General features: G+C 37.1%; 52 protein-coding genes (2 of these 52 cut by a window edge). 27 read left to right on the forward strand and 25 right to left on the reverse strand.

Annotated features, from left to right (window positions below; genetic code table 11):
• Together ABD985_RS07410 and ABD985_RS07415 are read right to left on the reverse strand one after the other, a co-directional pair.
• Positions 1 to 1,260, reverse strand: the 5' portion of a protein-coding gene (locus ABD985_RS07410) for an aldehyde dehydrogenase family protein (protein ID WP_345370529.1). Its footprint begins 171 nt before the window's first position; only the first 1,260 of its 1,431 coding nucleotides appear in the window; its start codon is at positions 1,258 to 1,260; its stop codon lies off the left edge, out of view.
• Between the two features lie 201 nt (positions 1,261 to 1,461).
• The gene (locus ABD985_RS07415) at positions 1,462 to 2,490 is read right to left on the reverse strand and encodes an aminopeptidase (protein ID WP_345370530.1); all 1,029 of its coding nucleotides are present in this window, start codon (positions 2,488 to 2,490) and stop codon (positions 1,462 to 1,464) included.
• Between the two features lie 183 nt (positions 2,491 to 2,673).
• On the opposite strand from ABD985_RS07415, the gene ABD985_RS07420 reads away from it, so the two are divergent.
• The gene (locus ABD985_RS07420; RefSeq protein ID WP_345370532.1) at positions 2,674 to 3,633 is read left to right on the forward strand and encodes a GDP-mannose 4,6-dehydratase; all 960 of its coding nucleotides are present in this window, start codon (positions 2,674 to 2,676) and stop codon (positions 3,631 to 3,633) included.
• 85 nt (positions 3,634 to 3,718) lie between these two features.
• Here the strand turns inward: ABD985_RS07420 and dxs are convergent, their stop codons facing one another.
• The 5 genes from dxs to metG all read right to left on the reverse strand — a co-directional run bounded on the left by dxs (position 3,719) and on the right by metG (position 11,095).
• Positions 3,719 to 5,638 carry a 1-deoxy-D-xylulose-5-phosphate synthase gene (dxs, locus tag ABD985_RS07425; protein ID WP_345370534.1) on the reverse strand — a complete coding sequence of 640 codons (1,920 nt, stop codon included), beginning with the start codon at positions 5,636 to 5,638 and terminating at the stop codon, positions 3,719 to 3,721.
• 333 nt (positions 5,639 to 5,971) lie between these two features.
• A complete protein-coding gene (locus tag ABD985_RS07430) occupies positions 5,972 to 6,832 on the reverse strand; it encodes a flavin reductase family protein (protein WP_345370536.1) in 861 nt (286 codons plus the stop codon).
• 111 nt (positions 6,833 to 6,943) lie between these two features.
• On the reverse strand, positions 6,944 to 8,629 hold the full coding sequence (locus tag ABD985_RS07435; RefSeq protein WP_345370538.1) for a hypothetical protein: 1,686 nt from the start codon (positions 8,627 to 8,629) through the stop codon (positions 6,944 to 6,946).
• Positions 8,622 to 8,816, reverse strand: coding sequence for a hypothetical protein (locus ABD985_RS07440; RefSeq protein WP_345370539.1), 195 nt, complete (start codon positions 8,814 to 8,816; stop codon positions 8,622 to 8,624). The genes ABD985_RS07435 and ABD985_RS07440 overlap by 8 nt, the downstream gene beginning before the upstream one ends.
• Positions 8,817 to 9,028: 212 nt before the next feature.
• Positions 9,029 to 11,095 (reverse strand): methionine--tRNA ligase, encoded by a 2,067-nt coding sequence (metG, locus tag ABD985_RS07445; RefSeq protein WP_345370540.1) that lies wholly within the window; start codon positions 11,093 to 11,095, stop codon positions 9,029 to 9,031.
• Between the two features lie 195 nt (positions 11,096 to 11,290).
• Between metG and ABD985_RS07450 the strand changes: the two genes are divergently transcribed.
• Entirely contained in the window at positions 11,291 to 12,031 is a 741-nt protein-coding gene (locus ABD985_RS07450; protein WP_345370542.1) for a class I SAM-dependent methyltransferase, read from the forward strand.
• A gap of 60 nt (positions 12,032 to 12,091) precedes the next feature.
• Here the strand turns inward: ABD985_RS07450 and ABD985_RS07455 are convergent, their stop codons facing one another.
• The 10 genes from ABD985_RS07455 to ABD985_RS07500 form a co-directional block, all read right to left on the reverse strand.
• Entirely contained in the window at positions 12,092 to 13,909 is a 1,818-nt protein-coding gene (locus ABD985_RS07455) for a hypothetical protein (protein ID WP_345370544.1), read from the reverse strand.
• 1,391 nt (positions 13,910 to 15,300) lie between these two features.
• The gene (locus ABD985_RS07460) at positions 15,301 to 17,052 is read right to left on the reverse strand and encodes an Ig-like domain-containing domain (RefSeq protein WP_345370545.1); all 1,752 of its coding nucleotides are present in this window, start codon (positions 17,050 to 17,052) and stop codon (positions 15,301 to 15,303) included.
• A 100-nt stretch (positions 17,053 to 17,152) separates the two neighbouring features.
• The gene (gene mnmG, locus ABD985_RS07465) at positions 17,153 to 19,021 is read right to left on the reverse strand and encodes a tRNA uridine-5-carboxymethylaminomethyl(34) synthesis enzyme MnmG (RefSeq protein WP_345370546.1); all 1,869 of its coding nucleotides are present in this window, start codon (positions 19,019 to 19,021) and stop codon (positions 17,153 to 17,155) included.
• Between the two features lie 230 nt (positions 19,022 to 19,251).
• A complete protein-coding gene (gene ybeY / locus ABD985_RS07470; RefSeq protein ID WP_345370548.1) occupies positions 19,252 to 19,677 on the reverse strand; it encodes an rRNA maturation RNase YbeY in 426 nt (141 codons plus the stop codon).
• Between the two features lie 9 nt (positions 19,678 to 19,686).
• Positions 19,687 to 20,091: an ATP-binding protein gene (locus tag ABD985_RS07475; RefSeq protein WP_345370550.1), complete on the reverse strand. Its 405-nt coding sequence runs from the start codon at positions 20,089 to 20,091 to the stop codon at positions 19,687 to 19,689.
• Between the two features lie 11 nt (positions 20,092 to 20,102).
• Positions 20,103 to 23,468 (reverse strand): coiled-coil domain-containing protein, encoded by a 3,366-nt coding sequence (locus tag ABD985_RS07480; protein ID WP_345370551.1) that lies wholly within the window; start codon positions 23,466 to 23,468, stop codon positions 20,103 to 20,105.
• Between the two features lie 108 nt (positions 23,469 to 23,576).
• A complete protein-coding gene (locus tag ABD985_RS07485) occupies positions 23,577 to 25,310 on the reverse strand; it encodes an ABC transporter substrate-binding protein (protein WP_345370553.1) in 1,734 nt (577 codons plus the stop codon).
• 319 nt (positions 25,311 to 25,629) lie between these two features.
• A complete protein-coding gene (locus tag ABD985_RS07490; RefSeq protein ID WP_345370555.1) occupies positions 25,630 to 26,400 on the reverse strand; it encodes an exodeoxyribonuclease III in 771 nt (256 codons plus the stop codon).
• Positions 26,401 to 26,418: 18 nt separating this feature from the next.
• On the reverse strand, positions 26,419 to 26,778 hold the full coding sequence (locus ABD985_RS07495; protein WP_345370557.1) for a hypothetical protein: 360 nt from the start codon (positions 26,776 to 26,778) through the stop codon (positions 26,419 to 26,421).
• Between the two features lie 102 nt (positions 26,779 to 26,880).
• Entirely contained in the window at positions 26,881 to 27,234 is a 354-nt protein-coding gene (locus ABD985_RS07500; protein WP_345370559.1) for a carboxymuconolactone decarboxylase family protein, read from the reverse strand.
• A gap of 273 nt (positions 27,235 to 27,507) precedes the next feature.
• Between ABD985_RS07500 and ABD985_RS07505 the strand changes: the two genes are divergently transcribed.
• From ABD985_RS07505 to ABD985_RS07550, 10 genes are all read left to right on the forward strand, one after another.
• A complete protein-coding gene (locus ABD985_RS07505) occupies positions 27,508 to 28,098 on the forward strand; it encodes a ComF family protein (protein ID WP_345370561.1) in 591 nt (196 codons plus the stop codon).
• Positions 28,099 to 28,346: 248 nt separating this feature from the next.
• Positions 28,347 to 29,498 (forward strand): transcription antitermination factor NusB, encoded by a 1,152-nt coding sequence (gene nusB / locus ABD985_RS07510; protein WP_345370563.1) that lies wholly within the window; start codon positions 28,347 to 28,349, stop codon positions 29,496 to 29,498.
• 153 nt (positions 29,499 to 29,651) lie between these two features.
• Positions 29,652 to 29,963 (forward strand): YtxH domain-containing protein, encoded by a 312-nt coding sequence (locus tag ABD985_RS07515; protein WP_345370564.1) that lies wholly within the window; start codon positions 29,652 to 29,654, stop codon positions 29,961 to 29,963.
• A gap of 45 nt (positions 29,964 to 30,008) precedes the next feature.
• Positions 30,009 to 30,473: a DUF1573 domain-containing protein gene (locus ABD985_RS07520; RefSeq protein ID WP_345370566.1), complete on the forward strand. Its 465-nt coding sequence runs from the start codon at positions 30,009 to 30,011 to the stop codon at positions 30,471 to 30,473.
• An 84-nt stretch (positions 30,474 to 30,557) separates the two neighbouring features.
• Positions 30,558 to 30,881 (forward strand): preprotein translocase subunit YajC, encoded by a 324-nt coding sequence (gene yajC, locus ABD985_RS07525; protein ID WP_345370569.1) that lies wholly within the window; start codon positions 30,558 to 30,560, stop codon positions 30,879 to 30,881.
• Positions 30,882 to 31,021: 140 nt separating this feature from the next.
• Positions 31,022 to 32,047, forward strand: a complete 1,026-nt coding sequence (locus ABD985_RS07530; protein ID WP_345370571.1) for a YbbR-like domain-containing protein — start codon at positions 31,022 to 31,024, stop codon at positions 32,045 to 32,047.
• 13 nt (positions 32,048 to 32,060) lie between these two features.
• Entirely contained in the window at positions 32,061 to 32,675 is a 615-nt protein-coding gene (gene coaE / locus ABD985_RS07535; RefSeq protein ID WP_345370573.1) for a dephospho-CoA kinase, read from the forward strand.
• Positions 32,676 to 32,762: 87 nt separating this feature from the next.
• A complete protein-coding gene (locus tag ABD985_RS07540) occupies positions 32,763 to 34,004 on the forward strand; it encodes a hypothetical protein (protein ID WP_345370575.1) in 1,242 nt (413 codons plus the stop codon).
• A 142-nt stretch (positions 34,005 to 34,146) separates the two neighbouring features.
• Positions 34,147 to 35,685 carry a bifunctional phosphoribosylaminoimidazolecarboxamide formyltransferase/IMP cyclohydrolase gene (gene purH / locus ABD985_RS07545; protein ID WP_345370577.1) on the forward strand — a complete coding sequence of 513 codons (1,539 nt, stop codon included), beginning with the start codon at positions 34,147 to 34,149 and terminating at the stop codon, positions 35,683 to 35,685.
• 157 nt (positions 35,686 to 35,842) lie between these two features.
• Positions 35,843 to 36,073 (forward strand): 4a-hydroxytetrahydrobiopterin dehydratase, encoded by a 231-nt coding sequence (locus tag ABD985_RS07550; protein WP_345370578.1) that lies wholly within the window; start codon positions 35,843 to 35,845, stop codon positions 36,071 to 36,073.
• A gap of 247 nt (positions 36,074 to 36,320) precedes the next feature.
• On the opposite strand, the gene ABD985_RS07555 is transcribed toward ABD985_RS07550, so the two are convergent.
• Positions 36,321 to 38,129 carry an acyl-CoA dehydrogenase family protein gene (locus ABD985_RS07555; RefSeq protein WP_345370580.1) on the reverse strand — a complete coding sequence of 603 codons (1,809 nt, stop codon included), beginning with the start codon at positions 38,127 to 38,129 and terminating at the stop codon, positions 36,321 to 36,323.
• Between the two features lie 313 nt (positions 38,130 to 38,442).
• Positions 38,443 to 39,024: a 30S ribosomal protein S16 gene (gene rpsP / locus ABD985_RS07560; RefSeq protein ID WP_345370581.1), complete on the reverse strand. Its 582-nt coding sequence runs from the start codon at positions 39,022 to 39,024 to the stop codon at positions 38,443 to 38,445.
• Between the two features lie 304 nt (positions 39,025 to 39,328).
• Here rpsP and ABD985_RS07565 point away from each other — a divergent pair, with 304 nt between their 5' ends.
• The 6 genes from ABD985_RS07565 (at position 39,329) to gldD (ending at position 44,542) form a co-directional block, all read left to right on the forward strand.
• Entirely contained in the window at positions 39,329 to 39,967 is a 639-nt protein-coding gene (locus ABD985_RS07565; RefSeq protein ID WP_345370582.1) for a rhomboid family intramembrane serine protease, read from the forward strand.
• A gap of 125 nt (positions 39,968 to 40,092) precedes the next feature.
• The gene (locus ABD985_RS07570; RefSeq protein ID WP_345370583.1) at positions 40,093 to 40,569 is read left to right on the forward strand and encodes a DUF2062 domain-containing protein; all 477 of its coding nucleotides are present in this window, start codon (positions 40,093 to 40,095) and stop codon (positions 40,567 to 40,569) included.
• A 6-nt stretch (positions 40,570 to 40,575) separates the two neighbouring features.
• Positions 40,576 to 41,664 carry an A/G-specific adenine glycosylase gene (gene mutY / locus ABD985_RS07575; protein WP_345370585.1) on the forward strand — a complete coding sequence of 363 codons (1,089 nt, stop codon included), beginning with the start codon at positions 40,576 to 40,578 and terminating at the stop codon, positions 41,662 to 41,664.
• Positions 41,665 to 41,776: 112 nt separating this feature from the next.
• Positions 41,777 to 42,295 (forward strand): single-stranded DNA-binding protein, encoded by a 519-nt coding sequence (locus ABD985_RS07580; RefSeq protein WP_345370587.1) that lies wholly within the window; start codon positions 41,777 to 41,779, stop codon positions 42,293 to 42,295.
• 66 nt (positions 42,296 to 42,361) lie between these two features.
• Complete coding sequence (gene gldE, locus ABD985_RS07585; RefSeq protein WP_345370589.1) at positions 42,362 to 43,723, forward strand: gliding motility-associated protein GldE; 1,362 nt, start codon at positions 42,362 to 42,364, stop codon at positions 43,721 to 43,723.
• 222 nt (positions 43,724 to 43,945) lie between these two features.
• Positions 43,946 to 44,542 carry a gliding motility lipoprotein GldD gene (gene gldD / locus ABD985_RS07590; protein ID WP_345370591.1) on the forward strand — a complete coding sequence of 199 codons (597 nt, stop codon included), beginning with the start codon at positions 43,946 to 43,948 and terminating at the stop codon, positions 44,540 to 44,542.
• Between the two features lie 244 nt (positions 44,543 to 44,786).
• Here the strand turns inward: gldD and ABD985_RS07595 are convergent, their stop codons facing one another.
• A complete protein-coding gene (locus tag ABD985_RS07595; protein ID WP_345370593.1) occupies positions 44,787 to 45,314 on the reverse strand; it encodes an RNA methyltransferase in 528 nt (175 codons plus the stop codon).
• A gap of 81 nt (positions 45,315 to 45,395) precedes the next feature.
• Positions 45,396 to 45,788, reverse strand: coding sequence for an ArsR/SmtB family transcription factor (locus ABD985_RS07600; RefSeq protein ID WP_345370594.1), 393 nt, complete (start codon positions 45,786 to 45,788; stop codon positions 45,396 to 45,398).
• 209 nt (positions 45,789 to 45,997) lie between these two features.
• On the opposite strand from ABD985_RS07600, the gene hemC reads away from it, so the two are divergent.
• The 4 genes from hemC (at position 45,998) to ABD985_RS07620 (ending at position 48,658) form a co-directional block, all read left to right on the forward strand.
• A complete protein-coding gene (gene hemC / locus ABD985_RS07605; protein ID WP_345370595.1) occupies positions 45,998 to 46,927 on the forward strand; it encodes a hydroxymethylbilane synthase in 930 nt (309 codons plus the stop codon).
• 240 nt (positions 46,928 to 47,167) lie between these two features.
• Positions 47,168 to 47,683 carry an NADH-quinone oxidoreductase subunit NuoB gene (gene nuoB, locus ABD985_RS07610; protein ID WP_345370596.1) on the forward strand — a complete coding sequence of 172 codons (516 nt, stop codon included), beginning with the start codon at positions 47,168 to 47,170 and terminating at the stop codon, positions 47,681 to 47,683.
• Between the two features lie 34 nt (positions 47,684 to 47,717).
• Entirely contained in the window at positions 47,718 to 48,212 is a 495-nt protein-coding gene (locus tag ABD985_RS07615; RefSeq protein WP_345370598.1) for an NADH-quinone oxidoreductase subunit C, read from the forward strand.
• A gap of 140 nt (positions 48,213 to 48,352) precedes the next feature.
• Positions 48,353 to 48,658, forward strand: a complete 306-nt coding sequence (locus tag ABD985_RS07620) for an ArsR/SmtB family transcription factor (RefSeq protein WP_345370599.1) — start codon at positions 48,353 to 48,355, stop codon at positions 48,656 to 48,658.
• A gap of 87 nt (positions 48,659 to 48,745) precedes the next feature.
• On the opposite strand, the gene ABD985_RS07625 is transcribed toward ABD985_RS07620, so the two are convergent.
• Positions 48,746 to 50,218 (reverse strand): BamA/TamA family outer membrane protein, encoded by a 1,473-nt coding sequence (locus tag ABD985_RS07625; protein WP_345370601.1) that lies wholly within the window; start codon positions 50,216 to 50,218, stop codon positions 48,746 to 48,748.
• A 301-nt stretch (positions 50,219 to 50,519) separates the two neighbouring features.
• Here ABD985_RS07625 and ABD985_RS07630 point away from each other — a divergent pair, with 301 nt between their 5' ends.
• From ABD985_RS07630 to ABD985_RS07650, 5 genes are all read left to right on the forward strand, one after another.
• On the forward strand, positions 50,520 to 52,568 hold the full coding sequence (locus tag ABD985_RS07630) for a SpoIIE family protein phosphatase (RefSeq protein ID WP_345370603.1): 2,049 nt from the start codon (positions 50,520 to 50,522) through the stop codon (positions 52,566 to 52,568).
• Between the two features lie 157 nt (positions 52,569 to 52,725).
• Complete coding sequence (locus tag ABD985_RS07635; protein WP_345370605.1) at positions 52,726 to 53,067, forward strand: STAS domain-containing protein; 342 nt, start codon at positions 52,726 to 52,728, stop codon at positions 53,065 to 53,067.
• Positions 53,039 to 53,482 (forward strand): ATP-binding protein, encoded by a 444-nt coding sequence (locus tag ABD985_RS07640; protein WP_345370607.1) that lies wholly within the window; start codon positions 53,039 to 53,041, stop codon positions 53,480 to 53,482. Before ABD985_RS07635 ends, ABD985_RS07640 begins: the two co-directional genes overlap by 29 nt.
• A 133-nt stretch (positions 53,483 to 53,615) precedes the next feature.
• Positions 53,616 to 54,887 carry a dihydroorotase gene (locus ABD985_RS07645; protein ID WP_345370610.1) on the forward strand — a complete coding sequence of 424 codons (1,272 nt, stop codon included), beginning with the start codon at positions 53,616 to 53,618 and terminating at the stop codon, positions 54,885 to 54,887.
• Between the two features lie 30 nt (positions 54,888 to 54,917).
• Complete coding sequence (locus ABD985_RS07650) at positions 54,918 to 55,520, forward strand: DUF4199 domain-containing protein (RefSeq protein ID WP_345370612.1); 603 nt, start codon at positions 54,918 to 54,920, stop codon at positions 55,518 to 55,520.
• Positions 55,521 to 55,598: 78 nt separating this feature from the next.
• On the opposite strand, the gene ABD985_RS07655 is transcribed toward ABD985_RS07650, so the two are convergent.
• From ABD985_RS07655 to polX, 3 genes are all read right to left on the reverse strand, one after another.
• Positions 55,599 to 56,123 (reverse strand): hypothetical protein, encoded by a 525-nt coding sequence (locus ABD985_RS07655; protein WP_345370614.1) that lies wholly within the window; start codon positions 56,121 to 56,123, stop codon positions 55,599 to 55,601.
• A gap of 105 nt (positions 56,124 to 56,228) precedes the next feature.
• The gene (locus tag ABD985_RS07660) at positions 56,229 to 56,717 is read right to left on the reverse strand and encodes a DUF1905 domain-containing protein (RefSeq protein ID WP_345370616.1); all 489 of its coding nucleotides are present in this window, start codon (positions 56,715 to 56,717) and stop codon (positions 56,229 to 56,231) included.
• Positions 56,717 to 57,671, reverse strand: the 3' portion of a protein-coding gene (polX, locus tag ABD985_RS07665) for a DNA polymerase/3'-5' exonuclease PolX (protein ID WP_345370618.1). Its footprint extends 737 nt past the window's final position; the window shows 955 of its 1,692 coding nt (coding positions 738-1,692); the start codon falls outside the window, past its right edge; the stop codon is at positions 56,717 to 56,719. Before polX ends, ABD985_RS07660 begins: the two co-directional genes overlap by 1 nt.

Consider the following 57,671-nt stretch of genomic DNA (forward strand, 5'->3'; position numbering starts at 1 on the left):
CCCTCCAAATGGCAAATGCGGGTGTGCTACCTGTAATATCGTTTCATTAATCGCTGTAGATCCTGCGGTAGAGTGGTTGAGTAAATACTTTTGTGCTCTTCGACTTTTACTGAATATATAATAAGCCAATGGCTTTTCTCTTCTATCAACTATTTCAATAGCCTCTTCCAAAGTCTTATAAGTATTCACAGGAAGCAATGGTCCAAATATCTCTTCCTGCATCACTTTCATATCCTCTGTCACATTTCTTAAAATCGTTGGAGCAATATATAAATCATCACGATCCCATGTACCTCCGCATACGACCTCAGCTCCTTTGACGATCGCATCTTCTATAATCCCAACGATACGATCAAAGTGCCTCTCATTTACAATTCTACTTAATGCCTCTGCCTGTTGTATACCTTTTCCATCTGCATTGTACATTTTTTGCATGGATTCCTGTAAAGCATCTAAGAATTCCTTCTCTATCTCTTCATGCACCAATAAATAATCCGGAGCGACACAGGTCTGTCCCATATTGGTCAACTTGCCCCATATAATTTTTTTAGCAGCATCTTTTTGGTTGACTTTTTTATCTACAACTACTGGTGATTTTCCTCCTAGCTCTAAGGTCACTGAACTTAAGTTCTTGGCTGCCGCATTCATAATAATCTTTCCAACTTGCGGACTACCTGTAAAGTAAATATGATCAAAAGGCATCTCCAGTAAAGCAGTAGATACCTCTACTCCACCTTCAGCCACATATGCCTCCTCTTCCTCAAATACCTCACTAATGATCTTCTTAACGATGGAAGAAACATGAGGAGTCATTTCAGAAGGCTTTAAAATGGCCGTATTTCCTGCGGCAATCGCATTGACAAATGGTCCCATTTGCAAAAAGAAAGGATAATTCCAGGGAGCAATGATCAAACTGACCCCTTTAGGCTCATAAACGACCTTTCCAGAAGTTGTAAATAATGGTAACGGTGTGGATACATATTTGGGCTTCATCCATCCCTTCAGGTGTTTAATACACTCCTTAATTTCTTTGTTAGCCACATAAATTTCCGTCATAACGGCCTCCACCTCATGCTTTCTCAAATCAATATGAAGAGCTTGTTCTATCTCTTTTTGATGTGATAACATATAACGTTGCAACTTCTTTAAACGATGAATACGCTCTTTGGCAGTACTTGTTCGCCACTCTATTGCTTTTACTTTTTGTTTCTGAAAAACTCTTTCCAGATCATTAATCGTTGTATTAACCACTGTATTCATTATATCTTTATTTAGCCAGAATAGCAATCTTAAAAGTCTCTTTACAAATACAGAACGAATGATCATTCTGTTTTGTTTCAAATGAAAATATCAAAAGAGAATCGCTTTTGATATTTTTTATATAGTCCTAATAATGTACTTTATTTTAAGCTTCTTAAAAAATTATAAGCAGTAAAAAAGTGAGGTATCCTTCATTTTTAATTAAAACAAAGGTTTATAGGTTTCCTTTAAGTATTTAAAATAAGCCTGGAAATCACTATCAAACTCCTGCTCAAACTGTTCTCTAAACTGATTTTGCCTTTCTCTATACCTTTTATAACTCATAAAAAAAGTATTGTTAGGCTGAAAGTCCTGAAAATAAGTGTAGTAATTTTTATTATAAAAATCGACCGTAATCAATCCTTTCATAATCTCAGTAATCAATTGTTCCTTTTGTAATTTTTTTTCTTCCAAAGGAATTGTTTCATCAAAAGAACTATATAAAGAATCTAGGCGATTGGTAGAGGATAATATATACTCTGAAAACTTCTTTCTATCTTCTTTTCGATTAAGATAACGTTGATACTCTTCACTTTCTACTCCATACTTATATGCCAAAAATAACTTGGCTCCTTCATCTCCTACAAAATCAGCCAAGTTCTCATTATAGGTCACATTATTTTTGATATACAAAGTTCCATGGGTCAACTCATGGATCACTAATTGAGTAAGACTTCCTATATTACGATCAAGTGTAGAGGATAATATAGGATCATTCAGAACCCCAAGAGTAGACCAAGCACTCACCTCTCCTATACGGGTATCCCAACCGTCCTTATCCAACTCTCTTTGTTCTTTCTGAGCAAGGTCATACTCAAAAAAACCTTTGTAAGAAAACGTTCCTAAAATCGGAAAAGTCCATTCCTTTGCTTCCAATGCAAAAGGCTGGCAAGCGGTTACTGTCCACAATAATGGTTTACCTTGCTGATCAAACATTTTACGATAACTTCCAGATTCATTTAATCCTAGGGAATCAATTGTAAACTGTCGGATCTCCTGCACCAATCTTAATTTTTCTTTTTTATCCTCTGGATAATCAGCGTCTTGTAAGTATTCTTCAATAGGTCTAGCCTCCATCAAGACTTTTAATTGGCCGTAGCCCTGACGCGCTCCATAAATCACATGTTCATAGTTCCACAAAAGATATAATACTACAAAAGTCAATACCGTCCAAAGCAGTTTTTTCAGCATAAATTCAAAAGATCATAGGTTAGTAAAGTAGAAGAATAAAACCTTTCTTAACTCATTATTTAACTATAATAAGCCAGAATAGAAATATTTTAGGGATTCTCGAACTTAAAATGTTAATATAGCAATAATTGTTGACTGACTTTTGCCTTTACTGTCAATTATAACTCTGTGAATACAGGCATTATGAATAGAATTTTATTAACTGGTACGGCGGGATTTATTGGTTCCCATTTATCTGAAAAGCTTTTAGAAGAAGGTTATTCTGTTATTGGTCTTGATAACTTTGATCCCTTTTATGATCGAAAAATCAAAGAACGTAACCTATCTCATTTTATAGACCATCCAAACTTTACCTTTCAGGAGATAGATTTCTGTGACATGACTGCTTTACAAACTATCCCTGAGTTTGATATGGTGATCCATTTAGCAGCCAAAGCAGGAGTAAGACCTTCTATAGAAAATCCAGGCTCCTACATACAAACGAATATTCAAGGAACTAACAATATTCTGGAGTTAATGCGCCAACGCAAGGTTCATAAAATGGTATTTGCCTCCTCCTCTTCTGTTTATGGAAACAATACAAAAATACCATTTACGGAGACTGATGAGGTGAATGGTCCTATATCACCTTATGCCTTTAGTAAACGATCTTGTGAGTTGATGAACTATACTTATCATAGTCTTTATAATATGGATATTCTCAACCTTCGTTTCTTTACAGTCTATGGACCAAGACAGCGCCCTGATCTTGCTATTCACAAATTTGTGAGAAAAATCCAAAATGGAGAAGGTATTCAAATGTTTGGTGATGGTTCTTCTGCCAGGGACTATACATTTATACATGATACTATTGATGGTATTTTTAGAGCGCTGAAATATGTAGAGAACCATCAAAACGTCTATGAAATCATTAATCTTGGTAACCATACTCCTGTCAAATTATCTGAACTGATTAATACCATCGATCAGGTTACTGAACAGGAAATGGTGATAGAGCAGCTTCCTATGCAAGCTGGAGATGTAAACATCACTTATGCCAATATCGATAAAGCGCAAGAGCTTTTAGGATATATGCCTAAAACATCTATCCACGATGGGCTGAAAAAATTTGTAGAATGGTACGATGAAGTGAATGCTTATTAAGGTGATATTAAATTTATAAAAAAAAGCACTATCAGGGAGTAACTTCCTAATAGTGCTTTTTTTATAAACTTAATTCCAGAAAATATTACTTGGAGTATATTGTTTTTACTTCTGTCATTTCTTTTACTGCATTCAGTATTCCCTCATGATCAAAACCAGCATAACGCTGTAGTTCCAACTGAGTTCCCTGCTCAATGACCTCATCAGGAATACCTAGCCTTTTTACAGAAGAAGTATAATTATGATCTACCATCCATTCTAGAACAGCACTACCAAAACCACCCATGATACAACCATCCTCAACCGTAATTACCTTTTTGTACTTACTGAATACTTCATGTAGCATGTTACCATCTAATGGTTTCACAAAACGCATATCGTAATGTGCAGGATTTAAACCTTCAGCTTCAAAGCGTTCCTGTAGTTCAACTACATAATTACCAATATGTCCAAGAGTTAGAATAGCAACCTCTTCGCCATCCTTGATTTTTCTACCTGTACCAACTTCAACTTTTTCCATTGGTGTTCTCCATTCCGGCATAACACCTTGCCCTCTTGGATAGCGAATAGAAAATGGCCCATTATGTTCTGTTGCTGTAAACATCAAGTTTCTTAACTCCGACTCATTCATTGGAGAAGATACTACTAGATTAGGAATAGAGCGCATATAGGACAAATCATAAGCACCATGATGAGTGGCACCATCTGCTCCTGCAAAGCCTGCACGATCCAAACAGAATACTACAGGAAGATTCTGAATACATACATCGTGGACCACCTGATCATAAGCACGCTGCATAAATGAAGAATAAATATTACAGAAAGGAACCATCCCTTGTACTGCCATACCTGCTGATACAGTCACTGCATGTTGCTCTGCAATACCCACATCCAATGCTCTATCCGGCATCTCTTTCATCATAATATTCAATGAAGAACCCGATGGCATTGCAGGAGTTACTCCCATGATTTTTTCATTCTGCTTCGCCAGCTCAAGAATAGTTTCTCCAAACACTACCTGATACTTAGGTGCTTGAGGTGTTGGATGAACCGTCTTGTTAATCTCTCCAGTATCCTTGTTAAATTTCCCTGGAGCGTGCCACTTTGTTTGGTTTTCCTCCGCGGGCTTAAAGCCTTTCCCTTTAGTTGTGACACAATGCAATAACTTAGGTCCCGGAATATGCTTTAAATCTTCCATAACACTAACCAAGTGATTAATGTCATGACCATCTACCGGACCAAAGTAACGTAAGTTCAATGCTTCAAAAAGATTACTTTGCTTAAGCAAAGCGGTCTTCATAGATGTTTCTAGTGTACTTGCTACCTGTTGTACCTGAGGGGCTACAGTCTTGATACTCTTTAGCATGCTAGAAACCTCAGAACGAATCTTATTGTAAAGAGGTGAGGTTGTAATATCCGTCAAGTAATCCTTTAATGCTCCAACATTTGGATCAATTGACATACAGTTATCGTTCAAAACGATCAATAAATTAGTATCGGAAACTCCAGCATGGTTCATCGCCTCAAACGCCATCCCTGCCGTCATAGCTCCATCTCCAATTACAGCGATGTGTTGACGATCCAACTCTCCTTTCTGTTTAGAAGCTAATGCCATACCTAGTGCAGCTCCTATTGAAGTAGAAGAGTGTCCTACCCCGAAATCATCATAATGGCTCTCTGCCCTTCTAGGAAAGCCTGAAATTCCTCCGTATTGTCTATTAGTATGAAACTGGTCCCTTCTACCAGTCAATATCTTATGTCCATATGCCTGATGCCCTACATCCCATACCAATTTATCCTCTGGAGTATTGAATACATAATGCAAGGCTACTGTTAGTTCTACGACACCAAGGCTTGCACCAAAGTGCCCTCCAAATACAGAGACATGATCAATAATGTATTGACGTAACTCAGTACAAACATCTAACAGTTTATCTGCATCAACCTCTCTTAATTCTTCTGGAGAGTTAATCTGAGCCAGTAATGAACCAGGTTTGACGAACATTTTCTTGAATTTTTATCTGTGTCCTGCATTCACAGTTAGTCATATTCAGTACGCTGTTGGCTTTTGCCAAAAAGTAGCAGGTCAACGTCACTGAAATCGTTGTATTTAAATCGTTATTACTCTTTCCTCTTGAGAATATTTATAAAAGTGAATGGACTTTCATAAATACTTTTAAACTATAAGAAATAGTAGAAGTACTTTTTATCATTGAAAGTTGCAATATTACTTAAAAAACACCTAAAGTGTAGGATTCTATTCCAGAAACTATGGTGATTTACTAAGCTTTACCACATTGATAACGGTTTGCATAGAAAATTGTTAAAAAAAGAAGGATTACTTTTCAAACGTTGTCAATAATACCTTCCATGCTTCCATGATTTTTCCATCATCCAACAAAAAACTCGCTAACTCATGAGGGTTTCCTTTTACTTGGTAGGTCTCTATCTCCTCTAGTTCTATCAATGTTGGCATATGAGTCACACTTCCCAGACGAGCAAGATTATTCCCCGTCAAAACACCACTTTTACGAATTTCTTCCGGCAAAGCATCAATACCTATAGAGCTCGCATCAGGGGCTGGCTTGGGCACTTCAAACATCGCATCCCTATTAGCCCTTACATACCAGTTGCCTCCCATACGACCTACCAAATCTAACTTTACACTATCCACTATACCATTTTTATCTAGTATGGTCTTTTTCGCATGCATCAACAATACCTCACATATAATGAGATTTCCAGCTCCTCCTTCATCTCCTAAAGCGATAACTTCTTTTACCTTACACTCAAATTGTACCAAGGCCTCTCCTATTAGTGGTGGCTTGACATATATGGCTTTCTCTTCTGTAAAACCCGCTTTGGCAAACTCATTCACTCCTTTGTCAAATTCCGTACTAGCTAGAGACATTTGCTCTACAATACTATAATCTACAACACCAATCACTACTTCAGGTATTTCTCTAACATTTTCCAAAGTATGTTTGATAGTATTGTTTCGAACTCTTCTGGCAGGAGAGAAAATCAATATAGGAGGATTGGCACTAAAGGCATTAAAAAAGCTAAACGGACTTAGGTTTACATTTCCTTCCTTATCCATTGTACTCGCAAACGCAATAGGCCTAGGCCCTACAGATGCTAACAAGTTACGATGAAAGGTAGCAGTATCTACTTCTTTTGGGTCGATAGTGATTCTCATGTTGTTTATTTATGGTAAATATGGTTGTTGGTTATTAACCACAAAAAGTACTGCTTCTTATCGTAATAACAAAAAAGCTAAGATTGTCTCTACAACCTTAGCCTTATAATTTTAATAATCTATCATTCTTTGAGATGCGTTCCAGCGTATTCCAAAACTGCTTAAGTGCATCGGAGTAGATGCTTCCTCCTCTCCTGTTGAGACTGATCGATAAATATGTCTTAGATCTAAAAAGAAATTATGAAACAGTTGATAACTAACATTCACCTCTCCTAGCTTATAAGTGGATTGAATACCTTGCCCGATATAATTACCATATTCCTGTACTCGATCACTGTAACTAAGAAATATGTCACTTCCCCAGTTTTCCGTATTGGAGTTCTTTCCTTGGAGAGCATAAATCCCTTTGACTCTCAATTGTAATCTTGGCAGTGCAGAAGGTTGATACCTCAGGACACCTATATATTCCCTGAAGTTAGCTCCTAATGGATGTGCTAAATGTTGATTGTAATGTTGATAGGCTCCAGGATAAACTTGATCGTTCCATTCTGCTCCTAGGTAATGGGAATACATATAAGGTTTTACCACATTATATTCTGCTTGTAGGTCAAGATTATCTATCCCCAATACATCTATATATTTCAAACCTGTCTGTAGCGCTTGCTTATTGGCAAACCAGCCGGTTCCTTGTATCAGGTCCCTTACCTTAAGGTCATCAATAACCAGCTGTGTGTATAGCAGTAACGTATTGAATACATTCCATTTTGCATCCAAACCGATCTTGACACTATGACCATCTCCTAAATCATGTTCCAAAGCCCTATAGAACATCATAGGATTCAAATAGCCTATTTCCCAATCTCCCCAATGCATTACAGACTCAAATAAACCTATATTGAAATTTTTGGTCACATTTAAGCTAAGATGATGCAGCGCTAAATACTTTTGTGGATAAACATCATTCACCTTATTGTTATCGGCAATCAGCTTTGCAAAAAGGTTGGTATACTGAAGTTTCCATACCTTAGTATTGATACGCGTAAAGAGGTAATCATTCGCATGGGCAGACAATAATAATGATCGATAACCATCCCCTATAAAATTACGATCATACCCTGCTTGTACATCAATACTCTGAGTCAAATTAAATGTGATATATCCTCTGGCAGAAAAGAAGTCATATTGTCCCTCTGCATTTTCGCCCTTTTTCCAGAAACCCTCTCCTGGAAAGGCATTTTGCTGTCCTAAACGATCTTCTATTACAGAAGGAACGCGCATCTGATTATCTACCAGATAAGCATAAAAGCCAATCTTATTATCTAACTCTCCTCTTAAAGTTATTCCTCTAGTATTGTAGTAAGGTGTATACTCCACTTTACTATCTCTCGCAATCAACGTATGTAAAACTGGATCAATCTGTAGTCGAAAGTTATCTTCCTCTACACTGTAAACAGCTCCTTCTTGCTGATAGAAATATTTGAGAAATGGTTGCTTCCTTTCTGTTTGTATACTATCGGTTACATATCCCCAATTATCCCGTAGAAGATACTTTTGATTAAACAGATCTGCCCCGCTCCTTTTTCCATTCTTTATCGCTAAAGCAACAATATCTGAACGATCCAAAGGACGAAAGGATGAATGTACCCCTCCATCTCCTTTGATCAACATACGATCAACTAAATGATAGTAATCTTGATTATAAGGAGCGTATACCTGTGCTTTTATCTCTTGAGTACCAAAAAAGGTCAATGATAAAAAAGTAACTCGGCATAGTCTCCTCCAAAGCATTCTACTCATTCTTACTCATTTTTTTATACTGAAAAAATCTCAAGGTTGACAACCCCATTGCTACTGCCCCCAAAATGAAAAGTTGTTGATATCCTTCCATTCCTGTAGTATAATTTTTTATTCCCATTACTACACATACAATACCACAAAGTAGCAAAAGTACACCCATCACGAGTGTCATATTTTTCTTATTCATGTTCAGTCTTCGTTTATTAAAATTCTCAATAAAAAATATCCTATAATAGGCTCAAGATACAGAAAAGGCAATACCTAGAACAGCATAGAGTAAATTTTGTAAGATTATAATCGTGGTGAGATGCGATCGTTTATTCTTACACTCTAATGGACTATTCTCTGGTATTGCCTTTTTATAGTATGTTGGTTAAAACTAATACTTCTTTTGTATTACTATCTAATCGTACTTCCTTCTGATACCGTACTAATAGGTGATACAAAAGATAGCGATCCGTCTTTATCCTCCGCCATCAAAATCATACCTTCTGACATAATTCCACGGATTTTACGTGGCTCAAGGTTGACCAAGACGCTGACTTGCTTTCCTACGATATCTTCTGGAGCATAGTGTTCAGCAATACCACTAACAATTGTTCTCTTGTCAATTCCGGTATCTACGGTCAACTGTAGAAGCTTTTTCGCTTTCTTTACTTTTTCTGCAGCCAAGATTGTACCCACGCGGATATCCATCTTTTGGAAATCGTCAAAAGTAGTTACTTCTTTTTGAGGCTCTGCTGCTTGCTGCGCTAGCTTTGTTTGCTCCAATTTCTCGATTTGAGCATCGATTGCTTTATCCTCAATTTTCTCAAACAACAAACTAGGTTTTTCAATCTTATGTCCAGCAGGAATAAGATCTACGCTTCCAGCTTTCTCCCAGCTCAACTCTTCCAGTGCCAACATCCCTTGTAATTTACTCGCAGTTGACGGAAGGAATGGTTGCATCACAATTGCTAAATTAGCTGTAATCTGCACTGCCAGGTTCATAATCGTTTTGACCTGCTCAGGATTTTCCTTTACCAACTTCCAAGGCTCTGTATCAGCCAAGTACTTGTTACCCAAACGAGCCAAGTTCATCATCTCGGCTTGTGCTTCCTTGAACTTATATGCCTGAATCAATTGAGAAATCTTGGTAGGGAATTCCTCTACTTCTTTAATCAGATTGTCTTCCATCTCAGACAAAGCACCTCTCTCAGGAATAGCCCCGTCATAATACTTGTTGGTAAGTACCAATGCTCTGTTGATAAAATTACCCAAGGTAGCTACCAACTCATTATTATTTCTCTCCTGGAAGCCCTTCCAAGTAAACTCCGCATCCTTGTTCTCAGGAGCAATAGCCGTCAATACGTAACGTAATACATCTTCTTTACCTGGGAAGTCTTCCAGATATTCATGTAACCATACTGCCCAATTTCTGGATGTTGATAACTTTGCTCCTTCCAGATTCAAGAACTCATTGGCAGGAACATTATTCGGAAGAACAAAGTCACCATGTGCTTTTAGGATAATCGGGAAAATGATACAGTGGAATACGATATTATCCTTACCGATAAAGTGTACCAATTTGGTATCTTCTTTTTTCCAGTAATCCTCCCAGTTTTTACCTTTCTCCTGTGCCCAATCTTTAGTCGCAGAGATATAACCAATTGGAGCATCCAACCATACGTAAAGTACTTTGCCTTCTCCTCCTTCCACTGGAACTGGTACACCCCAGGTCAGGTCTCTGGTCATCGCTCTTGGCTGTAGGCCTTGTTCTACCCATGAACGACATTGTCCCAGTACATGTGTTTTCCATTCTTTAGGATCATGTTGTTGTACTCCATCCAATACTCCTTTGTCCAACCATTCCTTGATCCAGCCTTCATGCTTGTCCATTGGTAAATACCAATGCTTTGTACGCTTCAATACAGGTGTTTCTCCTGTGATTGTTGATTTAGGATCTATAAGTTCTGTAGGACTTAGTGAAGAACCACATTTTTCACACTGATCTCCATAGGCTCCTTCACTTTTACATTTAGGACATGTACCAGTAATATATCGATCAGCCAAGAACTGATCTGCTTTAGCATCATAGTACTGTTCTGACTCCTTGATCTCGAAATTACCTTTAGCATCCAACTCCTTAAAGAAATCCTGAGCGGTCTCTATATGTGTTGGTGCTGACGTTCTATGATAGATATCGAAATCAATACCGAAATCCTTGAACGCTTTTTTATTTATATTGTGATACTTGTCAATAATGTCATGTGGTGTTACTCCTTCTTTTTGCGCTCTAATCGTGATCGCCGCTCCATGTTCATCACTTCCACAAATAAAAGCTACCTCCTTGCCCATCAATCTCAACGATCTCACATATATATCTGCAGGAAGGTAACAGCCTGCAATGTGTCCAATGTGCAAAGGACCATTAGCGTATGGAAGCGCTGAGGTAACGGTATATCGATTATATTTATTTTCTGACATGCTCTTAGAATTACTGGAACTTATATTCGTCGTTCAAATCACAAAATTACGAAACTATCTATAATTAAATAATGGAATAGTTGAATAATTAAATCCCGAAAAAATTGATCAAATCACAAATTCCTTTGTTGAATAATAAGATGTTTCATTGATATATTTGGACGCATTTTTCACGCTAGGCTAAACAATATTATTATGGGGAAAAAGAAAGAGTGGTTTGATGAGTGGTTTAATACAACATATTATCATCTCCTGTACCGTAATCGAGACGACTCTGAAGCTCAATTTTTTATGGATAACCTCATTCGCTTTCTAGAGGTTACCGATCAACAACTAATCATGGATCTGGCTTGTGGCAAAGGCAGACATTCTATTTACCTCAACAATAAAGGGTTAAAGGTAGAAGGGTTAGATCTTTCTGAGGCCAATATCACTTACGCCAGACAGTTTGCCAATGAGCGTTTGACTTTTACGCAGCATGATATGCGCCTTACTTATAAAGAAGAAGCCTTTGACTATGTCTTCAATATGTTTACCAGCTTTGGCTATTTTGAAACTACTATAGAGGATATCAAGGCAATACAATGTACCGCTCAAAATCTAAAGAAAGGAGGTATTTTGGTCATGGATTACTTCAATACCTATAAAGTTATCAACAGCTTACCCAAAAAAGAAGACATACAAAGAGATCATATTACCTTTATGATTCATAAGTTCCTGAAGGATCAATTTGTATTCAAAGAGATTGCTTTTAATGATGATGGTCGTGATTATATTTTTACAGAGCGTGTCAAAGCTATGACAGAAAAGGATTTCCAACATTGTTTTGAAAAGGCTAATCTAAAAGTTATTCACACTTTTGGCGATTACGCACTTAATCCTTTTGATAAGAATAATTCAGATCGTATGATTTTTATAGTCCAGAAGGAAAGTTAATAACTTACGAATGATGAGTTATGAGTTAAAATTTTTAACTCATAACTCATCATTCATAACTCAATTAATATTATCTCCCCTTAAGTATCGAAAGCGCTTACGGGCCTCTACACCGTAACTGCTTCCCTTAAACTTGATCAATTGATCTTTGTAGTAATCCATCGCCTTCTCTTTGTCAGAGAGTTCTCTCTCGTATAATTCTCCCAGTACAAAATTGGCATCATCCGCCCATAGATCATAAGGATAGAAGTTAACGATATCTTTCAATGGAACTAAAGCCTCTTCAAAACGTCCCATTCGTATCAATAATTGTGATTGCTGCCATAACACTTCATCTGTGAGATTATGTCCCTTATAAGTTATCAACATTTGTTCATATCCCTTTAGGGCTTCCTCTATTCTTCCTTGAAATACCAATAAATCAATACGGGCATACTCTTGCATAGCAGCTGCTGTAGTATCCAGGTTGAGGTTATCATCAATCAATAATGCCAATTCCATGGCATCATTGGAGATCTCTCTAGAAGTAGCCAGTTTAAGGATATTCAGGTGATCTTTAGCAAGCTTAAATTCCCCAGTATAGTAAGAGAGTTTAGCATTCTTCAATTTAGCATAATGTCCTATGGTTGTTTCTTTCTCCGACTTTTCCACTTGAGAGTAAAGCAAGGAAGCTTCCCAAGGCTCTCCCTTCAATAAGTAAATATCTCCGAGGTCCAATTTTGCTTGTGCTAACAATTTCCTATGAACTGTTCGGTTATTAATCAAACTCTCCAGTACTTCAATAGCCTCATCTCTCTGGTCAAGATAAAATGCCTGTAATAAAGCCATATTTCTTACTGCATCAGCAGTAGTACTTTTGATTCCTACCTCATCAATAATCTTTTGGTAGTCCTGTACCAAAGACTCTATTTTAGTTTTATCAACAGGAAAGGTATTTTTTACCAACAATTCCTTCGACCTTATCAACATTTTGCGAGCACCTGCATATACCGCCTGATTATTATAACGCTCTACCAAGTACTCAAAAATTTTGATAGCTGTTTCGTAATCTTTATTATTTAAAGCAATCTTACCAATCTCAAAAACCTTAAAACCTTCCAGCCTTTTTCGTCTATCAATCGACTTTGCCTGAAAAAATGCCTTATAAAACTCGTTGCGTTGTAGGTAATACCACATCAATAACTCTCCGTAAACTACCTGATTGGGATGCTTCTGTACATTGCGAATTAAAGCTTCTTCCAAAAGAATGTATTCACTCTCTTTGCTGAGTCGATCTTGTAAGGCCATCTCCACATACTCCTTTTGACTTTCATCTTCCTTGAGAGCTGTCATATACTCTTCTATCATCTTATCTTTCTTTCCCCATAAGGAATAAAGATCAGCCTTCTCAAAGTTAAAGTTCTCATTACTATGTTTCTCCCCTAACAAGTAACAATACTCTGCACCATCAAACATATTGTAGTCAATCAGATAATGTGCTACATGTTTAAGCTGCTCTGGTTCTTTCTTCAGTTCATTGGCAAAAGCATACAATTGTTCTGTGGCTTTGGTAGAATCACCTTGCATAAACATAAAGCGAGCATAATCTACATTATAGGTAATGTTGGTAGGTTCTGCTTTAACCAATTTTCTTAAATACTTTTTCGCCTCTTTCTCTTGTTCCAGACGAATCAACACATCCAGATAGTTTTTATGGATCTTGTATATTTCTTCCTTATTCTTCGCAACCTTCTTATATATTTCTAAAGCTTTTTCATATTCTCCGTTGATGTAATACTCATCTGCCAGCGCAATGGTATTATCCTGCGCAACTCCTTTTATACTGATGAATAAAAGGAAACAGATGAATACACTTTGGAACATGCTTTTTTGATTCATAGGTTCAGGCTTTTTTTAGTTTATCAACATTACTATTTATAGATAAAAAAAAGAAAAATTAATTTTCTATTCTCTTTATAATAGTAATAGTAGTGTGAATATGTGAATACTTTGACTTACTCACATTATTTGATGAGATATCCACAACTTACAAACATCATAACTTACTGATATATAGTTTAATATATTAGTTATCAACGGGAGTTTATAAAGTAATCTTGTAGGATACTCATTGTGAATAGACCGTGTATAACCCCCTGTTTTTATTCACAGGAATGTTGACAGGTTTTTGTGGATAATTAGAGGTTTATGATAATGTGAATAGCTGTTGATAAATAAGGCACTTATTCACGCACTATTCACTATTCACAAATTTCTAATAAACTGATGTGTGAATATGTGGATAACTTATAGTATTAATCCAACTTTGTTTATCATTTAAACAATTTATTTAAATGAATTTAAATAGCATCTATAAAGTAATCATTTTTTATATAAAAAAAGCGCATTTACTAAATCTGTAAGCAACTTTTAAAAAAGTTATTCACAGGGTAAATTCTAATTTTAGAAACCTAAAATGAAATCATTGTGGATAGTCTTTTTATCAACATTATTGATTGAATAAAACGTTTTTCTAAAAGGATTTATTCCATTAGTTTTGAAGACTCACTTTGTGAATATGTTGATGAAGGATCAGCTTATTCACAATTGACTGTGAATACTTCCATAATCATATGATAAACAGACTATTACTATATTGTTGATATGTGAATAGTCTATCTTTAATTGTGAATAAGTTGTGGATAAGCTGTGAATAGTGTAAAAAGGGAAGGTTTTACAGATTGTAGGTAATAATCTCCAGTTTATTTGTGGATAACTATTGCTGTAAGGTTGAATTATTCAGTTTTAATCTGACTTATCAACAGGTTATTCACAGAAGGAGGATTTATTGTGAATAAACTGTTGATAATAACTTATTTTATTCACATTTATCTGATGATGAAGTATAAATATCTGAAAATCAAATATTTACGATAAGGCTATTACAGTTAACGATTAGATTATTTCATTAAATAGTTGAAATATAGAAAGTTAAGTACATTTCTGTGAGAGTATAATACTTAAGTTATTCACAAGTGAGAGTGTAAGGTGTTGATAACTTATTTTTGAATGAATTATAGGCTATTAAGAAGTGAATAACTCAGGCTGTTACCTTTATCAATATAAATGAGGGATATATATTAGACTAGCTGATTGGCTGATATAATTGATACGCGTTACAAAACTATGTAGGAACGCTTAAAAATATAAAGGCAATTTTTATTTAAAATAAAAGCCCCAAAAGGGGCTTTAAAAGATTCTTAAAAGGCGACTCATTTTAAGATGAATACTTAACGCTTCTTACTATTTTCCTTTTCATCTAAATCAATAATGAGTTCATCTCGACTAATCTCCCAGTTAGCGATTACGTTTAAGACTTTTCCATTCTTATAATATACTATAGGCTCAGGTGGAATACGTTTTTTAAAATCACCTTTACTCCAAATACCATCCCCATTTTCATCAATTAAAACTCTTACATAGTAATTTCCAGGCTTGATATATTCAAAGCGGAAAAGTTTCTGATTGTAGACTTCTTGGACTACTTGATAATTATTGTCTACAAGTTGAACAAAAAAAGATGTAGGAGAACCTTTAATCTCCCCCTCGATGGCTCCATATTGCTCTTCATCTTTGACTTGAAATGAAGACTGATTACTACTGGAAGAATCTCCTTTATAAGAAATAAAAGAGGCTTCTTTAAACCATAAGGTAAAAGCACTATCCATTTTGAATAGCCCTAGATCAGCTTCTGTTCCATTATGATTGAGTGTAATTTTTCGGTCAAGTAAAAGCGTGTCACTCTTATCAAAAATATATATACTGTCGTAGTTGATGTCCGTTACTGGAGTACCAAAGTCCAAAACAACTCTAAAGCTATCATCCTGTATAATTCGACTATCCGTAGGTTCTTTTAGCTGAAAAGAAAAAAGTGAACGTTTGATAGTTTTGGAGTCTCCTTTTCCTAGTCCAAGAAAACCACCACTTCCTTTCTCTTCTTTTTCCTCCTTTGAAGTATCTACTTTTTCAAATTGTATAAAAGCAGTACTATCCAATTCTTGCTCTATAGAGTCAGTGACTGAGAACATGACTTCTATAGAATCAGACATAGGTTCTTTTCCTGTATATAGAAGTCTGATAATACCTTCCTTTGGGTCCATTGTATGGAAGATACTATCTTTATAAGGAGTATCTTGAATTTCTACCCTATAATTTAGTAACCCTTTATTAAAGGTTAATAGAAGGTCTTTATTATCTTTTGATACTTTACCAAAAGATAGAGGTCTAGTATCATAATCTACGATTGGGATTTTTAATTGAGAGATTGTTGACTGTATTTCAATAGGAGCTTCAAAGAAGCCGATTAACTCATGTCTCAGAGAATACTTATAGTTACGATCTTCATCTTTCAAGGCATAGACATAGTAGTTACCACTTTTGAAACGATCCAGAATATACATTCCGATAGAATTGGTTTTCGCTACATACTTGGGGTAGTCTTCTTCAATATCTAAAGTATCATTCGCATCATAAAGCAAGACTATAGCATCTTGTACGGGTTTACCAGTATATAAATCAATAACACTTCCTATAATATTCATGGAGTCTAATGCTTCTCCAGTACTGAAGTAGATAAACATATTACTGGCAGGATTTTTCTCTGTGACATCTACGATACCATCTTGAAAATCCAGAGAATAGGTAGTGTTTTCTTGAAGAAGAGAATCAAATACAATTTTAACCCTATTCTTTTTCACTTTGATTCTATAACCAAAGTCTTTGTCATAAGGAGTAATGATCAACTTTTGTTTAAGTTGATCTTGTTGTACTCTTTCATCGAAGTAAAGAATCAGTTCTTGATCAGTATAATTGACTTGTCCCCTTTTAGGAATAGACAACATCATTTTTGGAGGAACCATATCTTTTGGGCCACCAGATGGGGGAATCTCATTAGAACAAGCACTAAAAGAGAAGATAGTAGCTAATCCTAAAAACCCATAAAGCCATTGTCGATATCTGGTACTATTGTATATAGAATTCAAAAGCAGGGTAAAATTTAATCAAAAAAAAGACATATTCTCCGCTAAAAATAAGTAGAGAATATGTCTTCCACACTTAAAAAAGTATAAAACTTTTCTAAGCTTATTTTTGTAGGTGTACCATCAAGATCGAAATATCTGAAGGAGTTACTCCACTAATTCTTGATGCTTGTCCTAGAGTCTTTGGCTGTATTGCATTCATTTTTTCACGACCTTCTGCCGAAAGAGCTGTTACAGATTTGAAGTCGAATAGCTCTGGAATTTTAAAAGTTTCCAAGGAATTCAATTTTCCTGCTAGCTTTTCCTCTTTTTCGATATAGGTTTCATACTTCAAGAGGATTTCGGTTTCTTCCAGTTCTTTTTGATTGAAAGACTCCATCTTTTCTTTTAGCTCTGGAGACAGTTCTGATAAGGTAGTGATATCTATTTCCGGACGCTTCAATACTTGAGCAGCTTTCATACCTTGTGCCAATGGCTTAAGCCCCTTTTCCTCTAGGATAGGATTAGCATCTTTTGTTTTAAGACTGAAATCATTCACCAGTTGTGTTAGGGAGTCAATATTCGCCTGCTTTGTCTGGTATTGATTATATCTGTCCTCAGAGGTTAGTCCCAGCTTATATCCCATAGGGGTCAAACGCATATCTGCATTATCTTGTCTCAAGAGAATTCTGTATTCTGCTCGAGAAGTAAACATACGGTAAGGCTCATTAGTACCTTTATTGATCAAATCATCAATCAATACACCAATATAGGCATCCGAACGGCTAAGCGTGAAAGCTTCTTTCTCGTAAACCTTATTGTGAGCATTGATACCCGCCATCATACCTTGAGAAGCTGCTTCTTCGTATCCAGTTGTTCCGTTGATTTGTCCTGCAAAGAAAAGGTTTTCAATTTTCTTTGTTTCTAGGGTAGCTTTCAATTGTGTTGGTGGGAAGAAATCATATTCGATAGCATACCCTGGGCGGAAAATTTTTGCATTCTCGAAACCAGGGATTAGTTGCATCGCTTTGTATTGTACATCTTCTGGTAGTGAAGTAGAGAAACCATTTACATAGATTTCCACGGTATTCCATCCTTCCGGTTCCACGAAGATTTGATGACGCTCTCTTTCAGCAAAGCGATTAATCTTATCTTCAATGGAAGGACAGTATCTAGGTCCGAGTCCTTTAATACGTCCTTGAAACATAGGAGACTTTTCGAAGCCTGTTTTCAAGATATCGTGTACCTTATCATTGGTATAGGTGATATGGCAGCTTCTTTGATTTTCTAAAGGTTTTGTTTCATCACTGAAAGAGAACTTCTCAGGGTTTTCATCTCCTTTTTGTTCTTCCATGGCTTCCCAGTTTAAGGAACGCCCATCAACTCTTGGAGGAGTACCGGTTTTCATACGTCCCGACTCAAAGCCAAGCTCTATAAGTTGTTCTGTAATTCCTTTAGCGGAACGTTCTCCTGCACGTCCACCACCAAATTGTTTTTCTCCAATATGGATAAGACCATTGAGGAATGTTCCATTAGTAAGTACTACTGACTTGGCGTAGAACTCCACCCCTATACTGGTTCTTACACCTTTTAGAATATCATTGCCTTCAACAATTAGTTCTGTCACCATATCCTGCCAAAAATCCACATTTAGGTTTTGTTCTAGGGCAAGACGCCATTCTTCTGCAAAACGCATACGGTCACTTTGCGCTCTTGGACTCCACATGGCAGGTCCTTTAGAACGATTAAGCATACGGAACTGTATCATGGTCTTATCTGTGATAATTCCAGACATTCCTCCGAGTGCATCGATTTCCCGAATGATTTGTCCTTTTGCGACACCGCCCATGGCTGGGTTACAACTCATTTGTGCAATAGTGTTCATGTTCATGGTGATGAGCAAAACACGTGAACCTAGTGTTGCAGCCGCATGGGCAGCCTCACATCCTGCATGGCCACCTCCTACTACTATGACATCGTAATCTTGATACATTTCTTACTATCCAATTATCTGTATGTTCCACGTGGAACGTAAATAAATTCTTATCTAGAAGTGCAAATATAAATGATAATCCTCCTATTATCTCCAAACAATAAGACAAATAATAGGATAAAAATGTTCAGGTTATTGAATGATTTTAAGAGTATTAACGAAGTAATGCATAGGTATAAAAAAAGTGTTCCACGTGGAACACTATGAATTGATACAAGAAATGACAGGATTTAAAAGGAGCGTTTTTCAAGTTGTAAACTTTCTAAACGTCTCATTTCAGTAGCTTCCTCCTCTGTTTTGTCTTTGAAGCCTAACAGGTGAAGTACACCATGTATCATTACTCGATGTAGTTCGTCTTCAACGCTTCCTGAGAAAGATTCAGCATTATCTTTTACTCGATCAATACTAATAAAAATGTCAGAGGCAATAGTGCTTTCTTGATCACTATTGTCAAAGGTAATGATATCAGTATAGGTATCGTGATCAAGGTATTCTACATTGATCTTGTGTAGGTATTCATCCGAACAGAATATATAGTTAATTTCCTCTATTGAAAAAGAGTAATCTTCAATAACCTGTACGATCCATTGCTTCACTTTCTCCTCATATTGAAGGTCAAAGGAAACATCTTCTTGGAAGAATTGTATTTGTTCCATCCTACTTACTTATCCGTTGATATAAAAAACGATTTCTACTTTATTTCCTCCTTCATGGAAATGTACTTCGTCAGCTAGATTTCGAATAAGGAAAATTCCTCTTCCTCCAGGTTTATCGATATTCTCCGGTGCTGTAGGATCAGGTAAATCACTAAAGTCAAAACCACTTCCTTCGTCTTCTATGACAAAAGCGATATTGTGGTCATCAATGCTTAACGAGATATGTACATTTTTTTCTTTATTGTTTTGGTTACCGTGAATAATAGCATTGTTCACGGACTCCGTTACAGCAATCATGATATTTCCATAAATATCATCATTGAAGCTTAGTTCATCTCTTGCCTGATCGATAAAGCTTTCGACAATTCTCAGGTTATCCGTAATCGACGGAATCTTCAACTTAAACGGCTTCATTATTTTGGTAACTATTTCTTTATCTTTTCAAAATATTTATTGACCTGCTGCTTATAGTATTGACTCAAAGAAGTAGGAATAGTGCGCAGCAGCTCGATCTGCATCTCCTTCTTTTTAAGGTATTCATCAAAGTTTGGAGGAGACTGTGAATTTAATTGTTTTTTCGCAGTTTCCGCCTTTCTTTTATTATCTAACTCTCTTTCTTTGGAAGCTTTTTCTGATTCCAGTAAACGAGTCATGATCTCTTTTTGTCTACGAATAAGGTCCTCGGTCAGTTGCTTATTAACAAGATCTTCTTCTGTTTTTTCCATTTCTTTCATCAACTTGTCATAAGCGGAGTTTCCTCCTTCCTTCCCTCCTTCTTTTCCATCAGTACCTTTTTCTTTCCCCTCTTTCCCTAGCTTTCCTTGTTCACCCATTTGCATAGGGTTTCCACCTTCTCCCATTTGCTGCTTTAAAGCATTGCGGATCATTTCTTGTTGAGCGGCCAATTTCGCTAATTCTTCGGACAGTTGTCTACCAGATTTCCCACTCTTTTTAAGGTCTTGTATTTGTTGATTCAGCTGCTTTTGTAAGTCACTCAAACTTGGGCTCCCTTGTTGCTTCTGTTTCATTTGTTTCCCGCTCATATTTTGACTCATCTGCATTTGCATTTTGTCCAGAATGTCATTTAATAATAATGCGAGGTTATTAATTGAAGTCATGGCAAATTGCTGCTTACTGGAAGCTAGTTCAGGAACTCTTCTTTTGATTGCATCCACACTTTCATCCATGTACTTGTTCATCTCCGTGACCTCTCGAGTGACAAAAGATTGTATTTCAAAGACTCTTTTGGACAAAGCCATTAAAGAATCTTCTATATAATGTGCATCGTCTTTGAGCTTTAGTTGCTCTTGAGAAAGAGTAACAAAACGTGGGTCAATACGCTTGATTGTTTTAAACTCCTTCATCAATGTTTCTTGCTCAAAAGACAGTCGTATTAGGTTGTCCATGATTTGTCGTAGATCATCATAGTTCTCCTGTAGGGTTTCCATTTCCGAAGATTGCATGGATTGCTCCATATTCTTGGCCATTCGTTCCATACGTTTGGCAGCATTTTTTTGAGATTGAGAAGCATTTTTCTTTTGCCCTTGCTGTAACTGCTTCTGCGCATTCTCTTGGTCTTTGGAGATATTCTGCTGCTCTTGCTTGAATTCTTCAAAGTCCTGTTGAGGATTTTCCAGCTCTTTGTTCATCTGGTTTAGCTCCTTCATTTCTTCCTGAAGCTCCTCAAACTCTTTATTGAGTTTATCTTGTTTGTCTTGAGACTCTTTTAGGTCTTGATCTTTTGCTTTTTCGGTTTCTTTGGATAACTCGTCTTGCTCTTTACTAAGGTCTTTTAAATCTTTGATGATTTGATCGGCTTTTTGTTCTACTTTTAATTTTTTGAATAGTTCTAGTGCACGATCTAATTCATTCTTTAGGTTCTTTTGTTTTTGATTAAGGTTTTCTAGGTTATCCTGTAAGTTCTGATTGATATAGTTTTGTTCTAAGAGTTTATTTAACTCCTCATAAAGCTCTTTTGTTTCTTCATCCAGTAGTTCATCCATTAACTTTTCTAGTTCCTGGGACTTCTGTAGCAGTTCATCATTTTGTTGTCCAAACTTCTCCTGCTTTTCATGGCTGAGTTGGTATTGCTCTTGTAATTTTTGTAGTTCATTATCCAAAGCTTTTTTCTCATCCAGAAGTTTAGACAACTCTTTTTTATCTTGCCAGGTGAGTTGCTTTCGCCCCTTTAGTTTATTTTGAATATTCTCTAACTTTTGTTGAAGTTTCTCACTTTTCTTCAGGGTTTTATCAATACTGTTAGATGTTTTTTCATTAGCCTCCGCCAAGGTCTTTTTCATTTCAGTTTGATCAGGAAACTTAAATTGATATACCGCAGTTTTACTTCTTTTCCAGCCATTGACTCCATCATTGTCCCATACTTCTACGTAATAATCCATGGTTTCTCCATCTTTTAGCTTCAGGGCTTCGATGTCAAACCTGTAGTAGAAACTCTGATTAATAGCTTTCTGATTAAAAGGAATTTTAATCTTTTGGAACTTACCAGTCTTACTCCCCTCCTCTCTTACACGATATTTGAGATTTAATCCTCTAATGCCATAATCATCGGTGACATTCCCCCCTAGTGCTAAAAATGAATAAAGAACAGTGTCTTCATATTGCTTCATATTAATACTAGGAAACTCATCCTTGACTACATCCAGGTAATAGGTGATTGCTTCTTTGTTTGTACTAAATTCATTCTGAAGCTTAACGGAATAAGGCATCGAACTTTTAGCCTTTGTTGTATACTCAAATAGGTTTCCCTTTTGTATGGTTGTAATACTGTCGGTAGCTTGTCCTTCTTTATCCTGAAATAGTAACTGTAATTGATCCGCTTTTTGGGTTTCAAATAACCATTTGATTTCGGTTCCTTCTGGAATGGTAAGGTTTCCGGTATTACTAATTGTTTCGTCTTTCTTACCTATGTATTTAGGATATCTTAGCTCTGCTATAAAATTATTTAGGCTAGGTCTTTCCAATACTTTTAAAGTGTACTGATGTGAATGATACCCTACTGCCGTAAATCTGAAATCGAATCCTTTCTGAATTTTTTTAAACTCATACTCAAAGTTTCCATTTTTCCCGGCAACCATTTTAAACTTTCTTCCATCAGAAGTTTCTATAAAAGCATCGTTAGGAAGAGCATCTCCAGAAAGGTTGAGGGTAATAGTGATACCTTCATTTCTGAAAGCGGTTAAATCATGATTTAATAGGTTAAAATTGAAGGGAGCTTTAGGAATAAACTCTTTCTCAAAGTTGACGATCTTTTCTGTGTTGGCAGTGAAGAACTGAGGACGAATAAGAGTGATCAATAATATGATTAGAAATGGTGCAAAGAGATATCTCAGGTATTTAGTATTGACACGGTAATCGATAGCCTGTGCGAAATCGACTTGTTTAAATTCTTTGTGACGCTGTTCTGCACTAGCCTTAACTAAATCATTGTTAGGATTGGCATTAATAATTTGTAGTGTATTGAGCAGCTTATCTGAAATGTTGGGAAAAGACTTACCAATTTGTTTTGCTGCCTTGGTATCAGATATCTGCTTCCCTTGATTAATTAGAGGATATAAAGGACGAAGTACCCAAAAAATCATGGAAAATAAGAATACCCCCAGAAAGCTGAAAAATAAGAACGCTCTGGTTCCCTTGCCAAAAGACCCTAAAGATTCAAGAGTATTGATAAGCAGGAAATAAGAGAGCACCAACGTCAGGGCTAAGATGCTTCCTTTTAGTATTGCATTGAGGTAATAGCGATGCTTATAACGTTTGATTTGATTTTCCAGCATGAGTGTGGGGTTTTAATGGCAGTAGGTTATTGACACTTTAATATATGTTAGTAATAAGCAACTCTAAGCTCAGAGCCAAGATTACTCTGAGCTTATTAGGGTTGTTTATTACTTTTGTGCATTTAGCTCTTTAGCATTATCAAAATACACGGTACTAAAGTCCCGGTATTGCATAGGGTTGTTAGGAAAGTCCTTTACATAAGGTTGTATTAAGCGATAGCCCTCATCATACCATAGTACAAGGAAAGGAGCATCTTTCATTAAGATTCGTTCGGCCTCCATAAAGTATTGAAAAGCTTCGTTGGTATTTTTAGCGGTTAAGGCTTTTTCGTAATACTCATCAAATTGTTTGTTTGCGTATCTGGTAAGGTTTGGATACGACTTATCTTTCGGTGAAGCTGGGAGCAGTTTACTGTTGTAGGCCCACAAGTAGTTTTCTGGACTTGGATAATCTGCAATCCAAGCAAGTCTTAACATTTCATATTTTCCGGAAGTACTTTTCTCTGCAATGTGGGAGAAGGGGGAAATTTCGGCTTTAATGGTAATGTTAAGGTGTTTCTTTAATTGATTCTTGATTTCCAAGGCTACATTGTTGTACTGCTGCCCTTCAGAGTTGAGATCAAGGGTAATGGCAGGAAAGCCCTTACCATTAGGATATCCAGCTTTATTCATATAATAACGAGCAGAGTCAAGATTAAAGGAATATCCTTTGATTTTAGAAATATCATATGACTCAAAGACTGGTGGCGTTATTCCATGTATACCAGCTTTATATCCTTCTCCATTTAGGATATATTCTAATATTCTTTGTCGGTCAATGGCAAAAGAAAATGCTTTACGAACGTTGACATCTTTGAAGGTTTCATTCTGATTGTTGAATGCCAGAAATTGTGTGGACATTTCAGGAACCCTCTGTAAGTTATATTTTTTACTTTGCTTATCCGCTTCTTCAAGAATATTGATAATGAAGTTGGTCGGTAAACGATAGACCATATCCAACTCTTGTTTTTTGAACTGGAAAAACTCAATTTCCTTTTTCTTTATAAAGGTAATAACCAAGGCATTTAAGAATGGAAGTTGGTTACCATACTCATCAAATCCGTGATAGTTTTCGTTTTTCTTAAGAATAATAGAAATGTCTTCGTCAACACTACTCAATCGGAAAGCACCTGTTCCTACACACTTGGTGCGCATTTCATCTTCATAAAGTTCATAGGCTTCTTTAGGAAAGATAAAAGCACCTGGTCTCGCCAGGTTATATAAAAACATGGAGTTGGCCTTTTCCAATGTAAATTCAATAGTGAACTCGTCTATGACTTTAATCCCTTCTATACTGTCAGCTTTTTTATCGTAGAAGTCGTCAGCTCCCTTAATAACATCAACAAATAAATTACTTGATTGATTATTTTTATCCTTTGTACAGGCAAGGGTAAAGCAATAAGCGATATCATTGGCATTAAGCTTTCTTCCTTTTCCATCGATAAAGCAAGGGTCATCATGAAAAAAAACATTTTTCTTGAGCTTAAAAGTATATTTGGTTAGAGCATCGTTGGTGGTGTAGGATTCTACCAGACTAGGAACGACTTTAAGACTATGTTGGTCAAACTTAAATAGCCCCTCATAGATTTGAGAAGCAACCCTATACGAGTAGACATCGATAATACTATGTGGAAAAAGATTTTTGATATATTCCGATTCATTCATTTTGAATATACCTCCATAAAACTTCCCTCCCGGCACAGCGGTGAGTGTTTCTTCTGAAGATTGTTTCATGGGCCCCTGACAAGCAGTAGTCATCATCAAGGTAAAAAGTGCAATTACAGGAATAACGAATCTTTGCATAGTATGTATAATCATGGAATAGGAATAGCTAATTGGACCTATTTAGTGGTGTATTCTATAATTAGAACGCGTGACAACAAGTAGTCATTGTAGAAAAATGATCTTGAATCGCTCAAGTTGTTGCCTATTATCTAAAATGAATAGATGTTCACTTTATTGGAAATGAGACTTTTTTGATTTTAAGAAGCCCCTATTATTGTTTATTCACAACATGATAATATAAGGAATAAGTACCTTTTTTAGAAAGTAAAAGGTACTTATCTATATTGAGTGTGCTGTAGGGTTCCTGATCGTTCCTACAGTCGTTTATCGACGATCCTTAAAAGGTAACCTCGACAGTTACAGGACAGTGATCAGAATGAACCACTTGGTCTAGGATATCAGCATTGGTAATATGTTCTTTTAATGTGTTGGAAGCCATGAAGTAATCAATTCTCCAACCTAGATTTTTTTTACGGGCACCGGCTCTGTAAGTCCACCAGCTATATCGGTGTGGATCTTCTACAAAAGCTCTAAAAGTATCAAAGAAACCTACATCCTCAATAAATTTGCTTACCCATGCACGTTCTTCAGGAAGAAATCCAGAGGTTTTCTGGTTTCTCTTAGGATTGTGGATATCAATTTCTTTATGACAAATATTAAAGTCGCCACAGATTAAAAGATTGGGTTGTTCTTTTTGTATTTCTTGGGTATACAAGAAGTAGTCATCCAGAAAACGATATTTAAAATCTTGTCTTTCTTCCCCAGAAGTACCAGAAGGGAAATAGGTGTTGATCAAAGAGAAGTTTTCATAGTCGATACGTATACTCCTTCCCTCTTCATCATAGGCAGAAATTCCCATTCCATGATGTACCTTAACAGGTGGAATTTTTGAAAAAATAGCGACTCCACTATAGCCTTTTTTGGTTGCAGAGAACCAGTCGATATACTTATAGCCTAATTCCTTGAATGCTTCTAGTTCAACTTGTTCTTTTTCCGCTTTTACTTCCTGGAAGCAAATAATATCGGGTTGCTCCTCTCCTAACCATTCGATTAAACCTTTTCGTATAGCTGCTCTTATGCCATTGACATTGTATGAAATAATTTTCATGATATGATCGCTTGTTTGTTAGTGATTGTCCTGTTCTCTAAAAACCTCTTGTTTGAAATAATCGATTACATGAGATTTTAATAATGTCTCTTGTTCTAACATATTGAGGAAGGGAAGCTTCTTTTTCAGTTCCCATATTGGCCAACCATCTTGATCCATTCCTTTGAGTTCATAAAAGCCCGCTATACTAAGTACTTTACAGACAGCAATATGCATCAAGTCTTCTTTTTCTTCTTTTGTAAAATGTTGTGGCCCCTTTCCGAGCTCTTGCACGCCAATTAAGAATAGTACAGTCTTTAAGTCTGGTGTTTTACCAAATAACTCTTGGAGTTGACTACTTAATTGTATCCATTCATATTCAATATTTTCTTGCTCCATTGAATGTATTGATTAAAGAAAGGGAGACTACGGTATTAGTCTCCCTATATATTTTTAAAAGAAATACACTCCTTTTCCAATTAGGAAAGGTTATACATAGTGCTAGACTTCTGTTTCGTGCTCATCCAGAGCTTCTAAGTAGGCCATAGCTCTACGAAGATGAGGAATCACGATAGTACCACCGATTAGGTTGGCAATAGACATCCCCTCTATAATTTGATCGTTGGTAAATCCAACTTCTTTACATTTCTCTAGATGGTATTTTACACAGTCATCACATCTCAAAACTAAGGAAGTGGTAAGTCCAATGATCTCCTTAGTCTTTTCATCCAATGTCCCCTCTTTAAATGCAAGGGTATCCAGACTGAAAATTCTTTTGAGTACTTTGTTATCTGCAGCAAGGACTTTCTCATTCATCTTGCTTCTAAAACTTCTAAATTCTTCTACTTCACTCATATTAACACCCAGTTATTACTATTGACTTCTGACTTCCGATATAGGAAGAAATATTGCACAAAAGAGAGAACTAACTCCCTTAAGGATTGTACTTTAGGTTGCAAAGATAGTACATCTCAAAGGATTTATTGATAAATAATTTTTCTCCCAAATCCATTTACAGAAGTGAATTTTCCTATAAATAACCTGATTCAGGATATGTTGTTTTATTTCTTCCCAGATTGTTGCCTTTACTGTGGAGAATCTCTTGTTAGACAAGAACAATATATATGTATGATGTGCGAACTAGAGTTGCCAATAACACGTTACCACCTTGTTCCTAGAGGAAACCTAGTTCATGAAAAATTATCACTACATCGTTTGACGTATGGTTTAGCTTATTGTTTTTTTCATAAGGAAGGGCGTGTACAACAATTGATTCATCATTTAAAATATAATCACAAACAAGGGATAGGAAAGTGGATTGCTGACCGTTATGCTGCATTTATGATACAAGAACTAGAAGAGAAGTTTGATATTGTCAGTATGGTTCCATTACATCCTAAGAAACTAAAAAAAAGAGGTTATAATCAGGTAAAGTTATTTGCAAAGACAATGGCTGATCATCTAGAAGTTACCTTTTTGCCGGATATTTTGAAGCGAACTCAACATACCGATACACAAACCCGGAAGAATAGAAAAGAACGAGCGGCTAATATGGAGGGGGTATTTCAGGTAGGTACAATGACAACACTATTAGATAAGCATATTCTATTAGTCGATGATGTATTGACGACAGGAGCAACATTAAGTGCTTGTCTAACAGCATTGGAAAGTGCTGGTTGTACGAAAATTAGTGTCTTGGTGATGGCATTGGCAAGATGAAGACAGAATAATAAATAAACTCAAAGGATTATACGGACAAAATGATATGAATTATGTAAGAATAATGGTGAAATTCATACCTTTGCAAAAATTCCCCATTTCATTGGACATTACCATGGACTCCTAGGAGTAGTTGGGGCATTAAACATTTACTCAAACGGGGTAAGTGGTATAATTTAAAAATTCTGTCAACCTGATAAAATAGAATACCTAAGATGCTCAACAGAAGGTTATTAAGAGTAAAAGCAATGCAAAGCGTATATGCTTACAAGCAAAGTGAGGAGTCAAACTATGAGCTGGCATTGGACGTTATTAGAGAGAAATTTGCGGAGGAGCTTAGCATTGTAGGAAATGAGCACAAGGAAGCTTTTGCGGAAAAGGAAAAATTGGCAATTGCTTACTTTGATCATAACTATAAAAAAGGGACGACAGAAGTAATGAATGAACAGCTTGGAGAAGATTCTATTAAGGCAGGAGCGCAAGCTGTAAAACGTTATCAGGAGCTTTTGTTGAAAGACTTTGAGTCTTTCAAGATTAAAATGGTCAATGATACAGAAAAGATTTATGTAAGGTACTTACGTTATTTTAAGTATTTATTTGACTTGGCAGAGCTTTCAAAGAAAGAGCTTGACCTAAAGATTGAGAGAGGCGCTGCTAACCTTGAAAAAGAAACCCAATTACACAATTTAATTTATCGCAACGAAGCTATAGCCCTTCTTAAAAAGAATACAGAACTAAAAGAGGAGCTAGAAAGCTATAAATTGACTGGAGAGGCCGATTGGCAACAATTTAAAGAGTGGTATGTTTTATTAAAGAAAGACAATACATTCTTTGAGAATTTTCAGGGCAAAGAAAAGTCATTTGAGAATGATCGTTTGATTCTTCGTTACCTTATCAAAGATTTCTTCTTCAAGAATGAGGCATTAATTTCTGAGTTTGAGCGTCAGGATCTTTTGTGGGCAGAAAACCGTACAATTATCAGAAGCATGCTATTGAAGACTCTGAAAAGCTTAGAGGAAGGAGTTGATAGTAGTGCTGAAATTTTGTCTATCTCGAGAAATTGGGATGAGGACAAAGAGTTCTTCCTTCGTTTGTACGAAAAAACAATTAATGATGAGGAAGAGTATCAGGAAGAGGTGATCAAGCATTCTAAAAAATGGGCTAGCGATCGTATTGCTAAAGTAGATCAGATTTTGATCAACATGGCAATAGCAGAAATGATGAGTTTCCCGAATATTCCTGTAAAGGTGACAATCAATGAGTTTATAGAAATTTCTAAGATCTATTCTACTCCAAAAAGCTGGCAGTTTATCAATGGTATTCTGGATAGTATTTCTAATAGTATGATGAAATCTGGAAAAATTAGAAAGAGTGGACGAGGATTGATCGATAACCGATAAGTCATTTTGTGTTGCGATGTTTCTAAAAAACGCTCGTTTTATAAGGTTCTAACATTATTTTTTTGTAGTCTATGGAGGTTTTTATACATTTAAATAGTGCAAATAGCACTTTTATTAGGTGTAACTGAGCAATCATTTTTAAAAAGAAATATTATGAGTAAGAACACAGGAAATGGTTTTATGACATTTTTGGCAGGTGCTGCTGCAGGTGCATTGTTGGGCGTATTGTATGCTCCGGACAAAGGGAAAAGCACAAGAGATAAGCTGACTTACCGTTTGGACAAGTACAAGGAAACATTGGAACAACTAATTGATGATTTGATTCAAGGAAAGCATGAGCACATGTCTGACGCAAAATCAGAAGGACAACGTGTAATCTCTGATGCGATCAAGCATGCAGAGCAGTTGATGAATGAAGTAGATGAGTTGAAAAACAGAATTTCGGGACCTTCGATTGATAATTAATTAGTCGAAAGGGATTTTTCAAATATATAAACGATTAACAACATCATGAACATTACGAAAGCCGTCGTTGCCACTATACTTGGGTCCACGCTATTGTTTGGATGCTCTTCCAAGCAAGGACAACAACAGGAAGTAGAAAGTGTTACCACTAGGGTTGATCAGTCAAATGAGCAGTTGGCTCAAATGACTTTTGAAGAAAGAGAATTTGATTTTGGAGAGATCAAGCAAGGTGATGTTGTTGAGCATGTCTTTACGTTCACGAATAGTGGAGAGGTTCCTTTGAAGATTATGAATGTGAGAACAACTTGTGGATGTACTGCTCCTGAGTGGCCAAAAGAAGAGATCATGCCAGGTGCATCTGCAGATTTGAAAGTTGTCTTCAATAGCAAAGGAAAAAGAGGCAACCAGAGTAAAAACATTACAATACAAGCCAACGTACCGAATAGCATTGAGCAGGTACGTATTTTGGCTAACGTATTGACCGAGGAAAAGCAGGAAGTACCTATGTAATTCCCTTTTAATGATTTATAGCAATAGTTGGTGTTTCTAAGAAGCATCAACTATTCTTTTTTGATATAATTTATACGATATAAAATGTTAGCATTGAATATTCTTCTACAGGTGTCTGAACCTTCCGGCAATATTATGCAGTTTGTTGTGATTGGCGGGATGATTTTGGTTTTTTACTTTTTCATGATTCGTCCGCAGCAAGCAAAGCAAAAAAAGCAGAAGGAGTTTGTAGAGGGACTGAAAAAAGGTGATAAGGTAGTAACCGTTGGAGGTATGCACGGAACTATTGTAGCTGTTGATGGCAATACAGTAGTATTGGATGTAGATAAAGGAACAAAAATTCGTTTTGAGAAATCTTCGGTTTCTTTGGAAACTACTCAAGCAGCCAAAGGTACTGATAATAACTAATAAAGGATAACGTCTTTCCTCTATTCAATAGCCCTTACTAATCTATAGTAAGGGCTATTTTTGTCCTATAATATTCCTATTTTAGCTTATTCGTTGATAATATTCATGTTGCTTATCATTGATATTAATTTTATTATTTCATGAGTGAACAGGAGGAAAACCAGTCTACACCAGAAGAGCAAGAAAGTAAGTCCATTGTACAGGAGTTACACGAAAAGTATATCTCGGAAAATGATCTAATCAAAACAATCCGAGATTGGGACTGGCGTGCTTTGACAATATGCGTCATGATTTCGTTTACTTTTTGGATATTTAATGCGCTTAATAATGACCATACCGCTGATCTGAAGGTACCTTTGAGTGTTGCTCATGAGCAGACTTCGGTAGTAAGCCTGTCTCCTCCTCCAGATCATTTGACAGTGAATGTCTCTGGTAATGGGTGGACTTTGTTGACAAAAACCATAGGGTTGGGTAATGATGGATTGAACCTGACTATGGAGGATCCTGTACAAACAAATTTTGTTACTGCAAAGACTCTTTTACCCGAGGTGTCTAATTTACTGAGAGGATTGAAAGTAAATTACATGTTGGAGGACTCATTATTTTTTGATTATGATGAACTGGTCTCCAAAAAAATAGCAATGGAGGTACAGAAAAAGGACATTCCTTTAGGAGAAGGATATGAGGTCGTTTCAGAAGTTTCCATCAGTCCCGATACCGTGACATTGACTGGACCTAGATCATATATTAAGTCGCTGCCATCTAGTTGGGCTTTGAATCTGTTTGAGTTTGAGCCTATTGAACAGCGGTTTGATGAAAACATAGAGATTGATTTACATAATAATCGATACACTTCTGTAGATTATGCTGAGGTGAATATCACATTTGATGTATCGTATATATTGGAGGAAGTCGTACCAGCCAAACTACTGTATTATAATTTCTCAAATGAAGTATATCCTATCTTGCCAGAGGAAGGTGTCAAGGTACAGTACGAAATAAAAGAGTTTGATGTGATAGAAGATATAGACTCTATCAAAGTAGCCGTTTCTTATGACAATATTAATTGGAACGACTCTACGGTAGTACTCAAGGTAGTCGAGGAACATAACTTCTTGAGAGTGAATGTCACTCCTAACGTTTTGAATCTTAAGTTTAAGGAATAGGATTACTGTATTTATGCAATCAAAATTACAAATAGGCATTGCCGGAGGTATAGGAGCAGGTAAAAGTGTCGTATGTAATATTTTTAGAGCACTGGGGGTTCCAGTTTATGATGCTGATCAAATGGCAAAGACCATTATGGTAATCGATCAGTCATTGATTATGGCGATTAAGCAGACTTTTGGAGAGGAATCTTACTTTCCGGATGGCAGTTTAAACAGACAGTATTTAGCCCAACAAGTATTTGCCAAAGGAGAACGAATCAAAGAACTTAATGCTTTGGTACATCCAAGATTGGAAGCTCATTATCAGCAATGGGCCAACGATGCCTTAAAAGAAGCTCCTTATGTAGTGAAAGAAGCAGCTATACTTTTTCAGAATGGAGGTTATAAACAAATGGATGCTTCTATCTTGGTGACCTGTCCTGTAGAGAAACGTATCCAACGTGTATTAAAAAGAGATCCTCAACGTTCAGAATCGCAGGTGAGAGAAATTATTGGTAAACAAATGAGTGAGGAAAGACAAGAAGCGTTAGCAAGTCTCATTGTTCCTAATGATGGCCTACAACCTATTCTACCGACTATATTATATTGGGATGAATGTTTTAGAAAAGGAATAATGACTCCATAAGTTACATACATAAGAACTATAGGGTAAGATAGGTTTCCTTAGTTTGGGTAGTATTCATCTATAATTAATGACTATACCCGTTCTATAATGATAGCCTTACGATTATCTTATTTCAGCTTCTTGGTTTCTTTTCTAGTAACATCATTGACTACATTGAATGCTCAAGATACTCCTAATTTAGAGCTGGGAGGAGCATTGAGGTTCAATTACAATTTGTCTACATGGAAGGATGGGCAAATAGATCGAGGAGGAGATTTTGGGTATGATATCTTTAGAGTCAACGCTAAAGCAGCATACAAGGGTGTAAAATTAAATGCAGAGTATCGTTTGTACTCAGAAGATTTTGGAGGGGGGATGCTTAAAGAGGGATGGGTAGAGTACGATTTTGATGAAAAAAATAATATACAAATAGGGCTGACCCAGGTACCCTTTGGTATTACCCAGTATAATTCTCATAACTGGTTTTTCAGTATCAACTATTATGTGGGTTTAGAAGACGATCACGATATGGGGATAAAGTATACCCATATGAGTAAAAATTTTGATTTCGCAGTAGCATTCTTTAAGAATGCTGAAGAATATCGTTTTGGCTCTTTTTCAGATCATTCAGACAGCAGGTATTCATATGATTTAGCCTCTAAAGATTTGGATGGAGATGGAGTTTTAGATTTCAGGAATAAAGAGGTTAATCAATTAAATGCTCAATTTCTTTATAAGCGCTCTTTAGGGAGATTTGATCATAAAATTGGAATCTCTTTGCAAGGAGGAGGTGTTTATAACTTGGATACAAAAGATACTGGTTGGCATTATGCTTTTGCTCCTCATTACGAGATGATTTTTGAGCGTCTAGATCTTATTTTTCAAATTTCTCATTATAAAATTAGTCCAGAAGCACCAGAAGGCGAACAGGAAAACATTGTAGCGATGACGGCTTATGGGTTTCCTTATTTTGTTACATCAAATGCGACCACCTATACGGTGGGTATTAGTTATGATTTTCCTATAGACTGGGGGCCAATATCCGGTATTCAGGTTTATAATGATTTTGGATATATGGATAAGTCTTTTGATGACTTTTCTGATACATTCATGAATGTAACAGGTGCATTGGTTACAGCGGGAAATGTCTATACATATATAGATTTTGCAACAGGACAGCATATGCCTTGGCTGAATGATGATTTTAATAATTCTTTAGCAGAAGGGTCAATAGCGGGAGACCAATGGCAATTAAGGTTTAATATTAACTTTGGCTACTATTTTTCATCTGGGAGTATTTTATCAAAAGAGAGTATACGAAGGGAGAAAGAAAAGAGGGACCAAGAGTAAGGTTAAAGTTGAGTTGAGTTCCCTGTGCAACCTTACAAGTGTAACATTATTCAATATTTTTTAATATTCTCTTATAAATCACTTCAAAAATACATAAACTCTCATTAGTTTCGCAGCACGTTTTCCAAACCACTTGCGAACAATGAAAAAAATAAAATCAGCGCTAATCTCTGTATTTTACAAGGACAATCTAGAACCGATTGTTAAACTTCTTCACCAACATGGTGTTACAATTTATTCTACTGGAGGTACACAGTCTTTTATCGAAGAACAAGGTGTACCAGTAGTCGCAGTAGAGGATTTGACTTCTTACCCTTCCATCCTTGGTGGTCGAGTAAAAACTTTACACCCTAAGGTGTTTGGCGGTATCTTGAATCGTAGAGATAACGAGACCGATCAGCAACAAATTTCAGAATTTGAAATTCCTGAGATTGACTTGGTGATTGTGGACTTGTATCCATTTGAGGAGACTGTTGCTTCTGATGCAGAACACCAAGCTATTATCGAGAAGATTGATATTGGAGGTATTTCTTTGATCAGAGCAGCCGCTAAGAATTACAAAGATGTAACGATCGTTTCTTCCAGAGAGCAATATGCTGATTTGGAAAGAATCCTTCGTGAGAAAGAAGGTTGTACTGAGTTGGCCGACAGAAAATTGTTTGCGGCAAAAGCATTTGATATCTCATCTCACTACGATACAGCTATCTTCAACTACTTCAATGAAACATTGGAGGAGGAAGAGCATATCGTTAATCACAAAGAGAGTATCCGTGAGTCTAAGACATTGCGTTATGGTGAAAACCCTCACCAGAAAGGAATGTTCTTCGGTGACTTGACTGAGCTATTTGATCAGCTTCATGGAAAAGAATTGTCATATAACAACTTGGTGGATGTTGATGCTGCGGTAGCATTGATTGATGAGTTCCCTGTTGTAGAATCTCCGGCATTTGCAATTCTAAAACATACAAATGCATGTGGTGTGGCTACAGGTACTTCATGTAAAGAGGCATATACTACAGCATTGGCTTGTGATCCAGTTTCTGCTTTTGGTGGTGTATTGGTGACTAACACAAAGGTAGATCTTGCTGCAGCAGAAGAAATTCATAAGTTATTCTGTGAAGTATTGATCGCTCCTGATTTCGATGCAGATGCATTGGAGTTATTGAAAGGAAAGAAAAACAGAATCTTGTTGAAGCGTAAAGACATTACTTTACCAAAGTACTTGCACAAGACATTATTGAACGGTGTTGTTGCTCAGGAGAAAGATCTAGTAACAGAAACTGTTGAAGATCTTAAGACTGTGACTAAGGTAGCACCTACAGAGGAGCAAGTAAGCGCATTGCTTTTTGCGAACAAGATCGTGAAACATACTAAATCCAATGCGATTGTATTGGCTAAGGATGGACAACTGTTTGCAAGCGGTGTAGGACAGACATCTAGAGTTGATGCATTGAAGCAGGCGATCGAAAAAGCAAAATCATTTGGTTTTGATTTGTCGGGTGCTGTGATGGCTTCTGATGCTTTCTTCCCATTCCCTGATTGTGTAGAGCTAGCAGATAATGAAGGAATCAAAGCAGTAATCCAACCAGGAGGATCTGTAAAGGATGAGCTTTCAATTGAGTATTGTGATAATAACGAGGTGGCGATGGTATTTACAGGTATCCGTCATTTCAAACACTAATAATATAGATAAGTTGCTGGAAAGCTTGCTTTCCAAGCTCTTATTCAACTCCCATGCTTTTTGGCGTGGGAGTTTTTTTTTACCTTGAATTTAGAGGGATAGTAAAAAGCAGATTCTCTCACTCAACATATTGCATACTTCAATAACCATTAAAAACATGTGGAAAGAGGAAAATAATCAACTGAAACGAACTTTCGAGTTTAAGGATTTTTCAGAGGCTTTTGCCTTTATGAGTAGAGTTGCTTTACTGGCAGAAGTACATGGACACCATCCTAATTGGTCTAACGTGTGGAATAAGGTAGACATAGCACTTTGTACCCATGATGCCGGTGATGTGGTGACAGAAAAAGATCACAAACTAGCAGAAGCAATTGATAAGTTACTATAGGTTGAATAAATACCCGACAGTTGAGGCGGCTTGCGCCGCTGGTTGAGTGGCACTTCGTGCCGTTGAGTAGTCCTTCGGACTGTTGAGGAAGAGTAGTACTGTAAAATCTCAACGTGCGAAGCACATCTCAACGGTACGAAGTGCCACTCAACCAGCGGCGCAAGCCGCCTCAACAAAAAAGCCTTACTGAAACAGTAAGGCTTTTTCCATTATGTAACCAAGTATTTGTAAATCGTTTTACAAAATCTTATAAGAAGAAGAATGGATAACCATCTTTCTCGATTGCTAGAGATGCAACCAATCTTCTTTTCTCAATGACATTCACAGGCTCATACTTTGTGAAACGTTTCAAGCCCATCATCATCACCTTCATTTCATCACCTTTAGCGATCGTAGGGATCGTATTTCTACCTGCTGTAGCAATTTTCTCCGCAGCATCACGGATATAAACTTCTACGGCAGCGATTTGTCCTTTACAAGCCTCCTCTCCTTTCTGAGCAACCAATTTCTCAGTTCTAAGCATTGCAGATTCTGCAGCGTAGATTTCGATCAACATATCCGCTACGTTCATCAACACTTCTTGTTGGTTGTTGATGTCTGCTTCAAAAGTTTGAACCGCTTTACCAGCAACCATTAGCGCTGCTTTTTTCAGACGCTTCAATAAGTCTTTCTCAACATTGAATAGCACTGAAGCATCAATAGTCTCGAAAGAAGGAATTGCAGTAAGTTCTTTAGCAACATCCATTGCAGGACCCATTACATCCAATTCACCTTTCATTGCTCTTTTGATCACCATACCTACCAAAAGCATACGGTTGATCTCATTGGTACCTTCGTAGATTCTTGCAATACGAGCATCTCTGTAAGCTCTTTCCATTGGTGCGTCAGCAGAGAATCCCATACCTCCATAAACCTGTACACCTTCGTCTACTACGTAGTCCAACACTTCCGATCCGTGTACTTTAAGAATAGCACATTCGATGGCAAACTGCTCGATACCTTTCAGTTTCGCTTTGCCCTCTTCCATACCTCCAGCAATTAGCTCTTCGATCTTGTCATCGATGTTTTGTCCAGCACGGTAACAAGCTGATTCTGTTACGTATGTTTTAATAGACATTTCAGCTAGTTTATGCTGAATAGCACCGAAATTAGCGATTGGTGTTTTGAATTGCTTTCTTTCTTTTGCGTAAGTAGTGCCATACTCTAACACTTTACGGCAACCATCCAATACACCAGCTCCCAGTTTTGCACGGCCAATATTCAGGATGTTTACAGCGATCTTAAAGCCATTTTCTCTTTCAGAAAGCATGTTCTCTACAGGAACCTTGCAGTCATTGAAGAATACCTGACGTGTAGAAGATCCCTTGATACCCATCTTGTGCTCCTCCTCTCCTAGCGAAATACCGCCGAAGTCTTTTTCTACAATAAATGCAGAAAGGTTTTTGTCATCATCAATTTTTGCAAATACGATGAAGATATCAGCAAAACCAGCGTTAGAGATCCACATTTTCTGACCGTTGATCAGGTAATGCTTTCCGTCTTCTGTCAATGTTGCTTTTGTTTTTCCCGAGTTTGCATCAGATCCTGCATCAGGCTCAGTCAAACAGTAACATCCCACATACTCTCCTGTTGCTAGCTTAGGGATATATTTATTTTTTTGCTCCTCGTTACCGTAGTAAAGGATTGGAAGAGTACCAATACCTGTATGTGCTCCATAAGTAGTAGATAGAGAGCCTGCACCTCCAAAGATATCGGCAATCAACATAGAGGTGTTGAAGTCCATGCCTAAACCTCCTAACTCTTCAGGTACTGAAATACCTAATAATCCTAGTTCACCTGCCTCATTGAAAATTTTCTGAACCAACTCCCAGTCATGTGCATCAATTTTCTCGGCATTTGGGATAATTTCTTTAGCAATAAAGTCCCTAGTAGACTCTGCCATCATTTTCTGCTCCTCTGAAAATTCTTCAGGGATAAATACTTCTTGAGGTTGCGATTCACGGATAATAAATTCGCCACCTTTGATAGCTTGTTTTGTATCAGCTAAGGTGTTCATATTTTTGGTGTTTATTTTGTGTTGTTATTGTTTTGATTCAGTGCATGTCTACCGTCATGGTGTAAGTTAAGGTAGTTGATTTGACGGTTAATTTGTTATGCATGCATACATTTACAAATATATAATAATATATTATGCATGCATAATAAAATGCAGAAAAAAAATAAGGTGAATGTTAGGTTATAAGGAATAAAAGATAAAAAAAGCCCCTGATCGCATGATCAGGGGCTTTATATGATTTGAGTTCAAGAAGTTCTAAAACTTAGTTTACGGGGTACCAGAAAAGGCTGGTACCTTCATGCTTGAAGTTTTATTATTCGGCAGCTTTGTCTTCGCCTTCTTCTGCCGCAGGCTCTTCAGTAGCCTCTTCTCCTGCTTCAGCAGCAGCTTCTTCTGCAGCTTTCGCCTCAGCAGCAGCCTTTGCAGCAGCTTCTGCTTCTTCTTTAGCTTTTGCTTCTGCCTCAGCAGCTTCTTTTCTTAGAGAAGCACCTTTCTCTTGATCCGCTTGGATAGCGTCAAGTTTCGCTTGCTTCACTGCTTCTTGAGCTGCTTCGTTCTCAGAGTTTCTGTTAGCCATCCACTCAGTGAAGATTGCATCTGCTTCCTCTTGAGTTTTAGCTCCTTTCAATACACCTACTTGAAGGTGTTTCTTGTACATAGCACCAGCTTTTGACAATACAGTTCTAGCAGTGTCAGTAGGCTGCGCACCATTCAACAACCATTGAGTTGCAGCCTCAACATCGATATTGATGATTGGAGGATGAACGTTAGGGTTGAAAGTACCTAGCTTCTCGATAAAACGACCATCACGTGGTGACTTTGAGTTAGCTACTACTACGTTGTAGATAGGCTTTCTTTTTCTACCTCTACGGGCAAGTCTGATTTTTACAGCCATTGTTCTGTTGTTTTAAGGATCTCGTCCTTAGTTATAAAATAATTTGAACATCTACGGGATCGCTGTCCCGAAATTGCACGCAAATATAATAGATTCTTATAAGATTCCCTATACCAGATTGTTAGAATATGTAAAGAAAATAATAAGCAGCTGTATTTTGCTATGTTAGTGTAGGTAAAATATGCTTAACGCAGACCTCTTAGATCTTTTCCTTTTGACTTTTTACATTTTATCTCTCAGCTCTTATCACTTCTTTTTATCTTGTGACTTGAACAATCAATGATCTACAGATATATTATAAGCTATGGAGATTTCAGCGAATTTATTATTGATGGGAATAATAGCCATCGTGAGTTTTATGGCCTGGAACAAACCAGGATTGCAAGAGAAATTATTGATGGACCCTTATAGGGTACAGCAGCATAAAGAGTATACCCGTTTTGTAACCTCAGGTTTTGTGCATGGAGATATGCTGCATCTCTTTTTTAATTTGTTCACCATGTATTTTTTTGGGAACGTTGTAGAGATGCGTTTTATTTCTATTATGGATTATAATGTGCTGTTGGGGCAAGGGTTATTTGTAGCTTTCTTTCTTTTAGGTGTGATCATCTCAGATTTGCCTACTTATGCTAAGTATAAAAACGCACCTATGTATCGTTCTTTGGGAGCTTCGGGAGGTGTGGCTGCATTAGTATTTGCCAGTATTCTGTATGCACCTTTAAGAGACATTTGCTTATATGGTATCTTATGTCTTCCTGGCTTTATTTTGGGTACATTGTATTTGATTTATTCTTATTATTCAGATAAACAAGGTAAAGGGCGCATTAACCATTCAGCTCACCTTTATGGCGCTTTGTTTGGAATAGCTTTTATACTTTTTCTGGAGCCAACAGTCGCTTTGCAGTTTGTACAGCAAATTTCTAATTGGAAAGGACTTTTTTAAGAGAGAATGAAGAAGGAGTTAGATTGTTAATCTCTTCTGATTGAAATCAGTAAACAAATCAAACTTGATTCGACGCACCATGTAATGGAACGAGACTCAGTTCAACAATTCAACGATTATTAAACTTGGAAGAGCAATCATCAGAGAAAAAACCATCTTTCTGGGAACGTAAAGTTACACAACCATTAATAGGGTTGTTACGTCAAGGTATAAGTCCTCACACTTTGGCCTTATCCCTTTCTGTAGGGGCGGCTTTTGGAGTCTTTCCCATTATTGGGACATCAACAGTACTTTGTGTAGTGATGGCTTATTTTATGCGTCTCAATCAAGTAGCGATACAGCTATCCAATTATTTGGTATATCCTGTACAGTTGCTATTGATTATTCCTTTTTTTCAGGCAGGAATTTTTTTGCTGGGAGGTACAGATTTTGCATATACTCCAGAAGAAATGCTTACACTACTATCGGATGATTTGTGGGGTAGTCTGTTTTTGGTTTGGGAGGTATTGTTAGGAGCTATGTTTGCCTGGGGAGTTATTATGCTGCCTTTATGTATATTTTTGTATTGGGGGTGTAGGTATTTATTGAAGCGGATTGTATAAGAAACTATGAAGATACAGGAGACAGGGTTTGCACGTGAATTGATAACGTGGTACCGAGCACATAAACGGGATTTACCTTGGAGGGAGACTAAGGATCCCTATAAGATATGGCTATCGGAAATTATACTACAACAAACCAGGGTACAGCAAGGGTTACCTTATTATCAGAACTTTGTGAGTACCTACCCTACCGTATTTGATTTGGCAAATGCAGCCGAAGAGGAAGTTTTGCGTCTGTGGCAAGGGCTGGGGTATTATTCCAGAGCTAGAAATCTACATGCAACGGCCAAGTATATTGCCGAAGAACTGAATGGTACGTTTCCAACGTCCTATAAAGAACTTTTAAAATTGAAAGGTGTTGGAAAGTATACAGCTGCTGCAATAGCTTCTTTTGCATATCAGGAGGCAGTAGCATCTGTGGATGGCAATGTCTATAGGGTCTTGTCGCGTGTATTTGGAGTATCAGAGGACATTGCTTCTGGAAGAGGACAACGATATTTTCAGGAATTAGCCAATGAACTGATTCCGCATGATCTTCCGGATTTATTTAATCAAGCATTGATGGAATTCGGAGCAATGCATTGTACCCCAAAAAAGCCAGCTTGTACGACATGTCCTTTTGTAACCGTTTGTGAGGCTTATCAACATGAAATGGTTGATAAGCTTCCCGTAAAGACAAAAAAAGTAAAAACAAGGCGCAGAGTTTTTAATTATTTTGTTTTTAAAGGTGAGGGTACTGTTTTGATGCAGCAGAGAACAGGAAAAGATATATGGCAGGGACTGTTTGAGTTTTTCCTTATTGAGGATGAAAAATTCATTACTTTTGCGGAATTGCTTTCAGCGTATGATAAGGGGAAGGAAATCCGTTCAGTAATGGAAGAAACTCCAGCAGTGATTAGCTATTCAAAAGCATACAAACATATTCTTTCTCACCAAAAGCTGGAGGTACAATTTGTTTTGGTAGAAGTTTCTGAAAAAAAATTCCTAAAAAGTTTGCTCACTACCCTGGGCCTAAGGAATTTAACCATTGAAGAGGTACAGGACGTCCCAAAACCAATTCTTATTGAAAACTATTTGGATGATTACGTTTATTGAGATACTTGTTATTTTTTTTTACGTTCATTAGATTAGAAATAATGAAGAAAAAAAAGGATATTTCTGGGTATCTCCTTTAACATATTCAACCATCAAGAAATTATAAAATATTATGGCAAACGGAGTAAATAAAGTAATCCTGATTGGAAACCTAGGAAAAGACCCAGAGGTAAGAACCTTGGATACAGGCGTAAAGGTAGCCACCTTTACGATGGCAACTACAGAAAACTACACTGACCGCGAGGGACAACGACAGTCACAAACGGAATGGCACAATATTGTGTTATGGAGAGGATTGGCATCTGTAGCGGAACAATACCTTAGAAAAGGAAGTAAGGTATATATTGAAGGAAAACTTACTACCCGCTCTTATGAAAAAGATGGAGTAACACGTTATATCACTGAGATAGTGGCTCGTGATATGAATATGCTGGATAGCAGAAGTGATGCAGCATCAGGAGGAAATACTGATTTTATGAGTGGAGCTTCAGCTCCGGCAGCATCATCGGCAGCAAATACGAGTACTCCGGCGACAAAGCCTGTACCTCCAGCTTCCTCTACTGTAGAGAATAAACAAACGGTATCCGTAGATGCTTCTGAAGATGAGGCAGATGACGATCTACCGTTCTAATTAATAATTTGGAACCAGAAAGTTAGCCCTTTCTGGTTCTTATGTTGAATCAAATTTCACAAAACCTTGGCTGAAACAATTGATGGTGATCCGAGTCAACAGTGGATCTTGTTGACTTCTTTAATGGCTGAATTGCCATACACAACCATACTGATGACACTCGTTCTGTTATTGTTTTCTGGGATTATCTCTGGATCAGAGGTAGCCTACTTTTCATTAACAGCAGAGCAAATCAAGACTTTTAAAAATAGCGAAGATCCTACAGAGCTAAAGGTGTTTCATTTGCTTGAAAAACCTAAGAAACTTTTAGCGACTGTACTTATCTTGAACAATCTGGTCAATGTAGGGATTGTCACACTTTCTACTTATGCCTCCTGGAAAATGGCGGCTTCCATGAATATGGAGAAAGACGACCCTATTTTATTTTTTATTCTGACTGTGGTAGTCACAGCAGCCGTAGTATTTTTTGGAGAGATCGTTCCTAAGGTATATGCTTCTCATCGCAATCTATCATTTGCTAAACAAGTGTCCGGCCTGCTTTCATTTTCTGTTTCTTTCTTATCGCCTTTTGCTTTTGCGTTAACGCACATGGGAGATTTCGTAGAGAAACGTTTAAAGAAGAAAGGAATAGAGGTATCAGTTAATGAACTGAATGATGCCGTAGAGATTGTTACGGCAGCCGAAGAGACCATTAATGCTGAAGATATCCTTAAAGGGATTGTCAACTTTGGTTCTACGACTGTAAGACAAATTATGCAGTCCCGTATGGATATAGAAGCTGTAGATACTTCTATGGACTTTCATCAGGTGATGGATCGTATCAACAAAAGTGGTTTTTCGAGAATCCCTGTCTACACAGAATCGATTGATAATATTGTCGGTATTCTTTATATCAAGGACCTGTTACCTCATATTGAAGAACAGGAGACTTTTCAGTGGCAAGATAAGGTACGTGAAGACACGTTCTTTGTTCCTGAAAATAAGAAGATCGATGAATTGTTAAGAGACTTTCAGAATAAGCGCGTACATATAGCTATTATTGTGGATGAGTATGGAGGGACTACAGGATTGATTACACTGGAAGATATTATTGAAGAAATTGTAGGAGAAATTAATGATGAGTTTGATATCAAAGAGGAACTAGGTTATAAACAACTGAATGAACATACGTTTATCTTTGATGGAAAAACATCCTTAAATGATTTTTGTAAGATCACAGAAGCTAATCCGGCATTGATTGATCAATTAAGTGGTGAAAGTGAGTCCTTGGGAGGCTTGTTATTAGAGCTTTTTCGTAAAATGCCTAATGCTAACGAACAAGTTACCTTAGAGGGAATGCTCTTTAAAGTGAAGGCAGTAGATAGAAAAAGGATTAAGCGTGTAGAAGTTGTATTTGATTGGAATACAGTGGACGGAGATCGTGCTTAATCATACGATATAAATTACTCGTTTTTTCATTTGAATTACAGCATAGAGGTTATCTCATAACTGTTAGGTGAAATTTTCAAGCGGATAAAAGGGAAAGGATGTAGGATTATAATATAGCAGTATTTCTTCTTCATCCTTTTTCTTTCAACTTGGCAAAGTATATTTTGAAGGATTTTCACTTTTCACAGAACGATGGGAAACCTCTATGCTTTTTTATAGACTATGAGAAATATATTGCTTGTTATTAGTATTGCTTTGCTCATTGGAGCTTGTCAAAAAAATGAAGATCCTTTTTTTCCTAAAGAGAGAGGTTATCCAAGAGTCGAACTTCCTCAAGCCTCTTATCAGAAATTAGAGGAAACTAGAGAATTTACTGATTACCCTTACACCTTTAAGTATTCGCAGTACGCTCAAGCAAAACCTGATACAGGGCAATATACAGAGCCTTATTGGATGGAGCTATACTACCCAGACTGGGAAGCTACCATTGACATATCCTATAAGCCTATTCCTAATTTTGATTCTTTAGTATCCTTCTCAAACACTTCTAATGTACTTACCTATAAACATCAGGTCAGAGCCGAAGGAATACAAGAATATCGCTTAAAGACAAAGAGTGGGAATATAGGTATGATGTTTATTTTGGAGGGAGAAGTTCCTAGCCCTTTTCAATTTTATGTGACAGATTCTGCCAATCACTTTTTTAGAGCAGCACTATACTTTCCTTTTACGGTAGAGGGAGATTCGCTCAAGCCTGTGGTTGAGTTTATCAAACAGGATATGATGGAGATGATGAATACCGTAGAGTGGCAGAGATAAGTATTTTGGAACATGAGTATGACTTAGTTTCCTGAGAATTCATCACTTTACAGCTACCTCACAAGCCCTTTATGAGCTTCTTCATTTTTTCCTTGATGAAAAAACGAAGCAAAAAAATCAAGGCCGTTTTTAAAAATATAAAGGCACTTTTTAAACAAAAAAACATGAATCACCCCTTAAATGTTAATATGGGATGACTCATGTTTTTCTTTCATCATATTTTATGGAGTGGTTGTGATAAATATTACAAGACCCCTTGTAGATACTGCCACAATACAATACCAATAGTCACAGAAATATTTAGGGAATGCTTTGTCCCAAATTGTGGAATTTCGAGTGCCATATCCACAGCTTCAATAACCTGATCATCTACGCCAAATGCCTCGTTACCAAATACGAGGGCAATTTTCTCCTCCTTGTCACATTGAAAGTCCTGTAGCATAGTGCTTCCAGATGTTTGCTCCACTGCTATTAATTTATATCCTTCTTTTTTAAGTTCCTCTAAGGCTTCCAATGTCGAAGGATAATGTTTCCACTCTACTGTCTCTTGTGCTCCAAGTGCCGTTTTTTGAATATCTCGATGTGGAGGTGTTCCTGTGATACCACACAGATATAATTTGTCAACCATAAAGGCATCAGCAGTCCTAAATGCTGATCCTACATTGTTAAGACTTCTGATGTTATCCAAGACAATAACGACAGGGTGCTTACTTTTCTCTTTAAACTCTTCTGGACTGATACGGTTGAGTTCTTCAGTGGTTAGCTTCTTCATAGATGATAAATATAAATATATGTAGTTATATTTTTCTGTAAATCAGAAAGTTGTATTTTTGTGTTAATAATGGAACTAATCTTAAATATAGTCTTTACGCCACTTTCTCGCTTCAATTTTATTGATGGCAAGTTCTCTGTTGCTGTAAAGTGTTTCGTAGGTTTCTTGATCACTCAATAGTTGTAGGTCGCGTTCCATATATTTGTAGATGGTTTCTACAAAGCCCAATAATTCTTCCTTAATAGAGTAAAATGTCCATTGATCTACTTTTTTAGAGGATACCAATCCTGAGTTTTTTAGGTAGATAAGATGTCTGGAGGTTTTGGTTTGTGTAAAATCCAGCACGAGCTCAATATCGGAAATACACATTTCCTGATTTTTATACAGCAAGTGCATGATCCGTGATCTGGGTTCTTCACTAAATGCCTTCATGATTTGGGTTCCTATTGTTAAGTTAAAATGCTTTAGTTTCATTTTTCGTTTTCTTTATATTGACAATACGGATAAGCAAATATAACATCCTTGAAAAATCATAACAATATACTTGCTTATTCGACTATAAATATATTTAAATGATGGTTGTAAACCTTTCGCTGAATTGAGATATTTGTTATCAATTGATTACTTATGTAAGTTACTGGGATATACTCAGCAAATATTTATAGTCTAAATCACAGAAAGTCTTGGATAAAACGATACGAATCGCCACAAGAGGAAGCAAATTGGCGCTGTGGCAAGCAGATTACGTGGCGGAGCTACTGGAAGCACATGGTTTGAAAACCGAACAGGTTATCATAGAGACCAAAGGAGACAAAATCCTGAACAAGGCTTTATCAAAAATTGGTAGTAAAGGCGTATTTACAGAAGAACTAGAGGAACAGTTACGTAAGGGAGAGGTGGATATTGCTGTACATAGTGCAAAGGATATGCAGGCTTCCTTGGGAGATGAATTTAAACTGATTGCCTTTACAGAAAGAGAAACTGTTAATGATGTGGTCGTTAGTACCAACCCCGACCTTAAGATAGATAAGGAAACCTCTTTAGTATTGGCGACTTCTTCGGTGAGAAGAGTGGCTATGCTCAAGCATTATTATCCTAATATTAAAACAGTAGATGTTCGAGGAAACCTTCAGACACGCATGGCTAAGTTAGAGGCTGGCCTAGGTGATGGATTGGTTTTGGCTTATGCAGGGGTGCATCGTATGGAGTATGATGATAAAATTGTACATCATTTTCCTTTAGATGAATTTACTCCAGCTGCTGGACAAGGGTCTGTAGCGATTGAGGCGAGCGTCAATATGGATGCCGAGGTTGAAAAGGTTATTCGTAAAGCCTTGAATCACGGTCCAACAGAATATCGTTTACTCGCGGAGAGAGGTTTCTTGAAGGAATTGCAAGGAGGATGTAGTATTCCTGCATTTGCTTTAGCAAATCTAGATGGAGATGAGATTACCATAACAGGTGGATTGACAGCATTGGATGGTAGTAGAGTAATCCGTTATGAGCAGAAAGGCTCAAAGGAACAAGCAGAGGAGTTAGGAAGAACTGTGGCTAAAATGGTACTGGAAGACGGAGGAAAAGAAATGCTAGAGGAAATAAAGGGAAACCTTTAAATCACTTAGTCGTTTCATAATAAAACTTATTCATATAATGAGATATATCTCATAACTGATATCATTCTCCAAAAGGATAAAGGAGGAAGGATAAAGGAAAAATACTTATGTATAAGGTATTCATTTCTTTATCCTTTCTCCTTAAACATATACAAATAGTATATGCTTGAATGATCATTATTTTTAATGAAGTCATGAGATAGTCTTTTTGTTTTTAACATTATTCTAACAAGTAGCAAAATGGGAGGGTTACTGGATCAAAAGTTCAGCCACGGAGGCATGGTGGTAACAACCGTTGATGATTTGATTAACTGGGCAAGATTGTCCTCCTTATGGCCTATGGGATTTGGTTTGGCATGCTGTGCCATTGAGATGATGGGTAGTATGGCAACAGGATATGACCTTGACCGTATAGGAGTATTTCCAAGGGCATCTCCGAGACAGTCTGATGTGATCATTATCTCAGGAACAGTAACCTTCAAAATGGCAGACCGTGTGCGTCGTTTGTATGAGCAGATGTCAGAGCCTCGTTATGTGATTTCCATGGGAAGTTGCTCTAACTGTGGAGGGCCATATTGGGAGCATGGGTACCATGTGGTAAAAGGTGTAGATCGTATTATTCCAGTAGATGTTTATGTTCCAGGGTGTCCTCCTCGTCCAGAGGCATTAATAGGAGGAATTATTAAATTACAGGAAAAAATTAAAGGAGAAACCCTTATGGCTCCAAAGGCGGTAGAGGCTTTACTGGATGTATAGTACTATAATAAGTAGTGATTTTTAGCATTAAGCAATGACAACCATAGAAATACAAAATATTATACAGCAAGAGCTTTCTGTAGAAACGGTCGTGGAAGAGGGAATACAATCGGCACTTCTCGTTCCCAAAGATCACTTATTGTCTGTAGCACGATTGTTACACGAACATGAGCAACTTTATTTTGATATGCTTTCTTGTGTGACAGGAATTGATAATGGTCCTGACAAAGAAAGTATGGAGGTCTTGTACGAGCTATATTCTATACCTTATGGAATAAGTTTAAGGTTAAAGGTAATGTTGGATAGACCTCAGGAAGGATTAGCTGAAGTGCCATCCCTTACTGGAATCTGGAAAGCTGCTAATTGGTTGGAGAGAGAAACGTATGACCTTCTTGGAATTAATTTTGAAGGACATCCTGATATGCGTCGTATCCTTTTGCCGGCCGACTGGGAAGGTTATCCCCTAAGAAAAGATTATGAGGTGCAGGAGTACTATCATGGAGTTAAAGTAAAATACGAAACAGAATAATGAAAGAAGTATTATTCATGTATTTTAATATATATGAATATATGTTCTTTTATTGAAATGTTTTTGTGCAAAATTACGTTATTCGTAATGTAGTTCTACCCAACAGAAGTTCCCCAAAGGAATTATTAAAATAAAGCAAGATGGAAAATATGGTATTGGAGTCAGAGAAAATAGAAAAGGCAGCGTTTATTCTTAAAACAATTGCTCACCCTATGCGCTTGAGAATTATAGAGATTTTGGGAGCTCATGAGAAAATGTCTGTAGGAGAAATATGCTCTATATTGGATTGTGAGCAATCATTGACATCCCACCATTTATCAAATATGCGTCTAAAGGGTATCTTATCTTCCAAAAGAGAAGGAAAGAATATTTTTTATTCTTTGAAGGAAAAAGATGTAACAAAAATATTGAGCTGTCTGGAAAACTGTCAGTGCAATATGGGATAAGAAAGGTATTGAGCTTTCTTATCCTTTCTTTCTGTATGACCTGTAAGGAATAGTCTTGTTAGCCTTCTCTTGTTTTTTGATCGGGCATTAGATAGAAGAAGCAATAGAAATATAGAACCTTCCTATCTGGTCATGTTTATTGAAGGAGTAATTGAGTTTTAGTGAACTATTGTAAAAAGTGATCACATCTATTCCAGCTCCCCACCCAATCAGAAGATCATTGGTGAGACGTTGATTTTGTTCCTCCACTACGGAAGAATGTATGTACCCCATATCTCCGAATCCCTTGATATATATCCCTAAAGGAATTTTACTGAAATACTTCGTATTGGCTAGCTCGAATTCCCGATCGAGTAAACGAAACCTCACCGTATTTTTCATAATTCCTAAATGCTGTCCTTCGACTACATAATTGTCATATCCTCTAATAGTTTTTGTTCCATAGCCCAAGGCTCTGGAGAGTGCATAAGGTTGTAAGGCTGGATAAGAGAGCATTCCTACCATACCGATTTCGTGAAAAAAACCTTTTCCTATTGGTGTATATTTGAAATAGTCAGCACTAATCATAAAGCTATTTAGATCGTCAAAAATGCCAAGACCATATTTGATGAAGTTACCTCTCAAATAATAGCCATCTAAAGGATAAGCTCTGATATCTCTCATATCCTTAACATAAGTATAATAGAGACTGAAATATTGTTGGTCGTGTCTTCCCCCCAAAAGATATTCAGGGTTTAATGTAACCACTGTATCAGCGATTTGGGTATAGTAAAATCCCCCACCTATGCCATGATAATCGTAAAATCCAATGCGCTTGCCCATAGAGGTACTAAAGGCAAATTTTTTAGCAACGATTTCATCCTCTAGATTAACTTCAACAAATTTATTATTGACAGATCCATAAGCTAAGTTTTTAGTATCAGAGTAGCTGACTGCAAAGCTTAAACTGGTTTTCTGTTGCTTATCAACAAAAGGGATATTGTATTTGAGGGAAACCAATGTGGAAAAACCTCCTCTAATTAATAAGTCCAAGGTTTCTTTGACTCCCCTAAAGTTGTCTCTCTTGAAGTGAATACCATACCGCACACGACTGAAGTCTGCTCCACGGTTATTAATCCATTCTGATAAACTGCGATCGGCTAATTCAAAAATAGGGATAGGCCAGGTATACCATCGTTCTTTCATTGTGATAGTAATGATGATATAGGTGGATTTTTCGATACTGTAAGTGATATTAACTGTCTCGAATAGATTAGTGTTGATAAGCTTATTTTTTTCTGAACTAAAGACTTCTTCCAATTGAGACAAGGATAGACTATCTCCTGCCTTGATATCTAACTCCCTCGTGATGATACGTTCTTTAGTTATTTTATTCCCTTCCAGGATAATGTCTTGAATAATGACATAGTTGGCACTGTCTATATCGCTTTCGGAAATATAGTTCTCATAAATGGTCGAGTCATTCTGAGCATAAGCATTTGTTGAGAATAGACCTAAACATAGCCCTATCCATAACAAATGGTATATATGTTTATTGATAATCGCGTGCTTCAATGCCAACGTATTTAGTAGCGTTATAAAAAAATATCGGGTTGGGGGAGGTCATGTGTTGTGTTGTCTCAAATCTGCTTATGAGAGATGCTTTAGTAAGACGAAAATTTTTCGCCCAAAAGAATGATACTGATTGTAGTCGAATGGTTTCCTCTTATCCCGATGAATTACAAGTATGACAAGATATTTTAATTTTTTGAGACTCTCAATGAATGAAATAATAAAATATTACTATTATGATTTTTTAATAGATTAATCAGTAGATTCAATACATTATCAGTAACAATCTATAAAAGAGTTGATTAGATACATGAGGGAGCGCATATTTTTGGATACGGAGGCTATATCAGTGGGAGCTGTTAGAAAGGTATCTATAGTCATGGCTGCTATAGGATGGATTTTATTATTGGGAATAGGTTTGCGTGAGCAGTATGCTGATTTTGTGACACCTACTTTAGCACCTCTACCAGCTTACTTCAAAGGGGTGTGCTTATTCCTTTTTGTAGCTGGGATATATATTTTTAGTTCTATTGAGCTGAAGAAAAAAGAGTTGGACTTTTCTCATATTTTTTGGACACTATTTGTGGTCGCTTTTATTACGGCTTTCCTATCGGTGATGGTCAACTTCTTCATGTATTTTTTTGAAGAAGCGCGTTGGAGTGTTCATCCTTTCTGGTATGGAAGTTTTTTTTATGTAGAATACGGGGCCATGATTGTCTATCTGGTTACGGTGTTTGTGGCTTGGAAGCGACTCATACTATATGGAAAAGGACGTTTTGTGCAATATAGTTGGATTTGCTTTGAGGTATTGATAGCGATATTTTTAGCATCTCATTTTTTCAGTGATACAAAGCCTAGTTTATCGTTTCATTTTGGGTACGTGTTTTTAGCCATATGGATATTGTCTTTAAGCATTAATGTAAAGTGGATACCATTGTTAAATTTCAATCAAAAGCTAGCCACTTTACTGCAACTGTTCTTTATTCTGATTTCTCTGATTTACTTTTTTACAACTATAGACAACTACTTGTCAATGAATTTATATGGAGTAGAAGGGTTACTCCAAAGCATATTCATAATAGCCTTGTTTACTTTTACATTTATCTATGGCGTTGTCGCAGGTTTATTTGTGATTTTTAATCTACCGACTTCATCGGAATTTGATAAAAAACTACAGGAGATATCCATCTTTCAGGAACTAAGTAGTACGATCAAACAAGGAAAAAATGAGTATGAGATCTACAAGGTGTTATTGCAAGCAGCCGGAAGTATCACAAATTCTCAATTGGGATGGATACAAAGAGAAGAACAACCCTTGATTGTCGATGGAATTACAAAGGAAGAGGCTGTACACTTCATGATGAAGTATAATACGATCATTAAGGAAACAAGTACTGCTAGAAGGGTACATTATAATCCCTACTTTGGTAGAGGTCGAAAGATGAAATATTACTCGATCTTAATTGTTAGAATATCAGGAAGAGAAGAGCATCTGGTACTTTTGAGCAGTCTACACAATGCCTATGATAAGATGATGGAAAAGAGTGTCCTCACTTATGTAAATCAGGCAGGGATAGCCATATCAAACCTTGAACTGATGTCTTTGACTGTAGAGAGTGAGGTGTGGAAACAGCAGTTGGAGATCGCCCGGAAAGTGCAGGAACGCCTAATGCCTAAGCGATGGGCTATTGAGCAATCTTTGGAAATTGCGGCGATTTCTGAACCGGCCATAGAAGTAGGAGGAGATTATTATGATTCCCATCAACAGGAAGGGAATAAGTTCTCCATTATGATTGCTGATGTTGCCGGAAAAGGGATACAGGCCTCTTTTCATATGGCACAGCTAAAAGGGATATTTCAGTCTTTAATGAATATGGAGCTGTCACCTATGGAAGTGATGACATATGCGAATAAAGCCTTAAAAAACTGTTTAGAGAAAAAAGCTTTTGTTACAGCTACCTATATGGAAATAGATACGGAACAAAGGCAGTTGGAACAAGTGAGAGCAGGACATTGCCCAACATTGTACTTTTCTAAAGAAGAGCAACGAGCGTTTTACCTTCAGCAAAAAGGATTAGGATTAGGTATCATTCGTAATGATTCTTTCCAAAAATATATTAGTACGGAGAGTATACCCTATTATTCAGGTGACTTGATTGTTCTTTATACAGATGGTATTGTGGAAGCGAGACGGCAAGATAAGGAGTTGTTTGGCTATGATAGGCTTCGTGAATATATTCAATCTCATTATACACTACCGGTTAAAGAGATGGCAGAAGGCCTATTGGAGGAAGTAAGACATTTCTCGGGAGACCAGAAGTTAACGGATGATTTTACATTGATTATTATTCGTTTTTGAGGTAAAAGGTAAAAGGTAGGGGCGATCCATGTGGTCGCCCTCCACGTAGGTACCTCGACATACCATTAAAAGGAATAGGGGTTGTTGTAAATATTATATTGGAAGATTATTTTCCTTCATCCAAAATATTGTAACTAACCATTAATCAATTACGTATATGTCCAATATAAAGATTACTGTAGAAGAGCAAGGAGACAAACAGATTATCCGTCTCTCAGGAGAACTGGATGCCAGCTCAGCATTGGAGTTGGATAATGTTTTACAAGAAAGTATTGAGGGGCAGTTTACTGCTATCCTTATTGATTGCTCTTCTTTGGATTATATTTCTTCTCCAGGTATAGGTCTTTTTACATCCCGTATAGAGGAGATGGAGCAACAAGGAACTTCTTTAGTGCTCTTTGGTTTAAAAGATAGTGTAAGCACCGTTTTTGAAATATTAGGATTGGATCAGCTACTAAAAATTGTATCCGATGAGTATGAGGCAAAAAGTACATCCTAAGATATATAGTAAAAAGGTAAAGTGTAATGTTGCCAACCTTGGATTATTGAGAAGGTTTGTGACCAACACTTTGAAGAAGCAACAACAACTTCCTACAGAATTGGTGAGCTTGATTGTCCTTGCGGTAGACGAGGTATGCGCAAACCGTATTATACATTCGAGTCATTGTAATGAGCAGGATGCTATTGAGGTGAAAGTGAGCACTGATAAAGAGAAGGCTGGCATACTGATAGAGATTAAAGATAGAGGAGATCGTTTTGACATATCCTCCTATAATGCCCCCCCTATCAATGAAGTAGTATCCAATCGTCAGAATGGCGGTATGGGACTGATTCTAGTAAAGAAAATTATGGATCATATACAGGTAGAACGGGAAGGAGATATTACTATTTATCGTTTATTTAAACAGGTCTAAGACCTGTTTTTTTTTGTACGATTATTATTGAATAGATGAATGAATACAGTGGGTTAGTCTTTTGATAACTCCCCCTACTCCATTACTTTTGTACGAATGAATGTTCTTTAAAAAATAACCATACCGCACAGCCATGAATGAAATATTATTCAAAGGAATAAAAGTAGTGAGCCCATCGTCTTCTTTTAATGGGCAACATGTAAACTTACTGATTAAGGATGGAGTGATTGCAGCCATTACACAAGAAGAAGTAGCGGCAGAGCATAGTATAGAGGCTAGCCACTTATCGGTATCTGAAGGATGGTTTGACCTAAGAACAAAACTAACGGACCCAGGTTTTGAACATAAAGATACAATTGCTTCGATCAGTGCGTCTGCAGTGGCAGGAGGATTCACGGATATAGCTGTCTTACCGAATACCAAGCCAGCTTTGCAAACCAAGGAGTCGGTAGTGTACGTCAAGGATATGTCTCGTTTCTTACCTGTAGATTTCCATGTTTTGGCCGCTTTGACCAAGGATTGTAAAGGGGAAGAAATGACGGAGATGACGGATCTACACCATGCTGGAGCTGTAGCATTTACGGATGGAGTCAATTCAAATTGGCATATGGGCGTATTGAAAAGAGCCTTACTATACGCACAAGGGTTTGATGGTTGTATTATCGATCAACCGGAAGAGCAAACGATGACTGAAAATGGTCATATGAATGAAGGAATTAGCAGTACCTTAATGGGAACGAGAGGTATTCCAACATTGGCTGAAGAGATTGCCGTTCAGCGATCGTTGGCGATTCTGGCTTACACGGGTGGAAGGTTGCATTTGACAAATATTTCATCAGCAAAATCGGTAGACTTAATTAAAGAAGCTAAGGCTGAAGGACTGCAGGTAACTTGTGATGTAAGTGCCGCGCATCTTTTCTTTACAGATGAAGATTTGGCATCTTTTGATACAAACCTGAAGGTAAAACCTCCTTTTAGAGGGCAGACTGACCGACAAAGATTATGGGAAGGAATTCAGGAAGGAGTGATTGATGCTATTTCTTCCAATCACGTACCTCAAGACGAAGAGTCAAAGAATCTGGAGTTTGATTTAGCTGACTTTGGAATGTTAGGTTTAGAAACGGCTTTTGCAGCGATTATGAGTAGAAAGCCAGAGGAGGTAAGTACTGCTACAGTGATTGAAAAGCTAACAACAGGTCCTAGAGGTATATTGAAACAAGAAGCTACTTCTATCGAAGAAGGAGCGGAAGCTATTCTAACCATTTTCTCAGAGGAGGAAGAGTGGACGGTCACTAGAGAGGATATTAAGTCTTATTCTGACAACACAGCTTTTGTTGGAAAAACATTGAAAGGGAAACCTGTAGGTATCATCAATAAAGGGAGTGTTGTATTGAATGTGGAGTAATCTCGACAGCACTTTTTAAACTAGTATATTATGAGAAAGTATTTATTAAAGACGGCCGTTTTATTTGGCTTATTGTCAGCTTTGGTCTGTTTCCTATACATGTTTACGCTAAATGTATTGGGAAATAACCCTTTTGGCAGATACCAAATGATGTATCTCGGTTTCTATGGGATGTGTATTGCTGTAGGGATGTGGTATTTCCGAGATCGACAGAATGCAGGAGTTCTTCGTCCACAAGTTGCGATTCTTTTCGGGATGATTCTGAACACTGTGGGCACTGTGTTCTTAGGATTATTACTGTTTGTATGGACAGGAGTATTGGATCAGGAGCAAAAAGTAATTGGAATACACAGGGAGCAATCCTTAGAATTGATAGCCTCTTCTGAGAGGGCAATGAAAGAAGCCAAAGACAGTGGACAATTGGAAGAAGAGCAATTTCAGGAAAATATGATTGCTTTTGAAGACCAAAAGGAAGCTATTCGTACAATGGATGCCATGTATTTGTCTTATGACCAATCGATACGATTTTTTATTGCAGGAATGTTTCTGACTTTCTTCTTTATGCTGATAATGAAGAGTGGTAAGGGCGACTCTCGTGGTCGCTCGCAGATTAGCGGTAAAAGTAAAAAGTAAGGGCGACTCTTGTGGTCGCCGGCCTATTGAAAATAAGTATAAAAAAATAAGAGCGACTTTTACAGTCGCTCTTATTTTTTAGAAACGAATGCCTAAAGTAGCTCCCAAAGGAACTCCCTCTCGGTAAGTTGGTTGATTTAAGCCGACATAAGGATTTATTGTCACATTGATCTGACCTGTCTTATATTTATCCCTTAGTGCCATGTTATTGATTTTAGCGACTTTTACTGCATCAAAAATAGACCAAATATAAGTAGTCGCTGCTCCGGCAAGTCCTAAAAGCATTAGTCCAGCACCAGAACCATCAGTATTCCCATACTCATCAACGCTTTCGACCAACTGTACAGCACCTACACTCATAACGACGTAGGAACCTACAAATCCACCAAAGAATCCCAGTCCCCTTCCTGTTTCTCCAGCAACAATCTGCCCTAAACCAGGTGCTAAAAAGGATGCAACTCCTGCAATAGTAGGATCATAACGATCTCCATATTGTGGAATATATTCAGCAGCGTTGTATTGGTGTTTCCAAACAGAATACTGGGCATTGGATACAGTACTGAAAGCAAAAAGTACAAAAAATAGTGTAATGAGCTTTTTCATATAAAAAAATAAAATTAGTTGAGATATATAAAAGTAGATTATTAATTCAATAGTTTGTCATGTAGTAAGGTCTCATTTTTACCTTATACCTCTTACTTTTTACCTTTATTTATCATAATATTTGAGTCCCTTCTCTAACCGGTTGATCATTTCTACAATACGGGAGACCTTGGTATCCTCCATTTTAGCATCGTAAATCCAATCAATATAGGCTTTTTGCTCGCCTTCCGTAAAAGATAGAAAGGTTTCATAAATTGAAGGAGGCTCGTTTAATAAGCACTCCTTAATTTCTTCAGGTAGTAGAAACGGGGTTTCATCCAAAAAGAGTTGAATACTAACGATATCCCCCGCTTCTTTTTTGATATTCTTTCTGATAGCAGCTTTCACAGGCAAAAAGAGTTTTCCTTCTCCCATAGGCATGAGCTTATATTGCTTTAGTTCATAATCATCAATAAATCCTCGGACTCTTACCCATCCAAAAGGATTACTTTTATCTTGGGAGATTTCAGGAATTTCGGCGTAGGTCCACCCTCCTTTACCCGGAAATTTTTTAAGTAGATATTCTTTATTGACGATCGCTTTTTGAGAAGTCATTATTTAATGTTCTTTTTTCGATCTTCAAAAAAGGTATTTACTTCTATAGCATTCATCGCATTAAAAGTCATCTCTTTAGTGAGGCCAGCCTTTTGCCCTACATACAATCCATACTGCATATCATCGTATCCTTCCATCTTGTGGGCATCAGGGTTGATACTGATTTTGACTCCTTGGTCCAAGGCGTATTTTACCCATCTCCAGTCCAAGTCTAGTCGCCATGGATTCGCATTGATCTCAATGATTACGTTGTGAGTGGCACAAGCATCAATAATCGCTTTATGGTCTATAGGATACCCTTCTCTTTTTAATAAAAGTCTCCCGGTAGGATGCCCTAACATGGTTGTGTAAGGGTTGATTACTGCTTTGAGAATACGCTCGGTCGCTTTCTTTTGGTCCATTTTCAGGTTGGAATGTACCGAGGCGATTACAAAGTCAAAGGAAGCCAATACCTCATCGCTATAATCCAGTTGTCCATCATTCAAAATATCAGATTCAATACCCTTGAAGATGGTAAAGTCTTTCATTTCTTGATTAAGGGCATCAATCTCCTGGTGTTGCTCTAATATTCTCTCTTCTGATAGTCCATTAGCATAAAAAGCAGATTTGGAGTGGTCGGTAATTCCTAGGTATTGATAGCCTAAAGCCTTACAGTGCTCCGCCATCTCTCTAAGAGTATGCTTACCATCGGAATAGGTCGTGTGATTGTGTAAAATTCCTTTTAAATCTTCCATTTGTACAAGCTGAGGGACACCTTTTTCTATCCATTCGCTTTCGAATAGTCCTTCTCTCAAAGGAGCTTCAAAATAAGGAAGCTCCATCGCTTTATAGTATTCCTCTTCCGTTGCCAATACTGTCTTACGACTGAACTCCGATAGTGTTTTACCATCCTTATTACTTAAGGTTAAGTGCATACCAGCAGAAGAGGTAAGCAGTAAGGTTTGCGCAAAGGCA

This window comes from Algivirga pacifica (assembly GCF_039543525.1).
GTDB classification, from domain to species: Bacteria; Bacteroidota; Bacteroidia; order Cytophagales; family Flammeovirgaceae; genus Algivirga; species Algivirga pacifica.

Excerpts from the sequence above, each read along its gene's own strand:
- ABD985_RS07415 (WP_345370530.1), bottom strand. The coding sequence starts at position 2,490 with ATGCTGAAAAAACTGCTTTGGACGGTATTGACTTTTGTAGTATTATAT.
- ABD985_RS07420 (WP_345370532.1), top strand. The coding sequence starts at position 2,674 with ATGAATAGAATTTTATTAACTGGTACGGCGGGATTTATTGGTTCCCAT.
- dxs (WP_345370534.1), bottom strand. The coding sequence starts at position 5,638 with ATGTTCGTCAAACCTGGTTCATTACTGGCTCAGATTAACTCTCCAGAA.
- ABD985_RS07430 (WP_345370536.1), bottom strand. The coding sequence starts at position 6,832 with ATGAGAATCACTATCGACCCAAAAGAAGTAGATACTGCTACCTTTCAT.
- ABD985_RS07435 (WP_345370538.1), bottom strand. The coding sequence starts at position 8,629 with ATGAGTAGAATGCTTTGGAGGAGACTATGCCGAGTTACTTTTTTATCA.
- ABD985_RS07440 (WP_345370539.1), bottom strand. The coding sequence starts at position 8,816 with ATGAATAAGAAAAATATGACACTCGTGATGGGTGTACTTTTGCTACTT.
- metG (WP_345370540.1), bottom strand. The coding sequence starts at position 11,095 with ATGTCAGAAAATAAATATAATCGATATACCGTTACCTCAGCGCTTCCA.
- ABD985_RS07450 (WP_345370542.1), top strand. The coding sequence starts at position 11,291 with ATGGGGAAAAAGAAAGAGTGGTTTGATGAGTGGTTTAATACAACATAT.
- ABD985_RS07455 (WP_345370544.1), bottom strand. The coding sequence starts at position 13,909 with ATGAATCAAAAAAGCATGTTCCAAAGTGTATTCATCTGTTTCCTTTTA.
- mnmG (WP_345370546.1), bottom strand. The coding sequence starts at position 19,021 with ATGTATCAAGATTACGATGTCATAGTAGTAGGAGGTGGCCATGCAGGA.
- ybeY (WP_345370548.1), bottom strand. The coding sequence starts at position 19,677 with ATGGAACAAATACAATTCTTCCAAGAAGATGTTTCCTTTGACCTTCAA.
- ABD985_RS07475 (WP_345370550.1), bottom strand. The coding sequence starts at position 20,091 with ATGAAGCCGTTTAAGTTGAAGATTCCGTCGATTACGGATAACCTGAGA.
- ABD985_RS07480 (WP_345370551.1), bottom strand. The coding sequence starts at position 23,468 with ATGCTGGAAAATCAAATCAAACGTTATAAGCATCGCTATTACCTCAAT.
- ABD985_RS07485 (WP_345370553.1), bottom strand. The coding sequence starts at position 25,310 with ATGCAAAGATTCGTTATTCCTGTAATTGCACTTTTTACCTTGATGATG.
- ABD985_RS07490 (WP_345370555.1), bottom strand. The coding sequence starts at position 26,400 with ATGAAAATTATTTCATACAATGTCAATGGCATAAGAGCAGCTATACGA.
- ABD985_RS07495 (WP_345370557.1), bottom strand. The coding sequence starts at position 26,778 with ATGGAGCAAGAAAATATTGAATATGAATGGATACAATTAAGTAGTCAA.
- ABD985_RS07500 (WP_345370559.1), bottom strand. The coding sequence starts at position 27,234 with ATGAGTGAAGTAGAAGAATTTAGAAGTTTTAGAAGCAAGATGAATGAG.
- ABD985_RS07505 (WP_345370561.1), top strand. The coding sequence starts at position 27,508 with ATGATGTGCGAACTAGAGTTGCCAATAACACGTTACCACCTTGTTCCT.
- nusB (WP_345370563.1), top strand. The coding sequence starts at position 28,347 with ATGCAAAGCGTATATGCTTACAAGCAAAGTGAGGAGTCAAACTATGAG.
- ABD985_RS07515 (WP_345370564.1), top strand. The coding sequence starts at position 29,652 with ATGAGTAAGAACACAGGAAATGGTTTTATGACATTTTTGGCAGGTGCT.
- ABD985_RS07520 (WP_345370566.1), top strand. The coding sequence starts at position 30,009 with ATGAACATTACGAAAGCCGTCGTTGCCACTATACTTGGGTCCACGCTA.
- yajC (WP_345370569.1), top strand. The coding sequence starts at position 30,558 with ATGTTAGCATTGAATATTCTTCTACAGGTGTCTGAACCTTCCGGCAAT.
- ABD985_RS07530 (WP_345370571.1), top strand. The coding sequence starts at position 31,022 with ATGAGTGAACAGGAGGAAAACCAGTCTACACCAGAAGAGCAAGAAAGT.
- coaE (WP_345370573.1), top strand. The coding sequence starts at position 32,061 with ATGCAATCAAAATTACAAATAGGCATTGCCGGAGGTATAGGAGCAGGT.
- ABD985_RS07540 (WP_345370575.1), top strand. The coding sequence starts at position 32,763 with ATGATAGCCTTACGATTATCTTATTTCAGCTTCTTGGTTTCTTTTCTA.
- purH (WP_345370577.1), top strand. The coding sequence starts at position 34,147 with ATGAAAAAAATAAAATCAGCGCTAATCTCTGTATTTTACAAGGACAAT.
- ABD985_RS07550 (WP_345370578.1), top strand. The coding sequence starts at position 35,843 with ATGTGGAAAGAGGAAAATAATCAACTGAAACGAACTTTCGAGTTTAAG.
- ABD985_RS07555 (WP_345370580.1), bottom strand. The coding sequence starts at position 38,129 with ATGAACACCTTAGCTGATACAAAACAAGCTATCAAAGGTGGCGAATTT.
- rpsP (WP_345370581.1), bottom strand. The coding sequence starts at position 39,024 with ATGGCTGTAAAAATCAGACTTGCCCGTAGAGGTAGAAAAAGAAAGCCT.
- ABD985_RS07565 (WP_345370582.1), top strand. The coding sequence starts at position 39,329 with ATGGAGATTTCAGCGAATTTATTATTGATGGGAATAATAGCCATCGTG.
- mutY (WP_345370585.1), top strand. The coding sequence starts at position 40,576 with ATGAAGATACAGGAGACAGGGTTTGCACGTGAATTGATAACGTGGTAC.
- ABD985_RS07580 (WP_345370587.1), top strand. The coding sequence starts at position 41,777 with ATGGCAAACGGAGTAAATAAAGTAATCCTGATTGGAAACCTAGGAAAA.
- gldD (WP_345370591.1), top strand. The coding sequence starts at position 43,946 with ATGAGAAATATATTGCTTGTTATTAGTATTGCTTTGCTCATTGGAGCT.
- ABD985_RS07595 (WP_345370593.1), bottom strand. The coding sequence starts at position 45,314 with ATGAAGAAGCTAACCACTGAAGAACTCAACCGTATCAGTCCAGAAGAG.
- ABD985_RS07600 (WP_345370594.1), bottom strand. The coding sequence starts at position 45,788 with ATGAAACTAAAGCATTTTAACTTAACAATAGGAACCCAAATCATGAAG.
- nuoB (WP_345370596.1), top strand. The coding sequence starts at position 47,168 with ATGGGAGGGTTACTGGATCAAAAGTTCAGCCACGGAGGCATGGTGGTA.
- ABD985_RS07615 (WP_345370598.1), top strand. The coding sequence starts at position 47,718 with ATGACAACCATAGAAATACAAAATATTATACAGCAAGAGCTTTCTGTA.
- ABD985_RS07620 (WP_345370599.1), top strand. The coding sequence starts at position 48,353 with ATGGAAAATATGGTATTGGAGTCAGAGAAAATAGAAAAGGCAGCGTTT.
- ABD985_RS07630 (WP_345370603.1), top strand. The coding sequence starts at position 50,520 with ATGAGGGAGCGCATATTTTTGGATACGGAGGCTATATCAGTGGGAGCT.
- ABD985_RS07635 (WP_345370605.1), top strand. The coding sequence starts at position 52,726 with ATGTCCAATATAAAGATTACTGTAGAAGAGCAAGGAGACAAACAGATT.
- ABD985_RS07640 (WP_345370607.1), top strand. The coding sequence starts at position 53,039 with ATGAGTATGAGGCAAAAAGTACATCCTAAGATATATAGTAAAAAGGTA.
- ABD985_RS07645 (WP_345370610.1), top strand. The coding sequence starts at position 53,616 with ATGAATGAAATATTATTCAAAGGAATAAAAGTAGTGAGCCCATCGTCT.
- ABD985_RS07650 (WP_345370612.1), top strand. The coding sequence starts at position 54,918 with ATGAGAAAGTATTTATTAAAGACGGCCGTTTTATTTGGCTTATTGTCA.
- ABD985_RS07655 (WP_345370614.1), bottom strand. The coding sequence starts at position 56,123 with ATGAAAAAGCTCATTACACTATTTTTTGTACTTTTTGCTTTCAGTACT.
- ABD985_RS07660 (WP_345370616.1), bottom strand. The coding sequence starts at position 56,717 with ATGACTTCTCAAAAAGCGATCGTCAATAAAGAATATCTACTTAAAAAA.